The organism is Streptomyces noursei (assembly GCF_001646665.1).
GTDB classification, from domain to species: Bacteria; Actinomycetota; Actinomycetes; order Streptomycetales; family Streptomycetaceae; genus Streptomyces; species Streptomyces lavendulocolor.
On sequence record NZ_LWBU01000169.1, the window covers coordinates 2,057 to 58,492 of the forward strand.

General features: G+C 74.2%; 52 protein-coding genes and 1 riboswitch (1 of these 53 running past the window's edge). Of the genes, 33 read left to right on the plus strand and 19 right to left on the minus strand.

Annotated elements, in window-relative coordinates:
• Window positions 1–216: 216 nt before the first annotated feature.
• Window positions 217–409, plus strand: a 193-nt coding sequence (locus A4V12_RS38660; RefSeq protein WP_234372176.1) for a PRC-barrel domain-containing protein, incomplete at its 3' end; no start/stop codon positions are given.
• A gap of 283 nt (window positions 410–692) precedes the next feature.
• On the plus strand, window positions 693–857 hold the full coding sequence (locus A4V12_RS38010; RefSeq protein ID WP_199831282.1) for a hypothetical protein: 165 nt from the start codon (window positions 693–695) through the stop codon (window positions 855–857).
• On the opposite strand, the gene A4V12_RS13730 is transcribed toward A4V12_RS38010, so the two are convergent.
• Complete coding sequence (locus tag A4V12_RS13730) at window positions 854–1,102, minus strand: ferredoxin (RefSeq protein WP_064069846.1); 249 nt, start codon at window positions 1,100–1,102, stop codon at window positions 854–856. The two genes, A4V12_RS38010 and A4V12_RS13730, sit on opposite strands and share 4 nt — an antisense overlap.
• 8 nt (window positions 1,103–1,110) lie before the next feature.
• A complete protein-coding gene (locus tag A4V12_RS13735) occupies window positions 1,111–2,307 on the minus strand; it encodes a cytochrome P450 (protein ID WP_064069612.1) in 1,197 nt (398 codons plus the stop codon).
• A 260-nt stretch (window positions 2,308–2,567) separates the two neighbouring features.
• Between A4V12_RS13735 and A4V12_RS13740 the strand changes: the two genes are divergently transcribed.
• The 3 genes from A4V12_RS13740 to A4V12_RS13750 all read left to right on the plus strand — a co-directional run bounded on the left by A4V12_RS13740 (window position 2,568) and on the right by A4V12_RS13750 (window position 5,973).
• Window positions 2,568–2,894 (plus strand): hypothetical protein, encoded by a 327-nt coding sequence (locus A4V12_RS13740; protein ID WP_064069613.1) that lies wholly within the window; start codon window positions 2,568–2,570, stop codon window positions 2,892–2,894.
• 358 nt (window positions 2,895–3,252) lie between these two features.
• A complete protein-coding gene (locus A4V12_RS13745; protein ID WP_064069847.1) occupies window positions 3,253–5,187 on the plus strand; it encodes a protein-arginine deiminase domain-containing protein in 1,935 nt (644 codons plus the stop codon).
• A 21-nt stretch (window positions 5,188–5,208) separates the two neighbouring features.
• Window positions 5,209–5,973 (plus strand): DUF72 domain-containing protein, encoded by a 765-nt coding sequence (locus A4V12_RS13750; RefSeq protein WP_064069614.1) that lies wholly within the window; start codon window positions 5,209–5,211, stop codon window positions 5,971–5,973.
• Between the two features lie 60 nt (window positions 5,974–6,033).
• On the opposite strand, the gene A4V12_RS13755 is transcribed toward A4V12_RS13750, so the two are convergent.
• Window positions 6,034–6,567, minus strand: coding sequence for a flavoprotein (locus tag A4V12_RS13755; protein ID WP_064069615.1), 534 nt, complete (start codon window positions 6,565–6,567; stop codon window positions 6,034–6,036).
• Window positions 6,568–6,790: 223 nt separating this feature from the next.
• Here A4V12_RS13755 and A4V12_RS13760 point away from each other — a divergent pair, with 223 nt between their 5' ends.
• Complete coding sequence (locus A4V12_RS13760; RefSeq protein WP_267893191.1) at window positions 6,791–8,077, plus strand: serine/threonine-protein kinase; 1,287 nt, start codon at window positions 6,791–6,793, stop codon at window positions 8,075–8,077.
• 108 nt (window positions 8,078–8,185) lie between these two features.
• Here the strand turns inward: A4V12_RS13760 and A4V12_RS13765 are convergent, their stop codons facing one another.
• Both A4V12_RS13765 and A4V12_RS13770 read right to left on the minus strand, forming a co-directional pair.
• A complete protein-coding gene (locus A4V12_RS13765; protein WP_064069616.1) occupies window positions 8,186–8,986 on the minus strand; it encodes a VOC family protein in 801 nt (266 codons plus the stop codon).
• Window positions 8,987–9,719: 733 nt separating this feature from the next.
• Window positions 9,720–10,121, minus strand: a complete 402-nt coding sequence (locus A4V12_RS13770; RefSeq protein ID WP_064069617.1) for an SsgA family sporulation/cell division regulator — start codon at window positions 10,119–10,121, stop codon at window positions 9,720–9,722.
• A gap of 147 nt (window positions 10,122–10,268) precedes the next feature.
• Here A4V12_RS13770 and A4V12_RS13775 point away from each other — a divergent pair, with 147 nt between their 5' ends.
• Both A4V12_RS13775 and A4V12_RS13780 read left to right on the plus strand, forming a co-directional pair.
• Window positions 10,269–11,456 carry a D-alanyl-D-alanine carboxypeptidase family protein gene (locus A4V12_RS13775; RefSeq protein WP_064069618.1) on the plus strand — a complete coding sequence of 396 codons (1,188 nt, stop codon included), beginning with the start codon at window positions 10,269–10,271 and terminating at the stop codon, window positions 11,454–11,456.
• Between the two features lie 91 nt (window positions 11,457–11,547).
• Complete coding sequence (locus A4V12_RS13780) at window positions 11,548–12,489, plus strand: nucleoside hydrolase (protein WP_064069619.1); 942 nt, start codon at window positions 11,548–11,550, stop codon at window positions 12,487–12,489.
• 19 nt (window positions 12,490–12,508) lie between these two features.
• On the opposite strand, the gene A4V12_RS13785 is transcribed toward A4V12_RS13780, so the two are convergent.
• A complete protein-coding gene (locus tag A4V12_RS13785) occupies window positions 12,509–13,684 on the minus strand; it encodes a DUF418 domain-containing protein (RefSeq protein WP_064069620.1) in 1,176 nt (391 codons plus the stop codon).
• A gap of 159 nt (window positions 13,685–13,843) precedes the next feature.
• Here A4V12_RS13785 and A4V12_RS13790 point away from each other — a divergent pair, with 159 nt between their 5' ends.
• Both A4V12_RS13790 and A4V12_RS13795 read left to right on the plus strand, forming a co-directional pair.
• Entirely contained in the window at window positions 13,844–14,029 is a 186-nt protein-coding gene (locus tag A4V12_RS13790) for a hypothetical protein (protein WP_064069621.1), read from the plus strand.
• A 20-nt stretch (window positions 14,030–14,049) separates the two neighbouring features.
• A complete protein-coding gene (locus A4V12_RS13795) occupies window positions 14,050–15,261 on the plus strand; it encodes a threonine synthase (protein ID WP_064069622.1) in 1,212 nt (403 codons plus the stop codon).
• A 101-nt stretch (window positions 15,262–15,362) separates the two neighbouring features.
• On the opposite strand, the gene A4V12_RS13800 is transcribed toward A4V12_RS13795, so the two are convergent.
• The 3 genes from A4V12_RS13800 to cobN are packed head-to-tail and all read right to left on the minus strand — an operon-like array spanning window position 15,363 to window position 20,590.
• Window positions 15,363–16,232, minus strand: a complete 870-nt coding sequence (locus A4V12_RS13800; RefSeq protein WP_064069623.1) for an SDR family oxidoreductase — start codon at window positions 16,230–16,232, stop codon at window positions 15,363–15,365.
• Window positions 16,233–16,256: 24 nt separating this feature from the next.
• The gene (locus A4V12_RS13805) at window positions 16,257–16,949 is read right to left on the minus strand and encodes a GNAT family N-acetyltransferase (RefSeq protein WP_234372177.1); all 693 of its coding nucleotides are present in this window, start codon (window positions 16,947–16,949) and stop codon (window positions 16,257–16,259) included.
• Window positions 16,946–20,590: a cobaltochelatase subunit CobN gene (cobN, locus tag A4V12_RS13810; RefSeq protein WP_064069624.1), complete on the minus strand. Its 3,645-nt coding sequence runs from the start codon at window positions 20,588–20,590 to the stop codon at window positions 16,946–16,948. Before cobN ends, A4V12_RS13805 begins: the two co-directional genes overlap by 4 nt.
• 36 nt (window positions 20,591–20,626) lie before the next feature.
• Window positions 20,627–20,757: riboswitch (cobalamin riboswitch) on the minus strand.
• Between the two features lie 23 nt (window positions 20,758–20,780).
• On the opposite strand from cobN, the gene A4V12_RS13815 reads away from it, so the two are divergent.
• From A4V12_RS13815 to A4V12_RS13835, 5 genes are all read left to right on the plus strand, one after another.
• The gene (locus tag A4V12_RS13815) at window positions 20,781–21,959 is read left to right on the plus strand and encodes a cobalamin biosynthesis protein CobG (RefSeq protein WP_234372178.1); all 1,179 of its coding nucleotides are present in this window, start codon (window positions 20,781–20,783) and stop codon (window positions 21,957–21,959) included.
• A complete protein-coding gene (locus A4V12_RS13820) occupies window positions 21,956–22,603 on the plus strand; it encodes a precorrin-8X methylmutase (protein ID WP_064069626.1) in 648 nt (215 codons plus the stop codon). The genes A4V12_RS13815 and A4V12_RS13820 overlap by 4 nt, the downstream gene beginning before the upstream one ends.
• Window positions 22,600–24,087, plus strand: coding sequence for a precorrin-2 C(20)-methyltransferase (locus tag A4V12_RS13825; RefSeq protein WP_064069627.1), 1,488 nt, complete (start codon window positions 22,600–22,602; stop codon window positions 24,085–24,087). Before A4V12_RS13820 ends, A4V12_RS13825 begins: the two co-directional genes overlap by 4 nt.
• Window positions 24,088–24,366: 279 nt before the next feature.
• A complete protein-coding gene (locus tag A4V12_RS13830; RefSeq protein WP_064069628.1) occupies window positions 24,367–25,743 on the plus strand; it encodes a D-glucuronyl C5-epimerase family protein in 1,377 nt (458 codons plus the stop codon).
• Between the two features lie 121 nt (window positions 25,744–25,864).
• On the plus strand, window positions 25,865–27,439 hold the full coding sequence (locus A4V12_RS13835) for an alpha/beta hydrolase (protein WP_064069629.1): 1,575 nt from the start codon (window positions 25,865–25,867) through the stop codon (window positions 27,437–27,439).
• A gap of 10 nt (window positions 27,440–27,449) precedes the next feature.
• Here the strand turns inward: A4V12_RS13835 and A4V12_RS13840 are convergent, their stop codons facing one another.
• Window positions 27,450–28,202, minus strand: coding sequence for a cobalt-precorrin-6A reductase (locus A4V12_RS13840; protein WP_064069630.1), 753 nt, complete (start codon window positions 28,200–28,202; stop codon window positions 27,450–27,452).
• Window positions 28,203–28,214: 12 nt separating this feature from the next.
• Here A4V12_RS13840 and A4V12_RS13845 point away from each other — a divergent pair, with 12 nt between their 5' ends.
• Window positions 28,215–29,417, plus strand: a complete 1,203-nt coding sequence (locus A4V12_RS13845) for a cobalt-precorrin-5B (C(1))-methyltransferase (protein ID WP_234372179.1) — start codon at window positions 28,215–28,217, stop codon at window positions 29,415–29,417.
• Here the strand turns inward: A4V12_RS13845 and cobM are convergent.
• Window positions 29,405–30,154 (minus strand): precorrin-4 C(11)-methyltransferase, encoded by a 750-nt coding sequence (gene cobM / locus A4V12_RS13850; protein WP_064069632.1) that lies wholly within the window; start codon window positions 30,152–30,154, stop codon window positions 29,405–29,407. The two genes, A4V12_RS13845 and cobM, sit on opposite strands and share 13 nt — an antisense overlap.
• 2 nt (window positions 30,155–30,156) lie before the next feature.
• Window positions 30,157–31,410 carry a precorrin-6y C5,15-methyltransferase (decarboxylating) subunit CbiE gene (gene cbiE, locus A4V12_RS13855; protein WP_423550044.1) on the minus strand — a complete coding sequence of 418 codons (1,254 nt, stop codon included), beginning with the start codon at window positions 31,408–31,410 and terminating at the stop codon, window positions 30,157–30,159.
• A gap of 46 nt (window positions 31,411–31,456) precedes the next feature.
• Here cbiE and A4V12_RS13860 point away from each other — a divergent pair, with 46 nt between their 5' ends.
• The 4 genes from A4V12_RS13860 to A4V12_RS13875 all read left to right on the plus strand — a co-directional run bounded on the left by A4V12_RS13860 (window position 31,457) and on the right by A4V12_RS13875 (window position 34,784).
• A complete protein-coding gene (locus A4V12_RS13860) occupies window positions 31,457–32,437 on the plus strand; it encodes a LysR family transcriptional regulator (protein ID WP_079137036.1) in 981 nt (326 codons plus the stop codon).
• A 125-nt stretch (window positions 32,438–32,562) separates the two neighbouring features.
• Window positions 32,563–33,642, plus strand: a complete 1,080-nt coding sequence (locus tag A4V12_RS13865; protein ID WP_064069634.1) for an LLM class flavin-dependent oxidoreductase — start codon at window positions 32,563–32,565, stop codon at window positions 33,640–33,642.
• Window positions 33,639–34,310, plus strand: a complete 672-nt coding sequence (locus A4V12_RS13870) for a CE1759 family FMN reductase (RefSeq protein ID WP_064069635.1) — start codon at window positions 33,639–33,641, stop codon at window positions 34,308–34,310. The genes A4V12_RS13865 and A4V12_RS13870 overlap by 4 nt, the downstream gene beginning before the upstream one ends.
• 12 nt (window positions 34,311–34,322) lie before the next feature.
• Complete coding sequence (locus A4V12_RS13875) at window positions 34,323–34,784, plus strand: universal stress protein (protein ID WP_064069636.1); 462 nt, start codon at window positions 34,323–34,325, stop codon at window positions 34,782–34,784.
• Here the strand turns inward: A4V12_RS13875 and A4V12_RS13880 are convergent.
• The 3 genes from A4V12_RS13880 to A4V12_RS13890 form a co-directional block, all read right to left on the minus strand.
• Window positions 34,774–35,865, minus strand: coding sequence for a MerR family transcriptional regulator (locus A4V12_RS13880; protein WP_064069637.1), 1,092 nt, complete (start codon window positions 35,863–35,865; stop codon window positions 34,774–34,776). The genes A4V12_RS13875 and A4V12_RS13880 overlap by 11 nt on opposite strands.
• A gap of 162 nt (window positions 35,866–36,027) precedes the next feature.
• The gene (locus A4V12_RS13885) at window positions 36,028–36,399 is read right to left on the minus strand and encodes a hypothetical protein (RefSeq protein ID WP_199831284.1); all 372 of its coding nucleotides are present in this window, start codon (window positions 36,397–36,399) and stop codon (window positions 36,028–36,030) included.
• Between the two features lie 38 nt (window positions 36,400–36,437).
• Window positions 36,438–36,845, minus strand: a complete 408-nt coding sequence (locus A4V12_RS13890) for a hypothetical protein (protein WP_064069638.1) — start codon at window positions 36,843–36,845, stop codon at window positions 36,438–36,440.
• A gap of 129 nt (window positions 36,846–36,974) precedes the next feature.
• On the opposite strand from A4V12_RS13890, the gene A4V12_RS13895 reads away from it, so the two are divergent.
• The 3 genes from A4V12_RS13895 (at window position 36,975) to A4V12_RS13905 (ending at window position 40,960) form a co-directional block, all read left to right on the plus strand.
• The gene (locus tag A4V12_RS13895) at window positions 36,975–37,940 is read left to right on the plus strand and encodes an endonuclease/exonuclease/phosphatase family protein (RefSeq protein ID WP_234372180.1); all 966 of its coding nucleotides are present in this window, start codon (window positions 36,975–36,977) and stop codon (window positions 37,938–37,940) included.
• A 391-nt stretch (window positions 37,941–38,331) separates the two neighbouring features.
• A complete protein-coding gene (locus A4V12_RS13900; protein WP_064069639.1) occupies window positions 38,332–39,834 on the plus strand; it encodes an APC family permease in 1,503 nt (500 codons plus the stop codon).
• 145 nt (window positions 39,835–39,979) lie between these two features.
• On the plus strand, window positions 39,980–40,960 hold the full coding sequence (locus A4V12_RS13905) for a hypothetical protein (RefSeq protein ID WP_199831285.1): 981 nt from the start codon (window positions 39,980–39,982) through the stop codon (window positions 40,958–40,960).
• A 10-nt stretch (window positions 40,961–40,970) separates the two neighbouring features.
• Here A4V12_RS13905 and A4V12_RS13910 read toward each other — a convergent pair whose 3' ends face one another.
• Window positions 40,971–43,019, minus strand: a complete 2,049-nt coding sequence (locus A4V12_RS13910; RefSeq protein ID WP_064069640.1) for a PhoX family protein — start codon at window positions 43,017–43,019, stop codon at window positions 40,971–40,973.
• 258 nt (window positions 43,020–43,277) lie between these two features.
• On the opposite strand from A4V12_RS13910, the gene A4V12_RS13915 reads away from it, so the two are divergent.
• A complete protein-coding gene (locus A4V12_RS13915) occupies window positions 43,278–44,720 on the plus strand; it encodes a VWA domain-containing protein (RefSeq protein ID WP_064069641.1) in 1,443 nt (480 codons plus the stop codon).
• Here A4V12_RS13915 and A4V12_RS13920 read toward each other — a convergent pair.
• Both A4V12_RS13920 and A4V12_RS13925 read right to left on the minus strand, forming a co-directional pair.
• Window positions 44,717–45,817 carry a sensor histidine kinase gene (locus tag A4V12_RS13920; RefSeq protein ID WP_064069642.1) on the minus strand — a complete coding sequence of 367 codons (1,101 nt, stop codon included), beginning with the start codon at window positions 45,815–45,817 and terminating at the stop codon, window positions 44,717–44,719. The genes A4V12_RS13915 and A4V12_RS13920 overlap by 4 nt on opposite strands.
• A complete protein-coding gene (locus A4V12_RS13925; RefSeq protein ID WP_064069643.1) occupies window positions 45,814–46,470 on the minus strand; it encodes a response regulator transcription factor in 657 nt (218 codons plus the stop codon). Before A4V12_RS13925 ends, A4V12_RS13920 begins: the two co-directional genes overlap by 4 nt.
• Before the next feature lie 149 nt (window positions 46,471–46,619).
• Between A4V12_RS13925 and metG the strand changes: the two genes are divergently transcribed.
• From metG to A4V12_RS13950, 5 genes are all read left to right on the plus strand, one after another.
• Complete coding sequence (gene metG / locus A4V12_RS13930; RefSeq protein ID WP_064069644.1) at window positions 46,620–48,227, plus strand: methionine--tRNA ligase; 1,608 nt, start codon at window positions 46,620–46,622, stop codon at window positions 48,225–48,227.
• Between the two features lie 140 nt (window positions 48,228–48,367).
• Window positions 48,368–48,784: a hypothetical protein gene (locus A4V12_RS13935; protein WP_064069645.1), complete on the plus strand. Its 417-nt coding sequence runs from the start codon at window positions 48,368–48,370 to the stop codon at window positions 48,782–48,784.
• A 282-nt stretch (window positions 48,785–49,066) separates the two neighbouring features.
• Complete coding sequence (locus tag A4V12_RS13940) at window positions 49,067–49,357, plus strand: hypothetical protein (RefSeq protein WP_064069646.1); 291 nt, start codon at window positions 49,067–49,069, stop codon at window positions 49,355–49,357.
• A gap of 252 nt (window positions 49,358–49,609) precedes the next feature.
• A complete protein-coding gene (locus tag A4V12_RS13945; RefSeq protein ID WP_064069647.1) occupies window positions 49,610–49,939 on the plus strand; it encodes a hypothetical protein in 330 nt (109 codons plus the stop codon).
• 569 nt (window positions 49,940–50,508) lie between these two features.
• Window positions 50,509–51,675 carry a serine hydrolase domain-containing protein gene (locus A4V12_RS13950; RefSeq protein WP_064069648.1) on the plus strand — a complete coding sequence of 389 codons (1,167 nt, stop codon included), beginning with the start codon at window positions 50,509–50,511 and terminating at the stop codon, window positions 51,673–51,675.
• Between the two features lie 257 nt (window positions 51,676–51,932).
• On the opposite strand, the gene A4V12_RS13955 is transcribed toward A4V12_RS13950, so the two are convergent.
• Complete coding sequence (locus tag A4V12_RS13955; protein ID WP_064069649.1) at window positions 51,933–52,298, minus strand: MerR family transcriptional regulator; 366 nt, start codon at window positions 52,296–52,298, stop codon at window positions 51,933–51,935.
• Window positions 52,299–52,363: 65 nt separating this feature from the next.
• Between A4V12_RS13955 and A4V12_RS13960 the strand changes: the two genes are divergently transcribed.
• The 4 genes from A4V12_RS13960 to A4V12_RS13975 all read left to right on the plus strand — a co-directional run.
• Window positions 52,364–53,464 carry an alkene reductase gene (locus A4V12_RS13960; RefSeq protein WP_064069650.1) on the plus strand — a complete coding sequence of 367 codons (1,101 nt, stop codon included), beginning with the start codon at window positions 52,364–52,366 and terminating at the stop codon, window positions 53,462–53,464.
• Window positions 53,465–53,566: 102 nt separating this feature from the next.
• Window positions 53,567–54,061, plus strand: coding sequence for an SseB family protein (locus tag A4V12_RS13965; RefSeq protein ID WP_107415406.1), 495 nt, complete (start codon window positions 53,567–53,569; stop codon window positions 54,059–54,061).
• A complete protein-coding gene (locus A4V12_RS13970) occupies window positions 54,058–54,702 on the plus strand; it encodes a hypothetical protein (RefSeq protein ID WP_064069651.1) in 645 nt (214 codons plus the stop codon). Before A4V12_RS13965 ends, A4V12_RS13970 begins: the two co-directional genes overlap by 4 nt.
• Window positions 54,703–56,436: the 5' end (the start) of a putative T7SS-secreted protein gene (locus A4V12_RS13975; RefSeq protein ID WP_064069652.1), read on the plus strand. The gene runs 2,961 nt beyond the window's last position; the window shows 1,734 of its 4,695 coding nt (coding positions 1–1,734); its start codon is at window positions 54,703–54,705; the stop codon falls past the right edge of the window.

Below are 56,436 nucleotides of genomic sequence, written 5' to 3' on the forward strand. Positions count from 1 at the left end.
CCCCCACCGGGGCCTCCGGGGCGTACGCCGCGGCCCGTCACCACCCGCCCGGCCGAAGCCGCCGGTCGCGGCCGCGCACCGGCGTCACGGCGCCCGGCGGCCCGCCCCACGCGCCGCCGTGACGCCGGTGCGGTGGCGCGCGGGGGCGCGCGGGCGGACGCTGGACAGCGAGAGGGCGACAACGCTCCGCACGGACTCGTTCGGAGGGCGGAACGCATGATCCAGTCAGCAGACATCCGCGAGTGGCGCAACCACGACGTCGTGGACCCCAGGGGCCACAAGATCGGCGTGCTGGAGGCCGTCTACGTGGACACCGTCACCGACGAGCCGGCCGTGGTGACCGTCCGGACCGGGTTGCCCACCCGGCAGCGGCTGGTGTTCGTCCCGCTCGACGAGGCGGTCGTCGGGCNNGCGCCGAGGAGGACCGGCGGGGAGAGCGGCCCCGCCCTGGGGGGGGGCGTGGGGGTGGCGAGGGGGACCCCGCCGGGGTCGGCGCCGAGGGGCTCGCCGCGCGGCGGGGGGCCGGGCGCCGGCAGGGCGAGCGCCCCCTACCAGCCGGCCTCCCCCACCGGGCCCTCGGCGCCGCGGGGGGGGGAGGGCCCGCGGCGGCGGGGGGGGGGGGAGGCGGCCCCCCCGCTCCCCCCCCGCCCCCCCGCCGAGCCCGCCGTACCCGTCGAGGAGGAGTCGGCCCCATGGCGCTGTTCCTGTTCCTGATCATCGTCGCCCTGGTACTGGGGCTCATCGGGGTCATCGCCGAGGGTCTGATGGTCCTCCTGATCATCGGGATCGTCGTGCTCGTCCTCGACGTGCTCTTCCTCGGCTTCCGCCGGTCGCGCCGCGGCCGCCCGCTGCGCTAGCGGACGCCCCCGGGGGTCGGCCGCGACCATCGCTGTCCGCCCTCGGGCCCGGGCCGGGCGGTGATGGCGCCGGCGGGGCAGAGTCCGGCCGCCTCCCGAGCGGCGGTGGCGGCCGGCCCGGCCGGCGGCCGGGCGTCCAGCAGCAGGACGCGGCCGTCCTCGTCGTCCTGGTCGAACACCTCCGGGGCGGTCAGGGCGCACATGCCGGAGCCGGCGCAGCGGTCACGGTCGACGCGCAGTTCCACGGGCCCGGTCACCTCTCGTCCCAGGTGACGGGCAGCCGGAGCAGGCCGTGCACGCTGGTGTTCACCCGCAGCGGCACCTCCTCGGGCGGCACGGCCAGCCGCAGGGACGGGAAGCGGGTGAACAGCGCGGGCAGGGCCACCCGCAGTTCGACGCGGGCCAGTTGCTGGCCCAGGCACTGGTGGGCGCCGTGCCCGAAGGCGAGGTGCCCGGTGGCCCTGCGGTCCAGGTCGAGGGTGTCGGGGTCCGGGAAGCGGGCGGGGTCCCGGTTGGCGGCCCCGATCGCGAGGGTGACCGTCTCCCCGGCCCTGACCAGCTGCCCGTCCACGGTCACGTCCTCCAGCGCGGTCCGCGCCCCGGTGTGGGCGATGGACAGGTAGCGCAGCAGCTCCTCCACCGCCCGGTCGGCGCTTTCCGGTCCGGCGCGCAGGGCGGCGGCCTGCCCGGGGTGGGTCAGCACGGCGAACGTACCCAGGCCGATCATGGCGGCGGTGGTGTCGAGCCCGGCCGCCAGCAGGAAGCCGCCGATGCCGGCCAGCTCCTCGTCGGTGAGGTCGGTGCCGGTCAGGTCGCCGAGCAGGTCGTCCGTCGGGTGCTCCCGCTTGGCCACGACCAGTTCGCGCACGCACTCGGTGAGGCGGATGTACGCGGCGACCTGCTCCTCGGGTGAGGAGCCCGGGTCGAAGACGGTCGCGGACCGCCGGATGAAGAGGTCCTGTTCCGCCTCGGGGACGCCGAGCAGTTCGCAGATCATCAGGGCGGGGACGGGGTGCGCGTACGCCTCGACCAGGTCGAGGGCGGGCCCCCGGCGCTCCATGGCGTCGAGGTGCCGGGTGGTGATCCGCTCGACCCGGTCGGCCAGCCGGCGCATGCGGCGGACGGTGAACCGGCCGGCCAGCAGGCGCCGGTAGCGGGTGTGCTCCGGGGCGTCCATGCCGGTGAGGTCACCGACGGGCGCCGGGGGCAGCGGTCCGTCGGGGCCGCCGGGGAGCGGCGGGTGCATCAGTTCGTACCGCGAGCTGAAGCGGGGATCGGCCGTGATCGCGCGGACCGTGGCGTGGCCGGTGGCCAGCCAGCCGACGTGCCCGTCGGGGTAGCGCATCCGGGTCAGCGGTCGCCGGTCGCGCAGGGGGGCCAGTCCCGGAGGCGGATCGAAGGGGCATCCCGCGGCTCGTTCGTGCGGTAACCGTACGGGTTCCTGGGGCATGGCGAAGCCTTCCTGCCGGTGGGGGCGGTGGTGGGTCGGTGACCCACCACGCCATGGTGACACCATTCTGGCGCCACAGCAATGCCATACGGTGCCACAGTGGCGCTGCCGTGGCGTTACGACGCCGCTGTCCGGTGTCGCGCCGGGCGGCGGCCGTGCCTTCGGCCCCCCTCGCACCGTTGTCGGAGTACCGCGGGCCCGCCCCGGGCGCCCCCGAGCCCGCCGGTCCGGCCCGACCCGACCGACCCGGAGAGAAGCCCATGACCAGAACCCGCCGCGTCACCGCCCGTATCGTCGCCACCACCGCCGCCACCGCGACCCTCGCCCTCGGCGGCGCGGCCACCGCACAGGCGGCCGCCGACCCGCTGAGCGGCCTCACCGGCGCCGTGCCGGGCGGGCTCACGGGCGGCCTCACCGGCGGGGCGCCCGGCGGACTCGGCGGCGGGCTCCTCGACAGCGCCTCCGGGCCCCTCGGCAGCGTGACGGCACCGCTCGGCGGCGCGACCCAGCTCGCCTCGGCCGGCGGCCTGTCCGGCGCCACGCAGTTCGCCCAGGGCCTGGTCACCAGCCTCTCCGCGGTGCGCTGACCCGTCCCGCCCGGCCCGGGGCCGCGTCCGGTGACACCACCGGCCGCGGCCCCGCCGCGTACCCGCACCCGCAGCCCGGCCCCTGCCCGGACCACCCCGCGCCCCACCCGGCGCCGGCCCCCGCCGGTGCCCCGCTCCCGCGCGTACGGCCGCCCTGCCGCGCCGTGACCTCCGCGCCCCCGGGTGCTGCCGACAGGCCCTCCGCCGGCGGCCGTTGCGGCCTCCGCCACCGCGTGACCACCGGCCGGAACCGGCCGGACCGCCGCCGATTCCGTCATCGACCGTGCCCCCAGGCAACGCCGCGCCCCTCGACGCCCTCTTCCCGCACGGCAACCCGACCCCCACGAAGGGACGCACGGTGGTTACGAGCACCACGAGACGAACAGCCCTCGCCCTCACCGCGATAGGCGCGGTACTGGCCCCCGCGGCGCCCGCGGTCGCCGCGCCCGGTGCGCCGGCGGCGGCCTCCGTCGACCTGCGCGCGGACGTGAACCGGGACGGGCGGGTCGACGTCACCGGAACGACCGACACCGCCGGTGAGGACATCTGGAGCCCCGCCCGGGGCGCGGTCTTCCTGCCCAACATCGACGACGACACCAAGCGCTGTCCGAAGACCGGTCCCGGCGGCAAGCCGCTGTCCGACGCCAAGCTCGCGGCCTGCAACGACGCGGCCGACGCCGTCGTCAACGGCACCGCCGACCTCGCCGACCTGGCCCGTGTCCGCGCCGTCCCGGTGACCGGACTGCCCGCCACGGCGACCGGCGCGGTGAGCGTCCCCGCCGGCGGCAGGTACACGCGGGTGTTCGTCAAGCGCCCCACCGGGTGGGCCCACGTCACCGGGAAGACCCGCCTGACCGCCGCCGAGCTGCGCGCCGGTGTCGAGTTCGCCGTCGAGAGCACCGACATCGTGCGCGACAGCAAGGTCTGGGACGGCCGCGCCGTGATCCGTCTGACCGTGACGGCGCCGGGCAGGCCGGCCGTGCGGGACGACATCACCCTGCGCGTGGCGCCGCTGCTGACCCACCACCACCTGCAGAAGGCCCAGCAGGTGCTCGTCACCAGGGTGCCGGGCACGGAGGAGTACGCCCTCCTCCAGCAGGCGTTCGTCAAGGGCCTCGCCAAGGAGGCGAAGGCGGCCGGCATCACCGCGCCGCTCGTCACCTTCGACAAGTACCAGGACGTCTGGGCGCAGGACTTCGTCGAGCCCGGCTACGTCAGCATGACCGGCCCCGACGGCCGCCGCCAGGTCATCCGCGTGATGCTGCGCTCGGCGCAGCCCGACCGGGAGGCGGGCCGCGAGCTGTTCGAGAAGCTGCGCGGCAACGGCGTGGGTGTCGTCCAGGTCACCGGGGTCCGCGACTCGGAGGAGTGGACCCTGAACTCCATGGGGAACCTGGAGACGATCCCCCCGTACGCCCACAAGGGCCGGTCGTTCCCGGCCGGGCGGATCATCATGGGCGAGCGCAAGGACGACGGGTCCAGGCCCGCGCAGGTGATGCGCACCATGCTGGCCTCGCAGGGCTTCCAGGACCCGCTCCTGCTGGACACGTCGTGGCTGCACGTGGGCCACGTGGACGAGTTCGTGCAGTTCCTGCCCGCGCCGGGCACCCCGCGCGGCTGGCGGATCGGCGTCGCCGACCCCGAGGCGGGGATGAAGCTGCTGCGCGACGCGCAGAAGGCCGGGCACGGCAAGACCCGGATGTTCTCCGTGCCGGACTCCGAGGAGCGGCTCGCCCCGAAGGAGACCATCGACAAGGCCCTCGCCTCCAAGGAGCTGGTCGCCGACAACGCCCTGGCCGCCGCGCGGATCAAGGCCAACCTGGCGGTCCTCCAGCGCGAGACGGGCGTCACGGACGCCGAGGTCGTGCGCGTGCCGGCGCTGTACACGCGCGGCACGGAGCAGGTCGGCGAGCGCGGCGACCGGATGCCGCGGCTGTCGCGGCTGGGCGCCGGCGAGCTGTCGGAGGCGGTCGGCGCGTACGGCCAGCAGAAGCGGCTGGACCGCCGCGAGGGGCGGGCCGCGGGCCCCGGCACCGTCATGACCAGCGCGTACGTCCCCGGTGCGGTCAACGGCGTCCTGCTGGGCGGCGACCGCTACCTGGCCCCGCGCCAGTGGGGGCCGGTGATCGGCGGCAAGGACATCTTCACCGCCGCCGTGACGGCCGCCTACACCGGCGCCGGGCTGAAGGTCTCGTACCTCGACGACTGGTACACGTACCACCTGGGCATGGGCGAGGTGCACTGCGGGACGAACACGCTGCGCGACGCGTCCGCCGCGTGGTGGAAGCCGTAGACAGCGGGGAGCATGGGTGATGTGCCCATGCTCGTCGGAACCTCGGGGTGGAGTTACACGGACTGGCGCGGCGGGTTCTACCCGGCCGGGCTGCCGCAGCGGCTGTGGCTGGAGGAGTACGCCCGCCACTTCGTGACCGTGGAGAACAACAACGCCTTCTACCGGCTGCCCGCGAGGGAGGTCTTCACCGCCTGGCACGACCGGACCCCGGAGGGGTTCGTCATGGCGGTGAAGGCCAGCCGCTACCTGACCCACGTCAAGCGGCTGCGCGACCCCGAGGAGCCGGTGGAGCGGCTGATGGGCCGGGCGGAGGGCCTCGGCGACCGGCTGGGGCCCGTCCTGGTGCAGCTGCCGCCGAACCTGCGCGGGGACACCGGCGCGCTCGACGCCTGCCTGCGCCGCTTCCCCGGCACGGTGCGGGTGGCGGTCGAGCCGCGCCACCCCTCCTGGTGGGAGGCGGAACGGGAGCTGCGGGTGGTGCTGGAGCGGTACGGCGCCGCCCTGTGCTGGGCGGACCGGGGCTCCCGGCCGGTGACACCGCTGTGGCGCACGGCGCCCTGGGGGTACGTGCGGTTCCACGCGGGCGCCGCCCGGCCGTGGCCCCGCTACGGGCGCCGGGCGCTGGCCTCCTGGGCGGGCCGGATCGCCGGGGCCTGGGCGGACGAGGACGACGTGTACGTGTACTTCAACAACGACCCGGGCGGCGCCGCCGTCGTGGACGCCGCCGTGTTCGCGAGGGCGGCGTCCGCGCTCGGCCGGACGGTGACGCGCACGCCCTCCCCGTGACCGGGCCGCCCCCGCTCGCCCCGCCGCCCCCGTACCGCCGGCCCCCGCCGCGGCCGGGTCTCAGCCGCCCGTCACCGGCGGGATGCCGAGCAGGTCCAGCGCCTCCTCCCAGGGGAAGCCGCCGGGGCCGGGCCGCTCCGGGTCCGGGCCGCCGACGCGGACGCCCATCCCCCGCAGGACCTCCAGGCTCCGCCGGTACGCGGGGTGGGCGGCCTGGGCGGCGCTGAGGCACGGCAGGACGGCGGTGGGGACACCGGCGCCGTACGCCTCGCAGAGGATGCCCAGCGCGAGGGTGTCCGACATTCCGGCGGCCCACTTGTTGAGGGTGTTGAAGGTGGCGGGGGCGACCGCGACGGCGTCCGGGTCGGGCAGCGGGCGGGGCTCCCCGGGGCGGCGCCAGGCGGAGCGGATGGGGTGGCCGGTCCGGGCCTCGACGGCGGCCGGGTCGATGAAGCCCATGGCCAGGGGCGTGGCCACGACACCCACGTCCCAACCCCGTTCCTGCGCCGCGGAGATGAGCGTTCCGACGCCGGGTGCGACGCCGGCGGCGCAGACGACGACGTACAGGAAGGGCCGGCGCGGCTGGTCGGGCATGTGAGGGCTCCGGTCGGTGTGGTGACGGGAGGCCGGTGCGTCCCGTGGCTGGTACGGCGATGGTGCCGCAGTGCGCACGCCCGGCGGTAGGTACCCTGAGCGCGTCGCGGACTCTCCCATCACCCCTTCCGTTCGGTGCAGTTGGTCCGCCGGCGTCGGCTGGGGTGGCGGAACGATCGGAATCAGGCAGGTGCACAGGGTGCTGGTGGCGGATCGGTACCGGTTGGAGTCTCCCATCGGCCGCGGCGCGATGGGCGAGGTCTGGCGCGCCACGGACGAGGTGCTGGGCCGGCCGGTGGCCATGAAGCTGCTGCTCGGGGACGACTCCGACGCGCAGACGGCGGCCAGGTTCCGGCTGGAGGGCCAGACGGCGGCCCGGCTCAGCCACCCGCACGTGGTGGCGGTGTTCGACTTCGGCGCCTGGGAGGGCCGTTTCTACCTGGTCATGGAGCTGGTGGAGGGGCGCAGCCTGGCGCAGGAGCTGGCCGCGGCCGGGTCCCTCGCCGCGCCGCGGGTGGCGGCCGTCGCCGCGCAGACGGCGGCGGGCCTGGCGTCGGCGCACCGGCAGGGCATCGTGCACCGGGACATCAAGCCGGGGAACCTGATGTCGGACGCGGACGGCACGGTGAAGCTGGGCGACTTCGGGATCGCCCGGTTCGTGGACGACCCGGCCGCCGCGCTCACCCAGGCGGGGCAGATCGTCGGCACCAGCCTGTACCTGGCACCGGAGCGGGCGCTGGGGCAGCCGGCCGGTCCGGCGTCGGACGTGTACTCGCTCGGGTGCGTGCTGTACCAACTGCTCACCGGGCGCCCGCCGTTCCACGCCGACACCGCGACGGCGATCCTCTACCAGCACATCGACACCGCGCCGGTGCCGCCGCTGCGGCTCGGGGTGGACGTGCCGCCGGCGTTCGAGAACTACCTGCTGTCGATGCTCGCCAAGCAGCCGGAGGAGCGGCCCTCGGCGCAGGAGGTGGCCGACTGGTTCGCCTCGGGCGCCTGGCAGGGGCGGGCGCAGTCGCTGCCGGAGCCGGCCGCCGCGCACGCGCCGGCCCCCGCGCCCGCCCCGGCCGCCCCGCGCGTACCGGCGGCCACGCGCGGGACGGGCGGTGGGCGCGTGGCGGGTGTGGGGCGTGCGGGGACGGGGTCGAGGCGTGCGGGGGCGCCGGTGGCGGCGCAGGGCCGTCCCGGTGGCCCGCTGCCGACGGCGGCTCCGGGGCCGGCCGGGCAGGAGGGCGGCGCGGGGACCACGTACATGCTGCCGCCGAACGCGCCTCGGCAGGGCGGCGGCCGGGGCAGGCGCGCGCTGCCCGACCGGCGTGGCGTGGGCGGTGCCCGGCAGTTCGTCAGCAGGCGTCCGCGGGTGGCGAGCGCCATCGCGGGGAGCGTGGCCTTCTTCGCCGCCGTACTGATCGGCATGGCGCTGTTCTCGCCGGACGGCTCCACGGAGACGCCCCGGGTGGAGATCGGGGTGACCCCCACCACCCTGGGCGGTGGCTCCGGGCACTGACGGTCCCCGGACAGGGCCCCGGGGCGGCGGTTCCGGGGATGCGTTCCCGGGGCGGGTCCGGGCGGGCGGGCCAGGGCCGGGGTCAGGGCAGGCGGGCCCGGGCCGGGGTCAGGGCACGTCGGTCATGGCGGGCATCTCGCCCTCGGTCCTGTTCATGTCGATGACGGAGAACGTCGCCCCCTGCGGGTCGCGGATGCTGGCGAACCGGCCGAACGGGGTGTCCATGGGCCCCCACACCGCCGCCCCGCCGCGCTCGGTCGCCCGGGCCACCGCCGCGTCGCAGTCGTCGACCCCGAAGTAGACGTTGATGTACGGCGGGACCTCCGGAGGGAAGTCGTCCGTCATCTCCATCCGGCCCAGTACGGGGTCCTCGCCGACGTGGAAGGTCCGGAAGTCCATGCCTTCATGGGTCTCCATCGTCTTGGCGGTGTAGGGGAAGACGGCCGGGAAGAAGGCGTCGGAGCTGTCCGGTGAGCGCGTGAAGACCTCGGCCCAGCAGTACGCCCCGGGCACGCCGAGCACGTCGAACCCCTCGTGGGTGCCCGCCTGCCAGACCCCGAAGACGACGCCGCCGGGGTCCCTGGCCAGCACCATGGTGCCGAAGTCGTCGACCGTCATCGGCCCCATGAGGACCTCGCCGCCGTTGTCGCGGATCCTGGCCGCGGTGGCCTCCGCGTCGGGGGAGGCGAGGTAGAGGCACCAGGCCGACTGCTCCTCGCCGCCGGGCATCGGCGGCACGACGGCCGCCACCGCCTTGCCGTCGGCGTACGCCTGCGTGTAATTGCCGAACTCGCTCGACGACTCGCCGAACGTCCATCCCAGTACGTCGCCGTAGAAGCTCTTGGCGCCCTCGACGTCCGTGAACATCGCGTCCGCCCAGCAGGGCGTGCCTTCGGGTTGTACCGCCATGATTCCGTCCCTCACCGCTCGGTACCGCTCGGATCCACCACGCGGAATCCGTCCGAATTGTCACGCTAGCGAGCGATACGCCGGTGCGCGCGCCGAAACGGATCGAGACAACACCGGAAAGTCGACCCCGCGTCGAGCGGTCGCGGCTGACGAGGTGTCATAATGCGGATGTAGCCCATCGTGCATCCCCCGTCGCGATGGGCTACACCCCTGCACGGGCAAGGGACTCCCCTCGTGGCCCCCCGCCCGTGTTTTTTCGAGTCAACAGTGACGCAGAGTGCTTGCGCAAGTCGATTCCGGTGCCGGATCCGATGACCGTACGAGCCCGTCGACCGCGCTCGGACGACGCGCCGCGCGGGGCGGACCCGCGGACGTGGCGGCGGATCGGAAGATGTCCGGCTCGGACTTCGTCGGGGCGAGCCGGTGAAGCGGCGCGGCCGTCGCCTGCCCTCAATTCGTCGCGGACGCGTCGGAAGTAGTCGGCGATGCCGTCACGGGACCGCAATTCCTCGCGGAACGGCACGCCGGTGAATTCGGCGGGATCGCGGCCGGCGGGAGTTCGCTTTTTTCGTTCCCGGACAAAACGCGGGAATCCTGCGGAATGGATACGGAGCCGCGGGCGCGGGGCAGCGGCACGGGCGCGCCGGTCATGGTCCGCACGGCGGCGATGCCGGCGCTGTGGGTGCTGACGACCGTGGGACCGCCGACGGTCGGCACGGAGGGGACCGGCGGATCAGCCGGCCGCCAGCAGCTCCGCCAGGAAGGCGTCCAGCTCCTCGATGCGCTCCCGGCCGGCCGGGACCTCCTCGTACGTGCGCTCCAGGAAGCGCCGCAGCGACGGCGCCCACACGGTGAACACGGTCGTGTGCGCCAGCTCGATGCGCAGCTCCTCGCGGGTGCCGTTGAGCACCGGCCACATCCGCACGTCACCCTCGCCTATCGGGTGCGCCATGCCGTCCCGCAGCATGTCGCGGTCGAGGCGCCACTCGGCGTACACGAACCCGGCGTGGGTGAAGCCGACCGTGACCGCGTACGGGTCACGCGCGTCGTAGGTCAGGTGCGACAGGACGGGAAGCTCGGTGCCGTCCGGCGAGAGAAGCCGCATGAAGACCTTGTCGCGCAGGACCGTGTTCATGTCGTTCCTCCAGAGGGATGGGTGACGGGAGCCCCCTTGCAGGTGCCCCGGGAAACCCGAGTAATGCGGGTGACCGGGGGACCCGTGCTACTCCGGTCGGCCGCACACCGCCCTGCGGCCCGTGCGGCCCGTCCCTACCGTGACTGAATGATCGTCAGTTCTTTCGTGGCCGCCCTGCTGCTGCTCCCGTCCCTGCCGGCCGGCCCCGCCTCCGGCCCGCGCCCCGTCGAGCCGGTGCCGCCGCCCGCCGCCGTGCGCGTCGACCCGGTGCTCCTGCACCGCCCCGGCACCCAGGTGCGCCTCCCGCCCGGCGTGAAGGCGCCGCCCCGGCTGTCCGCGCGGTCCTGGCTGATCGCCGACGCCGTCACCGGCGACGTCCTCGCCGCCCACGACGCCCACCGGCGCCTGCCGCCGGCCTCCACCCTGAAGACGCTGTTCGCCCTGGCCACGCTGCCCGGCCTGCCGCCCGACCGGCAGCACACGGTGAGCGAGCACGAGCTGCGCGGCATCGGCGACGGGAGCAGCCTGGTGGGCGTCCGGGAGGAGGTCACCTACCGGGTGGCCGACCTGTGGCGCGGGGTCTTCCTCAGCTCCGGCAACGACGCCGTCCGCGTCCTCGCGGGCCTCAACGGCGGCTGGGCGGCCACCGTCCGCAGGATGCAGGCCACCGCCCGCGCGCTGGGCGCCCACGACACCCGGGTGGTGTCGCCCGACGGGTACGACGCGCCGGGCCAGGTGTCGTCCGCGTACGACCTGGCGGTCTTCGGCCGCGCGGGGCTGCGCAACCCGGACTTCGCGCACTACGCCGCCACGCCCTACGCGCAGTTCCCGGCCGGCCGCTGGTCCTTCGGGATCCGCAACACCAACCGGCTGCTCACCGGCGCCGACGGCGTACGGCGCTACCCCGGGCTCCTCGGCATCAAGAACGGCTACACCAGCAACGCCGGCCACACCCTGATCGCCGCCGCCCGCAAGGGCTCGCGGACGCTGGTCGTCTCGGTGATGAACCCGCGGCGGGGCGGCGCGTACGCCGTGTACGAGGAGACCCGCGACCTGCTCGACTGGGGCTTCGCGGCGGCACCCCACGCCCGCCCGGTGGGCTCCCTGCTGCCGCCGCGCGCCGCCCTCCCGGTCCGTGCGGCCGCCGCGCCGCCGGCCCCGTCGGCGCCCCCGGCACCGCGCTCCGTCCCGCCGACCGCCGCCGTCTCCGTCGCCACCCTGCCGGTCCCGGCCGACGGGGACGGCCCGCCCCCGCTGCTGCCGCTCACCTTCGTCGGCGCGGCGTTCCTCGCGGCGGCGGCCCTGTGGCGGGTGCGCCGCCGCACGGAGCGGTGACGCGGGGGGCGGGCGGCGCGGACCCGGGGGGGGACGCGGGGCCGGGTGCGGCCGGGGCGCGGTCGAGGTGCCGATCCGTGACACTGCCTCCATGACTCCCCTTCCCGTGATCCTCGACTGCGACCCCGGGCACGACGACGCCTTCGCCATCATGCTGGCCGCCGCCCACCCCGCCATCGAGCTCCTCGCGATCACCACCGTCGCCGGCAACGCGACCGTCGAGCGGACCGCGCTCAACGCGCGCCGCGTGTGCACGGTCGCCGGGATCGACGGCGTACCGATCGCCGCGGGCCTGGCCGGGCCGCTGCACGGGACCGGGATCGTGGCCGGGAACATCCACGGCGAGTCCGGTCTCGACGGTCCCGGGTTCGGCGAACCGACCGTCCCCCTCGACCCGCGCGACGCGATCACGCTGCTCCGCGAGACGCTGCTCGCCCACCCCGCCCCGGTGACGCTGGTACCGACCGGGCCGCTCAGCAACGTCGCCGCGTTCCTCCTCGCCCACCCCGCCCTGGCCGCCGACCGGATCGAGCGGATCGTGCTGATGGGCGGCTCCACGGGGCGCGGCAACCGCACCCCGGCCGCCGAGTTCAACATCGCCGCCGACCCGGAGGCGGCCGACATCGTGTTCTCCAGCGGGCTGGACATCACCATGATCGGCCTCAACGTCAGCCACCAGGTCCCGGCCACCCCCGACGTGCTCGCCCGACTGGAGGCCCTCGGCACGCCCCTGTCGCGGCTCTGCGTCGAGCTGCTGACCTTCTTCGGCACCACCTACCGCGAGGTCTTCGGCTTCACCGCGCCGCCCCTGCACGACCCGCTGACGGTGGCCCACCTCATCGACCCGGACCTGATCACCACGGTCCGCGCCCCGGTCGCCGTCGAGCTGACCGGCACGCACACGCGCGGCGCCACCGTGGTCGACCTCGACGGCGTCACCGGCCGGCCCGCCAACGCCCGCGTCGGCACCGCCGTCGACGCCCCGGCCTTCTGGGACCTGATCGTCGACGCCGTACGCACCCTGGGCGGCTGATCGGCGGGGCGCACACGGCTCAGCGCCGCAGCGCCCACTTCTGCACCGACTCCAGCGGCCCGGCCGGGAAGCGCCGCAGCCACCAGGTGGAGAACACCAGCAGCACCACAGACACCGCCGCCCACAGGCCCATCACCCACCACGGCTGCCACGACGTACCGAGCCGGGCCGCCAGGCCGAGCCCGAAGCCGTACGCGACGAGCACGCACAGCACGTTCTGCGCGACGTACCCCGACAGGGCCATGCGCCCCACCGACGTCAGCGCGCGCATCAGCGGACCCGGGCGCCGCACACGGTCCACGGCCGCGCCGATCAGGCCGATGTACCCGACCGCCATCAGCGGCGCCGCGCCGTACCGCCCCAGCAGCAGGAAGTCCGGGCCGGCCACCGCCACCGCCGCGTTCAGCGGGACGCCCAGGCCCAGGCCCCACACCAGCATCCGCGCCCGGATCCGCCGCGCCGCCGCGTCCGTGCCGAAGGCACCGGCCCCGAAGAGCCGTACGCCCAGCAGGAAGAGGAACAGCAGCAGGCAGAACGTCAGCACCGGCTCCAGGCGCAGGGCGATCGCGTTCTCCAGGCGGAAGGCGATCTGGTCCGCCCAACTGCCGTGCGCGTACAGGTCGACGACCTCCCGGGAGACACCGCCGCCCGGCGAGGGGTCCGACGCCAGGGCGGCCGTCAGCAGCCCGATCACCATCAGGTGGGCCCCGGCCGCCCACCACATCACCCGCCGCCACGCCCGCTGCGAGCGGGTCAGCAGCCAGGCCACGAGCAGCGCCGTCACGGCGTACCCCATCAGCACGTCCCAGGCGAAGACCAGCACGAAGTGCACGGTCCCCTCCGCGAAGAGGAACAGCGCCCGCCACCGGTACGGTCCCGGCCACGGCCGGCCGTGCCGGGCCGCGGAGCCGTACTGGATCGCCAGCCCGACCCCGAACAGGATGGTGAGCATCGACAGGAACTTCCCGTCCGCCAGCAGCCGGAACACGCTCCCCACGGCCTCCGGGACCGTGGCGAACGACGGTTCCGGCAGGGCGCCCTGGAGGACTCCCCACTCGGACCCCGGCGCGGTGAACACCCACACGTTGGTCATGAGCGTCCCGAGGATCGCCACGCCGCGCAGGACGTCGAGCAGGGGAAGGCGTTTCGTGGTGGTGCCCGCGGTCTCCACCGGGTCACGAAGGGTCTCGGTCATGTTCCCAGCGTCCCGGCGCACCCCGCCGGAAACGTCATGAGCATGGACGAAGCCCCCCTACATCGAAGGATGTAGCGGGCGGGCGCGGTCTCACCTGCCAGGACACCACCCGTCGCGGCGCGCCCGTTTCGTCCCTGTCCGGCGGGTACTCGTCCCCCTATGGACACCGAAACGGACCCCAGCGGCGACAGAGACGCAACGACCCTCCCCCGGACGGTGCTTGAGCGGCCGGCGGCCGTCAGGCGCGAGATCCGCGGCCGGGTGCGCACCCACCGGCCCGCCGTCGTCGAGGGGGTGGCCGAGAACGGCGGGGTGGAGGAGAACATCGTGCGGGGCGAGGACTGAGCCGCCCGTAGGGTCGGCGCATGACCACCTCCGCCGTCTCCCTCGCCACCGCGCAGCGCTCACTGGGCGACCCGGACCTGCGCTACCCCCTCCACCCGCCGCTCCTGCGCGGCTGCCCCCGCACGGCGACGCCCGAGCTCGTCTTCCCCGTCGAGGTGGACTACGCCTACGAGGACGTCCCCGCCGACCTGTTCACCTCCTCGCCCCGCGGCGGGGGGCTGGAGCGGTGGGCGCCGCTGCTGCCGCCGCTCGACGCGCCCGGCCTGGGCGAGGGGGGCACCCCGCTCGTCCCCGTCGGGGACGGAGTGTGGGTCAAGGACGAGTCGCGCAACCCGACGTGGAGCCACAAGGACCGGCTCAACCGGGTGGCGGTCGGCGCGGCCGTCCACGTGGGCGCCGAGGGGATCGCGGTGGCGTCGTCCGGCAACCACGGCGCCTCCGCCGCCGCCTACGCCGCCCGCGCCGGGCTGCGCTGCGTCGTGCTCGCCTCGGCCGGTGCGCCGCCCGCGGTCGCGTCCTTCCTCCGGGCGTACGGGGTGGACGTCGTCGCCGTACCGGCGGCGGCGCGCTGGCCGCTGCTCGCGATGATCGCCGATCGCCTCGGCTACCACACCGTCAGCAACCTCACCCCGACCCACACCGGCCACCCCTTCGGACCGGAGGGGTACAAGACCGTCGCGTACGAGATCCACGCCGACCTCGGGGTCCCGGCGGCGGTGTTCGTCCCCACCGGCTACGGCGAGCTGCTGTTCGGCGTCTGGAAGGGATTCCGCGAGCTGCGGGACCTGGGCGTGACGGACAGGGTGCCGCGGGTGTTCGGCTGCGAGCCGGCGGCCGGGGGCCCGCTGGCGGCCGCCGTCCGGTCCGGGGCGCCGGCGGCGGTGGTGGAGCCCGGTGCCACCGACGCGTACGCGATCGACTGCTCCGTCGGGGGCAACCGCGCCGTGCGGGCGGTCCTCGACAGCGGCGGCGACGCGCTCCTGGTGACGGACGCGGAGCTGGCCCGGGCCAGGGACGACCTGGCCCGCCAGGGCCTGTGGGCGGAACTGTCGGCGGCGGCGGGGCTGGCGGGCTTCCGCCAGTGGACCGCCCGCGGGGGTGACGCCGGCGGGCCGGTGGTGTGCGTGTCCACGTCCAGCGGGTTCAAGGACCTCGGAGTGGGCGGCGACCCGCTGGAGCCGGTCGAGCCGACCTGGGAGGCCCTGACCCGGGCCCTCGGCCACCGGGGGTGACCCGCCCCGGCGGAACCCGGCCGTGGCGGCCCGGGGAGGCCCCGCAGGGTTCGGCGTCCGCCCGGAGCGCGGGCGAGCGCGCCTGCGGGGCCCGACACGACCTAGGGCAGCAGGTGGGCGTAGGAGCGGGGGTGGGCCGCCAGGTAGGCGCGCAGGGTCGCCGGGGGGTGGCCGGTGAGGCGGCGGACCGTGTCGGCGACGGTGCCCATCTCGCCGGTGGCGATCGCCTGGTAGGAGGTGACCCAGCCGGTGACCTCCCAGTGCTCCGCGCCGAGGGCCGCACGGGAGGCGTAGGCCTCGGCGGGGGTCTCGGCGACGTAGCGGACCGGCCGGCCGGCCGCCCGGGACAGCTCCTCCGCCGCCTCAGCGAGGGTCAGCGCCTCCTCGCCGGTGACGTCGTAGGCGGCGCCGTCGTGCTCGGAGCCGCCCAGCAGCACGGCCGCCGCCACGTCCGCGATGTCCTCGTGGGCGACCGCCGCGACCCGCCCGTCGCCCGCCGGGCCCCGGATGACGCCGTCCGCGCCGGCCATCGCGGTGAACCCGGCGAGGTACCAGCTGTCGCGCAGGAACGTGTGGGGCACGTCCCTCGCCTCGATGTACCGCTCGGTGTGCCAGTGGTCCCGGGCGAAGGTGAACGTCGCCTGGGGCGCCGCGCCCAGGAACGACAGGTACACGATGCGCCCCACGCCCGCCGCCAGCGCCGCGTCGATCGCCGTCCGGTGGTCCTGGATCCGGTCGGGGCCCTCGTGCGCGGACACCAGGAACAGCGTGTCGGCGCCGTCCACGGCGCGGCGCACGGCCTCGCCGTCCCCGTAGGGCGCCGGCGCGGTCCGCACCGCGCCCGGCAGGTCCGGCAGCCGGGCGGGGTCACGGCCGAGCAGCCGGGTCTTGACGCCCCGGTCGGCGAGGCGGCGGGCGACACGGCCGCCGACGCGGCCGCTCGCCCCGGTCACAGCGATCACGGATGGCATGGGGCCGAGTCTGCCTCGGAGCGGTCAGGCGTACACCTCGGTGACCTCCAGCACGCGGGCGGTGATCCGCCCGTCCGGCGTACGCTCCGGGTCGGCCAGGTAGGCGCGGTAGGCGTCCTCGGTCGGGAACCGCACGAGGTGGACCTCCGACAGTCCGTCGGCGGTCCGCAGCCGCCGTTCGAGCCGCCCGCCGTGGCGCGGGAGGAGGGCGAGCGCCCTCTCCTCGTACGCCGTGGCCTCCTCCACCGCGTCGGCCGGGTAGTCCAGGAGCACGGCCAGCAGGAAGGCCGGGGCGGGTCCGCCGCCCAGCGGCTTGTAGAAGTGGACGTCGACGTTCCCGCCGGGGATGCCCTCGGAGCGCCCGGTCTCGACGTACCCCAGGCGCCGGTAGAACGCGGGCGCCTGGAAGGAGAACGACGACACGATCATGTGGTCGCAGCCGCGCCGCCGCGCCTCCTCCTCCGCCGCGCGCATCAGCTCCGTGCCGAGGCCGGTGCCGCGCCGGTCGTCGCGGACCCAGACCATGGAGACCCCGGCGAGTCCGCCCCACGTCCAGCCGGTGAGCCCGCCGGTGATCTCGCCCGTCGCGTCGTCGGTGGCGCGCACCGACAGCTCGGCCTCGTCACAGGCGCCGGTGGCGGCCCGGTTGAAGACCGTCAGCTCCTTGTCGAGGCGTGCGGACAGTTCCTTGTCCTCGCCCCCCACCGTAAGGGTCACTTGTCCTCCAGGTCGCCTTCGGTCTCCAGGTACACCTGGCGCAGCGCTTCGAGCACCTGCGGGTCGGGCTTCTCCCACATGCCGCGCGACTCGGCCTCCAGGAGCCGCTCGGCGATGCCGTGCAGCGCCCACGGGTTGGCCTCCTGGAGGAAGGCCTTGTTCTCCGGGTCCAGGACGTACGCCTCGGTGAGCCTGTCGTACATCCAGTCGGCGACGACGCCGGTCGTGGCGTCGTACCCGAAGAGGTAGTCGACGGTCGCGGCCAGCTCGAACGCGCCCTTGTAGCCGTGGCGGCGCATCGCCTCGATCCAGCGCGGGTTGACCACGCGGGCGCGGAAGACGCGGGACGTCTCCTCGACGAGGGTGCGGGTGCGCACGCTCTCGGGGCGGGTGGAGTCGCCGATGTACGCCTCGGGCGCCGTGCCCTTGAGCGCGCGCACGGTGGCGACCATGCCGCCGTGGTACTGGAAGTAGTCGTCCGAGTCGGCGATGTCGTGCTCGCGGGTGTCGGTGTTCTTCGCCGCCACCGCGATGCGCTTGTACGCCGTCTCCATCTCGCCGCGCGCCGGGCGGCCCTCCAGGCCGCGCCCGTACGCGTAGCCGCCCCACACCGTGTACACCTCGGCGAGGTCGGCGTCGGTGCGCCAGTCGCGCGAGTCGATCAGCTGGAGGATGCCCGCGCCGTACGTCCCCGGCCGGGAGCCGAAGATGCGGGTGGTGGCGCGGCGTTCGTCGCCGTGCTCGGCGAGGTCGGCCTGCGTGTGGGCGCGGACGTAGTTGTCGCCGGCGGGCTCGTCGAGCGAGGCGGCGAGCCGGACCGCGTCGTCGAGCAGCCCGATGGTGTGCGGGAACGCGTCGCGGAAGAAGCCCGAGATGCGCAGCGTCACGTCGATGCGCGGGCGGCCCAGCTCGGCGAGCGGGACGGGCTCCAGGCCGGTGACGCGGCGCGAGGCGTCGTCCCAGACGGGCCGGATGCCGAGCAGGGCGAGCGCCTCGGCGACGTCGTCGCCGGCGGTGCGCATGGCGCTGGTGCCCCACAGGGACAGGCCGACGGAGGTGGGCCATTCGCCGTTGTCGGCGCGGTACCGCTCCAGGAGGGAGTCGGCGAGGGCCTGGCCGGTCTCCCAGGCGAGCCGGGACGGCACGGCCTTGGGGTCGACGGAGTAGAAGTTCCGGCCGGTCGGCAGCACGTTGACCAGGCCCCGCAGCGGGGAGCCGGAGGGGCCGGCCGGGACGAAGCCGCCGTCCAGGGCGTGGACGGCGTTGTCCAGCTCGTCGGTGGTGGCGGCGAGGCGCGGGACGACCTGGCGGGCCGCGAAGTCGAGGATCGCGGCGACGGCCGGGTCGTACCCCTCGGCGACCCGGGTGACGGCGGCCGGGTTCCAGTCGGCGGCCTCCATCGCCTCGACCAGGGCGCGGGCCTTCGCCTCCGCCTCGTCGGCGCCTGTGCGGGTGGCGGCGGACTCGTCCAGGCCGAGGGCCTCGCGCAGGCCGGGCAGGGACTGCGTACCGCCCCAGATCTGCCGGGCGCGCAGGATCGACAGGACCAGGTTGACCCGCTCGGGGCCGGCGGGGGCGCCGCCGAGGACGTGCAGGCCGTCGCGGATCTGGGCGTCCTTGACCTCGCAGAGCCAGCCGTCGACGTGGAGCAGGAAGTCGTCGAACCCGTCGTCGTCGGGCCGGTCCTCCAGGCCCAGGTCGTGGTCGAGCTTGGCGGCCTGGATCAGCGTCCAGATCTGGGCGCGGATGGCCGGCAGCTTGGACGGGTCCATGGAGGAGATCTGCGCGTACTCGTCGAGCAGCTGCTCCAGGCGCGTGATGTCGCCGTACGACTCGGCGCGGGCCATCGGCGGCACCAGGTGGTCGACGAGCGTGGCGTGGACGCGGCGCTTGGCCTGGGTGCCCTCGCCCGGGTCGTTCACCAGGAACGGGTAGACCAGCGGGAGGTCGCCGAGGGCCGCGTCGGGGGCGCAGGCGGCGGACAGGCCGGCGTTCTTGCCGGGCAGCCACTCCAGGTTGCCGTGCTTGCCCAGGTGGACCATGGCGTCGGCGCCGAAACCGCCGTCCTCGGCGCGGGCGGCGATCCAGCGGTAGGCGGCCAGGTAGTGGTGGGAGGGCGGCAGGTCGGGGTCGTGGTAGATCGCGATCGGGTTCTCACCGAAGCCGCGCGGCGGCTGGATGAGGATCAGGAGGTTCCCGCGGCGCAGGGCGGCGAGGACGATGTCGCCCTCCGGGTTGCGGGAGCGGTCCAGGAACATCTCGCCGGGCGGCGGGCCCCAGTGCTCCTCGACCCGGTCCCGCAGCTCCTGCGGCAGGGCGGCGTACCAGCGCTTGTAGTCGGCGGCCGGGATGCGGACCGGGTTCCTGGCCAGCTGCTCCTCGGTGAGCCAGTCCTGGTCGTGGCCGCCCGCCTCGATGAGGGCGTAGATCAGCTCGTCGCCGTCGCCGGACGCCAGGCCCGGGACCTCCTCGGTGCCGAAGTCGTACCCCTCGTCGCGCAGCCGGCGCAGCAGCGCGACGGCGGAGGCGGGGGTGTCCAGGCCGACGGCGTTGCCGATGCGGGAGTGCTTGGTGGGGTACGCGGAGAGGACCAGCGCGAGGCGCTTGTCACGGTTGGGGATGTGCCGCAGCCGGGCGTGGCGGACGGCGATCCCTGCGACGCGGGCGGCGCGCTCGGCATCGGCGACGTACGCGGGCAGGCCGTCGGCGTCGATCTCCTTGAACGAGAACGGCACGGTGATGAGACGGCCGTCGAACTCCGGGACGGCGACCTGGCCGGCGGCGTCGAGCGGCGAGAGGCCCTCGTCGTTCTCCTCCCAGGCGGCGCGCGAGCCGGTCAGGCACAGGGCCTGGAGGATGGGGACGTCCAGGGCGGCGAGGGCGCCCGCGTCCCACGACTCGTCGTCGCCGCCCGCCTGCGCCTCGGCGGGCCTGGTGCCGCCGGCGGCGAGGACGGTGGTGACGACCGCGTCGACCGTCCGCAGGCTGTCCAGCAGCTCCGGCTCGGGGGCGCGGAGGGAGGCCACGTACAGCGGGAGGGCCTGGCCGCCCGCGTCCTCGATGGCGTCGCAGAGGGTGGAGACGAAGGCGGTGTTGCCGCTCATGTGGTGGGCGCGGTAGTAGAGCACGGCGACCGTGGGGCCGGTGGTGGTGCGCGCGGTCCGCTCCAGCGGGCCCCAGGTGGGGGCGGCGGCCGGGGGCTCGAAGCCGTGGCCGGTGAGCAGGACGGTGTCGGAGAGGAAGCGGGCGAGCTGCTCCAGGTTGCCCGGTCCGCCGTGGGCGAGGTAGGCGTGCGCCTCGGCCGCGATGCCGATCGGGACGGTGGAGGTCTCCATCAGCTGCGCGTCGGGGGCCTGTTCGCCGGTGAGGACGACGAGCGGCCTGCCCGTCTCCCGGAGCGCGTGGAGGCCGTCCTCCCAGGCGCGGATGCCGCCGAGGAGGCGTACGACGACGAGGTCGGCGCCGTCGAGGAGCCCCGGGAGGTCGTCCATGGGCAGCCGCGCCGGGTTGGCGAACCGGTAGGTGACGGGGCCTTCGGCCGCGCGGGCGCTGAGGAGGTCGGTGTCGGAGTGCGACAGCAGCAGGATCGTCGTGGCGGGCGCCTGGGCGGGGGCCGCCTCGGGCGTGGTCGCGTGCGTCATGACGTGCGCAGGCCTTCCTCGGGGTGTCCGCGCCCCGGGTGGTCGTAGGACGGCGGGAGTTCCTGACTCGCCCGGTTTCCGGCCGGACTCACAGTGGCGGGACCGCGCCGGATTCTCACCGGGCTTCCTCCCTAGGGCCCTGGGACCCTGTGCCGTCTGCATAGTAGAGGCTGCGCGTATGCTCGCCGCCATGCCGCCCAGCTCACCAAATCCCCAGGACCGGGGTGAAGCGCACATACGGGACCGTGTCCGCGAGCGCGGTGACGCGTGCCCCGGCGCGCTCCGGCTGCACCGCGCCGACGACGGGTCGCTGGCCCGGCTCCGCCTCCCGACCGGCGTGCTGACGCCCCGTCAAGTCCTCGCGCTGGCCGACGCGACGGACCGCCTGGGCGACGGCCACCTCTCCCTCACCTCGCGCGGCAACGTGGAGTTGAGGGGCCTCGGCGAAGGCTGCGGACTCGGGCTGGCGGACCTGCTGCGGCAGGCGGACCTGCTGCCCTCCGAACGGCACGAGCGGGTACGGAACATGGTCGTCTCGCCGCTCGCTGGGCCGGGCGTGCAGACGTGGGCCGCCCGCCTCGACGCGCTCCTGTGCGCCGAGGAGTGGACGACGGAGCTGTCCGGCCGCTTCCTGTTCGCCGTGGACGACGGCCGGGGCGACGTGGCGGCCCTCGCCGCCGATGTGACGTTGCTCGCAGCCCCGGACGGGAGCGCGCTGCTGCGCGTCGCGGACCGGACGTGGCGGGTGGCCGCCGCCGACGCGCCGCGCGCCGCGCTCGCGGCGGCGGAGGCGTTCCTCGCGGCCGCCCGGCGGGCGGGCACCGGCGCGTGGCGGGTGCGGGAGCTGCCGGCGGGGCAGGACGTGGACGTGACGCAGCACCTGCGGCGGGCGGCGGTCGCCGCCGAACCCGCACCGGACGCCGCCCCGCCGGCCGGAGGACCGCCCCCGCCCGGGGTGATCGGCGACGGCACGGTGTCCGTCCTGGCCCGCCTCGGCCGGGTGAGCTCGGCGCAGTTCCGCGCGCTGCTGCCCGCCGAGGAGGTCCGGGTCACCCCGTGGCGCGGCTTCGTCCTGCCGGGCTTCCCCACCCGGGCGGCGGCCGAGGAGCGGCTGCGGGCCCTCGACGGAGCCGGGTTCCTCACCCGTACCGACTCGCCGTGGATCGGCGTCACCGCGTGCACCGGGCGCCCCGGCTGCGCCAAGTCCCTGTCCGACGTACGGGCCGACGCGCGGCCCCGCGCGGACGCGCTGCCCGTCCACTGGTCGGGCTGCGCCCGCCGGTGCGGCCACCCGCAGGGCGCGTGGACCGACATGGTGGCGACCGGCGAAGGCGCGTACCAGATGACCGTACAAGGACCGACGAGATGAGCGAGAGCAGAGTGTTCGACTACGAGAAGGACGGGGCGGAGATCTACCGCCAGTCCTTTGCCACGATCCGCGCCGAGGCGGATCTCGCGGACCTGCCGGCCGACGTCAGCCAGGTCGCCGTGCGGATGATCCACGCCTGCGGCATGGTCGACCTCGTCCGCGACCTGGCGTACACGCCGGACGTGGTGGCCCGCGCCCGCGAGGCGCTGCGTGCCGGAGCGCCGATCCTGTGCGACGCGCAGATGGTCGCCAGCGGCGTCACGCGCAAGCGGCTGCCCGCCGGCAACGACGTGGTCTGCACGCTCTCCGACCCGTCCGTCCCGGAGCTCGCCGCCGAACTCGGCACCACCCGCAGCGCCGCCGCGCTGGAGCTGTGGCGCGACCGGCTCGAAGGGTCGGTCGTCGCGGTGGGCAACGCCCCGACCGCGCTGTTCCGCCTCCTGGAGATGATCGAGGCGGGCGCGCCCCGCCCGGCGGCCGTGATCGGCATACCGGTCGGCTTCATCGGCGCGGCCGAGTCCAAGGACGCGCTGGCGGCGTTCCCCGGCCTGGAGCACCTGGTGGTGCGCGGGCGGCGGGGCGGCAGCGCGATGGCGGCGGCCGCGATCAACGCGATCGCCCACGAGGCGGAGATCCAGGCATGAGCGGAAAGCTGTACGGCGTGGGCCTCGGCCCCGGCGACCCGAACCTGATGACGGTCGCGGCGGTGAAGGCCATCGCGGCCGCCGACGTGATCGCGTACCACTCGGCGCGCCACGGGCGCTCGATCGCGCGCTCGATCGCGGCCGAGCACATCCGCGAGGACCACGTCGAAGAGCGCCTGATGTACCCGCTGACCGTCGAGACGACGGACCACCCGGGCGGCTACCGGGGCGCGCTGAACGACTTCTACGAGGAGGCGTCGGCGCGGCTCGCCGCCCACCTGGACGCGGGCCGCACGGTCGCCGTCCTCGCCGAGGGCGACCCGCTGTTCTACGGCTCCTACCAGCACATGCACAAGCGGCTGGCACACCGGTACGACACGGAGGTCATCCCCGGCGTCACCTCGGTGAGCGCGTCGGCGGCCCGGCTGGGCAAGCCCCTGTGCGAGGCGGAGGAGATCCTGACGATCATCCCCGGCACCCTGCCGGAGGAGGAGCTGACCGCCCGGCTGGCCGCCACCGACTCGGCCGTCGTGATGAAGCTGGGCCGCACCTTCCCGGCGGTGCGGCGCGCCCTGGAGCGGGCCGGCCGGCTGGACGACGCCCACTACGTGGAGCGGGCCACGATGGCCGGCGAACGGACCGGCGCCCTCGCGGACGTCGACCCCGGGTCGGTCCCGTACTTCTCCGTGGCGGTGCTCCCGTCGCGCGTCGACTCCGGCCCGGCCGTGCCCGAACGGGGCGAGGTCCTGGTCGTCGGCACCGGCCCGGCCGGCCCCCTGTGGCTGACGCCCGAGACGCGCGGCGCCCTCGCCTCGGCCACCGACCTGGTGGGCTACACCACCTACCTGGACCGCGTCCCGGTGCGCCCCGGGCAGGAACGGCACGGCTCGGACAACAAGGTCGAGTCGGAGCGGGCCGAGTTCGCCCTGGACCTGGCCCGGCGCGGGCGCCGCGTGGCGGTCGTGTCGGGCGGCGACCCGGGCGTGTTCGCCATGGCCACCGCGGTCCTGGAGGTCGCCGCCCAGGCCCCGTACGCGGACGTCCCGGTGCGGGTCCTGCCGGGCGTGACCGCCGCGAACGCCGCCGCCGCGAAGGCGGGCGCGCCGCTGGGCCACGACTACGCCACCATCTCCCTGTCGGACCGCCTCAAGCCCTGGGACGTCATCGCGGAACGGCTCCGCGCGGCGGCCGCCGCCGATCTGGTCCTCGCCCTCTACAACCCGGGCTCCGCCAGCCGCACCTGGCAGGTCGCCAAGGCGCGCGAACTCCTCCTGGAGCACCGCGCCCCCGACACCCCGGTGGTGGTCGCCCGCGACGTGGGAGGCCCGGAGGAGTCCGTGCGCGTCCTGCCCCTGATGGACCTGGACCCGGCGGAGGTCGACATGCGCACCCTCCTCCTGATCGGCTCCTCCCAGACCCAGGCGGTACGCCGCGGCGACGGCGCCACGGTGACGTGGACGCCCCGCCGGTACCCGGAGGGCTGACCCCAGGCGGGCGCCCGGCGGGGTGATCCCCCCGGGCGCCGGCGCGCCGGTGTGCCGGCGCGCCCCGGCACACCGGGCCGGGGGCCTGTTCCGGCCGGGGGGCGCCCCGGCCGCGTACCGACCGCCCATGCGGCGGGCCGAACCAAGATCCCTCCTTCGGGGAACAGCAGGTGACTGTGTGACCTGTCGGGGGGATGCGTGGTGGAGAGCCGCAGACGGTTCCTGAAGGCCGTCGGGGGTAGTGGGGCGGTGGTGGCGCTGGCCGGAGGTGGGTTTCTGGTGGGACGGCAGGGGTCCGTGGAGACGACGGTGCCCGCCGGGCTGCCGTTCACGTTCGGCACGCACGGGTTCCGGTGCGTCCTCGACGTGCCCGACGCGATGCGGCCCTGGCGGGACCGGGTGGCCCCGCGGGAGGACGCGGGGACGCACGACCGGGACGGGGTGCGGATGTTCCGGTGGAACGGCGGGCTCCACGACCACCCGGTCGGGCAGATCCAGTACGGGCTGGAGAACCTGGCCGCCTACCGGCGCACCGGCGACGCGTTCTTCCTCGACCGGGCGCGGGCGCAGGCCGGGCGGGTGGTGGAGCGGCGGCACGAACGGCGCGGGGCCTGGTTCTTCCCGTACCCCTTCGACTTCACGCACGCCGTGCACACCGGCATCTCCTACGAGGCGCCCTGGTACTCCGGCATGGCGCAGGGCGAGGCGCTGAGCCTGTTCGCCCAGCTGGCGCAGCTCCCGGCCGTCCCGGCGGCGGCGCGGGAGCGGTACCGCAGGGCGGCGGACGGGGCGTTCCGGTCCCTGCTGGCGGGGAACGGCGAGCAGCCGTGGGTGGTCGCCCGGGACGGGGCGGGCCACCTGTGGATCCACGAGTACCCGATCGACCCGCCGGGCACCTCCGACCACACGTACAACGGCTTCATGTTCGCCGCCCTCGGGCTGTGGGACTACTACGCCCTGACCCGCAGCCCGCTGGCGGCCGACCTCTTCGACGGCTCGCTGACCACCCTCACCGCGAACTTCCGCGCCCTGCGCAACCCCCGCTGGCTGTCGCACTACTGCCGGACGCACGCCATCCCCACGAAGTCGTACCACCCGGTGCACGTCACGCTGCTGCGCCAGTTGTCCTGGCTGTCCGGCAGCGAGCTGCTCGCCGCCCAGTCCGACCTGCTGGCGGACGACTACCCGCCGCCGTCGCTCGGCCCGGAGGGCGGACCGGTCCACCTCGCGGAAGGCGCCCACACGCTGCTGCGGTTCGACGACGGCGGCGCCGTGACCGCCACCCGCACCCTGGAGCTGGCCCGCCCGGCCGGGGCCACCGCCTCGCACCGGATCCGGATCGAGGGGCGGGACGTGCACTACCTCCTGGCGGACGGCCCCGGCGCCGGCTGGTACGTCGCCGAGCGGTACCCGGCCGCGTACCTGCGGGGCGAGTGGTGCGCGTCCGACCACCGTCCGGCGCGACGCGCGCGGTTCCGGGCCGGGGTGAGCGTCGTGTGCCGCAGGGGCACGGAGGAGCGGACGGTGACGTACCCGCGGGACACCCCCGTGCACTACGACCGCCGCTCCCTCGTCGACGGCCGCATGATGCTGCGCGCGACCGACGGGGACGCCAAGGGCTGGTGGGTGCCGGGCTCGCAGCTGCTGGCGGGCTGACGGGGGCGGGGCGACGGGGGCGGGGCACGGCGGCTGGGGGGCGGGCACTGGTGCTGGCCCCAGCATGGATCTTCAGGCCCGCCGGATGGGCGGGGGCGGGCGGATCCGGGATCGTCGTCGCATGACCACTCACGCCGTACGAGCCGTCGCGCTCGCCCTCTCCGCCTCGGCCGTCGCCGCGGCGCTCACCGCCGTCGCCGCACCCGCCTCCGCCTCACCCGCCGCCTCCGCCTCACCCGCCGTCACCGCCGCCGGCGCCGCACCGGCCGCCCGGGCCGGGGCGCCCGGTCTCGTGTGGGGCGCGTGCGCCCACGCCGGGGCGCCGGCCGACCAGGAGTGCGCCCGGTTACCGGTGCCGCTCGACTACCGCGATCCGGACGGCCGGTGGCTGAGCGTCGCCGTGAGCCGGGTGCGCGGCGACCGGCCCGGGGCACGGCGCGGGACGCTGCTGCTGATACCGGGCGGCCCGGGCACGTCCGGGGTGCAGATGCTGACGAAGAAGCACCAGGCCCTGCGGAAGGAGCTGTCGGGCGCCTACGACCTGGTCAGCCTGGACCCCCGGGGAGTGGGCGGCAGCACGACCGCGAGCTGCGGGCTCGCCGAGGAGGACCGCCACCTGGTGACCCTGCGGTCGTACCCGTCGCCGGACGGCTCCATCGACGGCAACGTCGCCCGCTCCCGGCGGGTGGCCGAGGCGTGCGACCGGAACGGGGGCGCGGTGCTGCGCAGCTTCAGCACCGCCAACGAGGTCCGCGACATCGACCGGCTGCGGCAGGCGCTGGGCGAGGAGCGGCTGTCGGCGTGGGGGGTGTCGTACGGGACCTACGTCGGTGCCGTGTACGCGCAGACCTTCCCGCACCGCACCGACCGCTGGGTGCTGGACAGCAGCGGCGACCCCGACCCGGCGCGGGTGGCCCGAGGGTGGCTGGCCAACGTGGCGGCGGGCACCGAGGACCGCTTCCCCGACTTCGCGGCGTGGGCGTCGGCCCCCTCCACCCCGCCGGCGCTCCGCCTCGCCGGACGCCCCGAGGACGTGCGCCCCGCGTTCCTCGCCCTCGCCGCCCGGCTGGACCGGGAGCCGCGCGAGTCCACCACCCCCGGTGTTCCGCTCACGGGCAACCGGCTGCGCCAGGCGCTCCAGACCGCCCTCCACAGCGACGACCGCTTCCCCGCCCTTGCCGCCCTGATACGGGCAGCGCAGGAGCCGGCCGGAAAGCCGGTCCTCACCCCGGAGACGGCCGGACCGCTCACGGACGAACAGGCCGCGGTCACCGCCGCCGTCGTCTGCAACGACGTCCGCTGGCCCTCGTCGGTCCCGGCGCACCGGCGGGCCGTCACGGAGGACCGCGCCCGCCATCCCCTGACGGCCGGCATGCCGGTGAACATCACGCCCTGCTCGTTCTGGAAGCACGCCCCCGCCGACAGGCCCACCCAGGTGACCGACAGCGGCCCCTCCAACGTCCTGATGATCCAGAACCGCCGTGACCCCTACACCCCCCACTCCGGCGCTCTGCGGATGCGCGCCGCCTTCGGTGACCGCGCCCGGCTCGTCACCGTGGAGAGCGGCGGCCACGGTTCCTACCTGGGCAGTGGCGACGCCTGCGGGGACGCGGCGGTCACCGGCTTCCTGCTGACGGGCGCACGCCCCGCGGAGGACACCGTCTGCCCGGCGCCGACGCCGGCCGGCACGCGCTGACCGGTGCCCGTCAGCCCGTCCGGGGCAGGGCCGCCGCGCCGCCGGTCAGCCACGCCGCGGCCTCCTCCGGGGTCGGGGCCACGGGCACTTTGTCCGGGGCCGGCGGGCGGCGCACCACGACGACGGGGACGCGTGCCTCCCGGGCGGCGGTGAGCTTGGGTGCCGTCGCCGCGCCCCCGCTGTCCTTGGTGACCAGGACGTCGATGGCGTGGCGCCGCAGCACCTCGCGCTCCCCGTCCAGGGTGAACGGCCCGCGGTCGAGGAGCACCTCCATCCGCGGCGGGTACGGGGGCTCGGGGGCGTCCACCGAGCGGAGCAGGAACCAGGCGTCGGCGATGTGCGCGAAGGAGGCGAGGCCCATCCGGCCGGTGGTGAGGAAGACGCGGCGGCCCAGGGCGCTCGCCGTGCCGGCGGCCTCCTCCAGGGTGTCCACCATGTGCCAGTCGTCGCCGTCGACCGGGGCCCAGCCGGGCCGGCGGAGGGCGAGCAGGGGAACATGGGCGTCGGCGGCCGCCCGGGCCGCGTGGAAACTCATCGTGTCGGCGAAAGGATGGGTGGCGTCGATGACCGCGTCCACCTGGTGTTCGCGCAGCCAGCGCGCCAGGCCCTCGGCCCCGCCGAACCCGCCGATGCGGACCTCGCCCGGCGGCAGCTTCGGGGCGGCGACCCGGCCCGCCAGCGAGGACGTGGTCCGGACCGCCCCGTGGAGGATCTCCGCGAGGCGGCGGGCCTCGGTCGTTCCACCGAGGATCAGTACGTGCATCGAGGTCCGTCCATGAGTGCGAGTGCCAGTGCCAGTGGCAGTGCGAGTGAGTCCGCGGGTGCGGGGGCGGGCGGCGCCGCGACCGGTGCGGGGGCGGGCGGCGGCCGCGTGGCCCAACTCAAGCACACCGGTCTGCGGTCCGGATGGACGACCGGGGCGTGCGCGACGGCGGCGACGACCGCCGCGTACACCGCGCTGCTGACCGGGGACTTCCCCGACCCCGTCAGCATCACCCTGCCGAAGGGGCAGACCCCGGCGTTCGCGCTGGCGGCGGAGGAGCTGACGGACGCGTACGCCATGGCCGGGATCGTCAAGGACGCCGGTGACGACCCGGACGTGACCCACGGGGCTCTGGTCCGGGCCGCCGTCCGGCTCCTTCCGGCCGGTGCGGGCGTGGTGTTCCGGGCGGGCCCCGGCGTGGGCACCGTCACCCGCCCCGGCCTGCCGCTGGAGGTGGGCGAGCCGGCGATCAACCCCGTGCCGCGGCAGCTGATGCGCGAGCACGTCGCCCGGGTCGCGGCCGCGCACGGCGGCACCGGCGACGTCGAGATCACCGTGTCGGTCGACCACGGCGAGGAGATCGCCCGTTCCACGTGGAACCCCCGCCTGGGAATCCTGGGCGGCCTGTCGATCCTGGGCACCACCGGGGTGGTCGTGCCGTACTCGTGCTCCGCCTGGATCGACTCCATCCGGCGCGGGGTGGACGTGGCGCGGGCGGCGGGCCGCACGCATGTCGCCGGCTGCACGGGCTCGACGTCGGAGCGGACGGTCACGGCGCTGTACGGGCTGCCGGAGGACGCCCTGCTCGACATGGGCGACTTCGCGGGCGCCGTCCTGAAGTACGTGCGCCGCCACCCGGTGGACCGGCTCACCGTCTGCGGCGGCTTCGCGAAGCTGTCCAAGCTCGCGGCGGGCCACCTCGACCTGCACTCGGCGCGCTCCCAGGTCGACAAGGGCTTCCTCGCGGAGCTGGCCCGGCAGGGCGGTGCCGACGAGGAGCTGGCCGGGGAGGTGGCGGCCGCCAACACCGGCCTCGCCGCGCTCCAGCTGTGCGCCGCGGCCGGTGTGCCGCTGGGCGACCTCGTCGCCGAGACGGCCCGCGACCAGGCCCTCGGGGTGCTGCGCGGCGCGCCCGTCACGGTCGACGTGGTGTGCATCGACCGCGCGGGCACGGTGGTGGGGCGCAGCGAGCCGCGGGGCCCTCAGCAGACGTGACGGTCGCGCTCCGGCGAGTACAGGTGGCTGTCGCGGAACTGCGTCGCCGCCAGGGTGCGGCCCACCAGGATGACCGCCGTGCGGGTGATGCCGGCGTCCTTGGTGGCGGCGGCGATGTCGGCGAGGGTGCCGCGCAGGATCACCTCGTCGGGGCGGCTGGCCATCGCGACCACGGCGGCCGGGCAGTCGGCCCCGTAGTGCGGGGTCAGTTCGGCGACGACCCGGTCGACGTACCGGGCCGCCAGGTGCAGCACCAGCAGGGCGCCGCTGCGGCCCAGGGTCGCCAGGTCCTCGCCCTCCGGCATGGCGGTGGCCTGCTCGGCGATCCGGGTCAGGATGACGGTCTGGCCCACGGTCGGGACGGTCAGCTCCCGCTTGAGCGCGGCGGCCGCGGCGGCGAACGCCGGGACGCCGGGCACGACCTCGTACGGGATCCCCGCCGCGTCCAGCCGCCGCATCTGCTCGGCGACCGCGCTGAACACCGACGGGTCGCCCGAGTGGAGGCGCGCCACGTCGTGCCCCTCCTCGTGGGCGCGGACCAGTTCGGCGGTGATGGCGTCCAGGTCGAGGCGGGCGGTGTCGACGAGCCGGGCGTCCGGCGGGCACTCGTCGAGCAGTTCGCGCGGGACGAGGGACCCGGCGTACAGGCACACCCGGCAGGAGGCGAGGGTGCGGGCGCCGCGCAGGGTGATCAGGTCGGCGGCGCCGGGGCCCGCGCCGATGAAGTAGACGGTCATTCTCAGCCTGCCTGGGGTTTCGTTACGGACCATTGCGTGACCGGCATGGCCTGACGCCAGCCGGTGAAGCCGCCCACCGGGACGGCATGCGCGACCGCGAGCCGCACCAGCTCGCCGCCGTGGCGCCGGTACCGGTCGGCGAGCAGCGCCTCGGACTCGAGGGTCACGGTGTTGGCGACCAGCCGCCCGCCCGGCCGGAGGGCGTCCCAGCAGGCGTCCAGCAGCCCGTGGGCGGTCAGCCCGCCGCCGATGAACACCGCGTCGGGGGCGGGCAGCTCCGTGAGCCCGGCCGGGGCGGCGGCGGTGACGACCCGGAGGGCGGGTACGCCGAGGGCGGCGGCGTTGCGGGTGATGCGGGCGGCCCGTTCAGGGGAGCGCTCGACGCTCACCGCGCGGCAGGTGCGGTGGGTACGCATCCACTCGATGCCGATCGAGCCGGACCCGCCGCCGATGTCCCACAGCAGCTCGCCGGGCGCCGGCGCCAGCGCGGCGAGCGTCGCGGCGCGCACATGCCGCTTCGTGAGCTGGCCGTCGTGCTCGTACGCGGCGTCCGGCAGACCGGGCACGGCTCCGAGGTGCGGGGCCAGGGGGTCGCGCGCGCAGTCGACGGCGATGACGTTCAGCGGGTCGCCGGGCGGGTGGGCCCAGCCGTCGGCGGTCCCGGTCAGGTGATGCTCGCGCTCGGAGCCGAGCTGCTCCAGGACGGTGAGGCGGCTCGGCCCGAAGCCCCGCTCGCGCAGCAGCCCGGCCACCTCGCCCGGGGTGGCCGCGCCCGCGCTGAGCACCAGCAGCCGGCGCCGGTGGTGCAGCGCGGCGGCCAGCGAGGCCGCCGGGCGCCCGACGAGGGTGACGATCTCGGTGTCCTCCAGCGGCCAGCCGAGGCGGGCGCACGCGTACGAGGCGGAGGACGGGTGCGGCAGGACGCGCAGCCGCCCGGGGCCGGCCGTCTCGGCGAGGGCGCGCCCGATGCCGTAGAACATGGGGTCGCCGCTGGCGAGGACGGCGAGCCTGCGGCCGTCGCGGGTGTGCTCGGCGAGCAGGGCGGGGACGGCCGGGCGCAGCGGGGACGGCCAGGCGACCCGTTCGGCCGGGCAGTGCGCCGGGAGGAGCCCGAGCTGCCGGTCGCCGCCGATGACGACGTCGGCGTCGAGCAGGGCCGTGCGGGACGCGTCGGGGAGCCCGGCCCAGCCGTCCGCTCCGATGCCGACGACGGTCACGGGCGGCGGGGCGGCGGGTGCGGGGGCGGGGCTGCTCACGGGCTGGAACCCTACCGGCCGGTCGCCGCGCCCTAGGGTCGGGGGCATGACCGACAGGGAACCCGGTGAGCGGGGCGGTGAGCAGGCCGGCGGGCCGGCCGGCGGGCGGGATGGTGAGCAGGCCGGCGGGCCGCCGCTCGATCTGACGTTGCTGCGTACGTTCCTGGCCGTGCACCGCTCCGGTTCGTTCACGGCGGCCGCGCGGCTGGTGGGCCTTTCGCAGCCGACGGTCACCGCGCAGGTGCGGGCGCTGGAGCGGCGGCTGGGCCGGGAGCTGTTCGCGCGCCTGCCGCGCGGGGTGGCGCCGACCGCCGAGGCGGACGCCCTGGCGGCGCGGGTCGCCGAGCCGCTGGACGCGCTGGAGGCGGTGACGGGCCGGTCGTCGGCGGGGGACACCGAGCCGGTGCGGCTGGCGGGGCCGGCCGAGCTGCTGTGCGTCCGGGTGCTGCCCGCCCTGGCGGCGCCGGTGGCCGAGCGGGGCGTGGTGCTGCGGGTGGCGACCGGGCTGACCGACGAGCTGTTGGAGGGGCTGCGGGCGGGCCACCACGACCTGGTGATCGCGACGTACCGGCCGCGGGGCCGGGCGCTGGTGGCGACGCCGCTGATGGACGAGGAGTTCGTGCTGGTCGCCGCGCCGGCGTGGGCGGATCGGATCGGGGCGGGGCGGGTGGCGGCGGAGGGCGCGGCGGCGCTGCGGGGTGTGCCGCTGGTGGCGTACGCGGAGGACCTGCCGATCACCCGCCGGTACTGGCGGCACGTGTTCGGTACCCGGCTGACCGGCCGGGCCGCGGTGACGGTGCCGGACCTGCGGGGCGTGCTCGCGGCGGTGGCGGCGGGCGCGGGGGTCGGCGTGCTGCCGCGCTACCTGTGCCTGGAGGAGCTGGCGGCGGGGACGCTCGTGCCGCTGCTGTCGCCGGAGGACCCGCCGATCAACACGGCGTACCTGGTCCGGCGGCCGGGTGCGGCGGACCATCCGCATCTGGCGCTGGTGCGGGAGCTGCTGCTGCGCGAGGCGCGCCACTGGTGACCCGGGCCCCCGCCCCGCCGAGGGGCCGGGACGGGCGGTCGGAATAGTCGGGGCGCGTCGCTGGTTGGAACGGACGGTTTAAGATTCAACCAAAGCGCTACAGGCGACCGCGAGAGGTGAGCGTGATGCAGTTCGGGATCTTCACCGTCGGTGACGTGACGCCCGACCCGACCAACGGCCGTACGCCGAGCGAGCACGAGCGGATCAAGGCCATGGTCACCCTCGCGCTCAAGGCCGAGGAGGTCGGCCTGGACGTCTTCGCGACCGGCGAGCACCACAACCCGCCGTTCGTCCCCTCGTCCCCCACCACCATGCTGGGGTACGTCGCGGCGCGCACCGAGCGCCTGGTGCTGTCCACCTCGACGACCCTGATCACCACCAACGACCCGGTGAAGATCGCCGAGGACTACGCGATGCTCCAGCACCTGGCCGACGGGCGCGTCGACCTGATGATGGGGCGCGGCAACACCGGCCCGGTCTACCCCTGGTTCGGCCAGGACATCCGCCAGGGCATCCCGCTCGCCATCGAGAACTACGGCCTCCTCCACAAGCTGTGGAGGACCGAGGTCGTCGACTGGGAGGGCCACTTCCGCACGCCCCTCCAGGGCTTCACCTCCACCCCGCGCCCGCTCGACGGCGTGCCGCCGTTCGTCTGGCACGGTTCGATCCGGTCGCCGGAGATCGCCGAACAGGCCGCGTACTACGGGGACGGCTTCTTCCACAACAACATCTTCTGGCCCCAGGAGCACACCAGGAAGATGGTCGGCCTCTACCGGCAGCGGTACGCGCACTACGGGCACGGCGCGCCCGAGCAGGCCATCGTCGGCCTCGGCGGCCAGGTCTTCATGCGGCACAACTCGCAGGACGCAGTGAGGGAGTTCCGGCCGTACTTCGACAACGCGCCCGTGTACGGGCACGGTCCGTCCCTGGAGGAGTTCACCGAGCAGACCCCGCTGACCGTCGGCTCCCCGCAGCAGGTGATCGAGCGGACGCTCGGCTTCCGCGAGACGGTGGGCGACTATCAGCGCCAGCTCTTCCTGATGGACCACGCCGGCCTGCCGCTCAAGACCGTGCTGGAGCAGCTCGACCTGCTCGGCGAGGAGGTCGTACCGGTGCTGCGCAAGGAGTTCGCGAGCCTGCGCCCGGCCGGTGTGCCCGAGACCGCCCCGGCACACCCCGCCACGACCCGGAAGGAGTCCGCGTGAAGCTCGTCGTCGTCTCCGCCGGCCTCTCCAGCCCCTCCTCCACCCGCCTGCTCGCCGACCGGCTGGCCGCGTCGGCCGCCGGGCGGCTCCGGCAGGCCGGGGCCACGGCCGAGATCGAGGTCGAGGTCGAGGTCGAGGTCGAGGTCGAGGTCGTCGAACTGCGCGACCTGGCCCTCGACATCGCCAAGCACCTCGTCACCGGCTTCCCGCCGCCCGCGCTGGGCGCCGCGCTCGGCGCGGTGGCGGACGCGGACGGGCTGATCGCGGTGACGCCCGTCTTCAACGCCTCGTACAGCGGCCTGTTCAAGTCCTTCTTCGACCTGGTCGACCCCGACGCGCTGACCGGTACGCCGGTCCTCCTCGCGGCCACCGGCGGCACCGCCCGCCACTCGCTGGTCCTGGACCACGCGCTGCGGCCGCTCTTCGCCCACCTGCGGGCGCCGACCGTGCCCACGGCCGTGTACGCGGCGTCCGAGGACTGGGGCTCCCGCGGCCCCGGCGCGGACGGGCACGCCGACGGCCTGGCCGCCCGGATCGACCGGGCGGCCGGGGAACTGGCCGGGCTCATGGCGGCCCGGCCCGGAATGGGGACGGCCGGGGCGGGCAGGGACAACGGCATACCGGACGTCGTGCCCTTCGAGCAGCAGCTCGCCCGGCTCGGCGGATGACAGGAGGCCGTGATGGCGACGGGCAGGATCGTGGTGGGAGTCGACGGTTCCGAGCCGTCCCTGGAAGCCCTGCGGTGGGCCGCCCGGCAGGCGGAACTGACCGGTGACGCCCTGGAGGCCGTCATCGCCTGGGACCACCCGGCCACCGGCTGGCCCGCCGTCGGCCCGGCGCCCGTGCCGGTCCCGCCGCCAGGCCCCGACCCGGAGGAGGCCGCCCGCCGCACCCTGGACGAGGCGGTGACCGCCACCCTGGGCGGAGCGGCCGCCGCGTCCACCGACCGCCGCACGGTCCAGGGCCCCGCGACCCGTGCCCTGCTGGACCGCGCCCGCGGCGCCACCCTCCTGGTGGTCGGCGCCCGCGGCCACAGCGGCCTGAAGGCGGCGCTCCTCGGCTCGGTGAGCCACCACCTCGCCCAGCACGCCCCCTGCCCGGTCGTCGTCGTCCGCCCCACCCCCGGCCCGCTCACCCCCTGACGACGTCGGCCACCACACACCCCACGTTGTCCGGCCCGCCCGCCCCGAGCGCCAGCCCCACCAGCGCGCTCACCGCCTCCCCTGCCTCCGCCGCACCCGCGGCGACCCGCCTCACCGCGGCGTCCGGAACCACGGCGGACAACCCGTCCGTACAGAGCAGGTACCGGTCCCCGGCCCGCACGTCCTGCAACCGGACGTCGGGACGGGGCACCGCCGTCCGGTCACCGTCCAGGGCCTTCAGCAGCAGCGGACGGCGCGGATGCCCGGCGGCCTCCTCGGGGCTCAGACTCCCGTCGTCGATCATCGACTGGACGACCGTGTGGTCCCGGGTGAGCCGGTGCACCTCCCCGTCCCGCAGCAGGTACGCCCGGGTGTCCCCGAGGTGCACGAGCGCCATCCGCTCACCGGTCCACAACAGGGCGGTGAGGGTCGTCCCGGAGCCGTCCAGGCCGTCGAGCGCGCCGTTCGCCCGCTCGACCGCGTCCTCCAGCGCGTTCAGCACGTCACCGGCCCGCGACGGGGGCCCGGCCTCGATCCGCTTCAGCGCCTCGACGGCGGCGGCCCCGGCACGGGCGCCGTGCGCCCCGTACCCGTCGGCGACGGCCAGCAGCCGGTCACCGGCGTACACGGCGTCCTGGTTCACCTCCCGCACCAGCCCCCTGTCGGAGAGCGCGGCACAGCGCAGACCCAAGGTCGTGGTCATCGTCGTGTCCCTCCTCGCCACCGGGGCCGTGGTGGCGGCCGCCGGCGACACGTGGTCGATGAGGAAGGCCGCCAGGTCGCGCCGCGCGGCGGTCTCGGTCTCCACCGCCGCCCAGTAGGCGCGGATGTCCCGCGCCGCCGCACCCGCGTCGCACTCGTACAGGTCGCACACGGACCGGACCCGGGTCAGCGGCATACCGATGCGCCGCAGCCAGGCCACCAGGCGGGCCCGCTCCAGCTGCGTCTCCCCGTAGTACCGGTAGCCGGTGTACGGGTCGACGTGAACCGGCCGCAGCAAGCCCAGGTCGTCGTAGCGGCGCAGGGCCTTGGCGGACAACCGGGAGGCGCGTGCGAACGCGCCGATCGTCAGCAGTCCCATGGTCCGTCGGCTTCCTTCCCCCACCAGGCCCTTCGGTCGGTGCCCGGCCCCACCGATGCTGGGCCTTCCCCGCAGGGGAAGGTCAAGGCCGCTCCGGCGCGACGAGTGGACGGCGCGGCGGCGCGGGAGGTCGCTGCCCGCGCGCCGTCATGGTGCCGGACGTCACCGGCCGGAGTCACCGGTCCGACGTCGGCGGCCGCGGGTGCGTTCGGCCGCCGGGAGGCCCGAGCGGGTTGCTTCCGTGCGGAACGCGCGGAGTTGGGCGCGGGTGCGGGGGCGGTGCTTCGGGGCGCGGGTGCAGCCGCAGGGCTCCCTGCCCTCGTAGCGCAGGCCCGCCGCGAGGACCGCCGCGACGACGGACCAGGCGCGGGTGTCGTGGCGCCGGGGCGGGGCGAAGTCGTGGCCGGCGACCCTCAGCGGCCCGGCGCAGTTCGGGCAGGGCGCCGGAACCGGCGCCGGGTGGCGCTTGAAGGAGACGCGGCAGTCCACGCACACGTGATGCAGCTTGTACCGGGCCTCGGCGTAGAAGCACATGCCGGGAGGGTACGGGCTCGGCGGCCAGTACCGCCCGGTCATTCGTGGGTGTAGAACACGTAGAAGGCCGCCGCGCCCGCCGACACCGCGAGGACCAGCGAGACGACCGCCACCGTCAGGACGCTGTTGCCGGACAGGCTGTAGAGGAAGCCCACGCTGAGGCCGAAGAGGAGGCCGAAGGCCGCCGCCCGTCCCTCGCGCGGAAGTCCGCGCCGGACGCGGAGGTAGCCGTACCACAGGGCGCCGAAGACGACGGCGCTCACCACGGCGAGCACGACCTGCCCACCGGTGAAGGGGCCCTCGCCGCGACGGACGACGACCTCGGCGTAGAGGCCGTACAGCACGGCGCACACCGCGAGTACGGCCATGCTGGACCGGTGTACGGGACGGGCCGTGCGCTCCCCGGTGCGGCGGTGCCGGCCGGGCAGCGTGACGTGTGAGGCCATGGCGCGCTCCTTCCGCTGACCTCCCTCCAGGGCACACCCCCGGACCGGTCCCGGCAAGTGGATCAGGCGGAGCAGAAAGGCGGCGGCAGGGCGGGGCACTTCGGCGGCGACCCGTGAGAAGGTGTCCGCTTGGCCGCCGATCACTCCTCCGCACCGCTGCGCCGGGCCGCCGCGTGGGCCGCCGGGCTGCTGCTCGCCGTACCCACCGCCGTCATCGGCTGCCGGCTCTTCGGCACCGACGGCGTCACCCCCGTGCCCCAGCTCCTGGCCCTGTTGCCGTGGCTGGCCGTGCCGGCCGGGCTGGCGCTCCTCGTCGCCCTCCCGGCCCGCCGGCCGCCGCAGGCCGTCTGGGCGGGCGCGGTGCTCGCCCTGACGCTCTGGTTCACGCAGCCGTACGGCCCGGACGCGACCCCCGCCGAGGGGCCCGCCACCGGCCGGCTCCGGGTGCTCGCCGCCAACGTCGAGTTCGGCGAGGCGACCGCCCACCTGCTCGCCACCGTCCGGCGCGAACGCCCCGACCTGCTGTTCGTGTCCGAGTGCGACCCCGCCTGCGCGCGGGTCCTCGCCGGCCACTTCCCCTACGGCGCCCAGGTCGCCGCCGCCGGTGCCGCCGGGTCGGCGATCTTCGGCACGCTGCCGCTCGGCGCGGAACCCGCCCTGCCCGGCACGACCCTGGGCATGCCCGGCGCCACGGTCCGGGCCGGCGGGAAGGAGGTGACGCTCCGGCTCGCCCACCCGATGCCGCCGCTGCCCGGCCACATCGGCGTCTGGAGGCACGAGCTGGGCCTCCTGCGCGACTTCGCCGCCGCCCACCGGGGCCGGTCCGTCATCCTCGCCGGTGACTTCAACGCCACCCAGGACCACGCCGCGTTCCGCTCCGTCCTCGACGCCGGCGCCCTGCACGACGCCGCCCGCCTCGACGGCGCCGCCCGGACCGGTTCCTGGCCGCGGGACGCCGCGCTGCCGCCGTACGCGCAGATCGACCACGTCCTGGTGAGCGCCGACTTCTCGGTACGCGACGCCCGCTTCCTGGACGTGCCGCGCTCCGACCACCGCGCGCTCCTCGTCGACCTCGACCTGCGCGCCCGGCCCTGACGCCCCCTTACGACCCGGCCCCGGCCCCTCGCGCCCGCGCCCGCGTCCACTCCCGGGCACCGGCCCCGGCGCCTCCCCGCCCCGTACCCCCACCGGCGCACGTATCAGGCCACGTCACCGCCCTCCTGACGCCCCCCGGCGCGGCCCCCCGCGCAGCGCCCGGCCGTGAACCCGCCCACCCGTGGCCCGCGTCGGCCCGGCCCCGGCCGAACCCCCCTTCCGCGCCGGACGATCACGCCGATACATTCCGGACGTCATCCTTCCGGGTGACGTCACCGCACTGCTTCCGCCCGACTACGATGCGCACGTCCCACGCGTGCCGGCCCCGCCGCAGCAGGCGCGGTCCGCTCCGCACCACCGCCATATGCCGTGCCATACAAGGACATCCGCCATGCGCCGCAGCTCCAGCTCAGCTTCCCGCAGGCCTCCCGGGCGGGGGCTCCAGCCCAATGTCCTCGGTACGTTCGACACCGTCGTGATGGCCGTCGCCGGCAGCGCACCCGCCTACTCGCTCGCCGCCACCACCGCCCTGCTCGTCGGCACCGTGGGCTTCGCCGCCCCCGCCGCCCTGCTCTACTGCGCGATCCCGATGCTCGGCATCGTGCTGGCCTTCAGCCGGCTCGGCCGGATCGACGTCAACGCCGGTGCCAGTTACTCCTGGGTCGGCCGTACGCTCCACCCGGCGCTGGGCTTCCTGTCCGGCTGGGCGCTGATCGTCGCCGCGACGATCTTCATGGTGGCCGGGTCGCTGCCGGCCGGGCAGCTGACCCTGGCGCTCGTCGCGCCCGGGCTGGCCGCCGACACCGCGGTCGCCACCGCCGTGGGGGCCGGCTGGTTCCTGATGATGCTGCTGGTGGTCCTGGGCGGCGCCCGGCTCACCGTACGGGCGCAACTGCTGATGACGGGCGTCGAGTTGCTGATCCTGCTGCTGTTCATCGCCGGGGTGGTCGTGCACCGGGGCGCCGCGACCGCGTTCGACTGGTCCTGGCTGGGCTTCGGGCACTTCGACGGGGCGTCCGGCTTCGCGTCCGGCGCGCTGATCGCCGCCTTCTACTACTGGGGCTGGGACGTCACCAGCAACCTCAGCGAGGAGACCCGCGACAGCCGCCGCACGGCCGGGTTCGCGGCGCTCGTCGGCATCGGGGTCGTCTTCCTGCTGTTCGAGGCGTTCACCATCGCCGTCAACGTCGTCCTGTCGGCGGAGCGGATCGGCGCGGCGGGCGGGGCGAACGTGCTGGCGCTGCTGGGGGACGCCGTCTGGCCGGGCGTCGGCGGCAAGCTGCTGATCGTGGCGGTGATGCTCTCCAGCATCGCCACCCTGGAGACCACCCTGATCCAGGTGACCCGGTCGCTGTTCGCGATGGGCCGGGACCGGACGATGCCGGCCGCCCTCGGCGCCGTGCACCGCCGCTGGAACACCCCGCACGTGGCGATCGGCACCGTGGGAGCGGTGGCGCTGGTGCTCTTCGTGGCGGCGACGGCACTCGGCTCGGTCGGTGACATCCTGGACAGCGCCGTCAACGCGATGGGCCTCCAGATCGCCTTCTACTACGGGCTGGCGGGCCTCGCCGCCGTGGTGGCCTACCGGCGGCTGCTGCTGCGGTCGCCGCGCGACTTCCTGCTGGGCGGCGCGTGGCCGCTGGCCGGCGCGGCCTTCATGTTCTGGATGTTCTTCGAGTCGCTGGGCGGGCTGAGCGCCACGACGGTCGTGATCGGCCTGGGCGGGCTGGGCGCCGGGGTCGTCCCGCTCCTCTGGTACTGGCGCAAGGGGAGTTCGTACTACCGTCCCGCGCGACTGGACGCGGCCGGCGCGATCGCGGCGGCCGGCCCGTACGGCGTACCGCGGCAGGACCGGCACGCGGAAGGGAACGAAACGCTGGCGACCGACTTCTAACACCACGACGGACCCGCCACGCCACGCCACGCCACGCCACCACGCACGCATCGCACCGCATCGCATCGCACACACCGCACGCACCGCACCACACGCATGCACCGCACCGCACCGCAGAGCAGCGCTTCCGACGGGGGACAGGGAATTGGCCGTACGCCGCCGCAGCCGCCGCACCATACGTTCCGCCCCGGACTTCGACCGGGACTTCGGCGACCGGGCGCTCACCGACGCCCGCAACGACATCGTGATAGGCCGCTGGCAGGGCGTTCGCGACCTGCTGCACGACACCGGCGACGACTGGGCCCGCCGTACCCACCGGATCCGGCTGCTGGCGCACGCGGCGGCCGGCAGCACCGCCGCCGAGGCGTGGCGGGCGGCCGAACCGGACCATCCGGACGCGGCGGTGCTGCGGGCGGCGACCGAGGTCGTACGGGTCTTCGACCGGGCGATCGCGGCGGGCCGGGGCACTCCCCTGGACCGTGGCCGGCTCGACGCCACGGTCATGGCCTGCCTGGGCGCCGCCGACGCGCGGCCGGCCGACCCCATGCCGTGGGTGTCGCTGCTGACGGTGGCCCGGCTGTACCAGGGCGGCGTGGGCCGGGCGGAGCTGCGCCGCTGGTGGGACGAGCTGCGGCGGCGCGACCCGCACAACCTGGAGGGCCATGTGCAGCTGCTGCGGTACTGGTCGGCCCGCTGGCACGGCACGCACGGCTCGATGTACGACTTCGCGCGGGACGCGGCGGGCGCCGCGCCGCCCGGCTCACCGCTGTCGGTGCTGGTGCAGATCGCGCGGGTGGAGGAGTACCGGTACATCGCGGACGCGGCGCGGGGCCGGGGGCCGGTGCGCGGCTTCGACCAGCACTGGAAGCACGAGCTGGCGGCGACGGAGGTGCGTCGCACGTGGGAGCGGTGGGTCGGCGGGCGCCCGCCGGGCCCGGTCCGGCCGGAGGAGGTCGAGCCGCTGAACTACCTCACGCACGCCGCCTGTTACGCCGGGCTGCGCGAGGTGTACGGGGAGCTGTTCGCGATGCTGGGGGCGCGGGCCTCGTGGGCGCCGTGGTCGTTCACGGGCGACCCGGCGGAACAGTTCACGAGGTGGCGCGGGGACGGCCGCGCCACCTCGTGACCCCCGTGTGTCAGACGCCGATGTCCCGGCCGTCCTTGCGGTAGACGGCGACGACCGACGGGCGGACGACGCGGCCCGGGCCGTCGGGCCACTGCGACGCCGGCTTCTCGGCGGTCGCCCCGTCGACCTCGCCCGGATGCTGCACGGCGACGAGGACGCGGCGCTGCTGGATGATCGGGCCGCAGGTCTCGGCCCCGGTCGGCACGGTCAGGAACTGCTTGAGCTCACCGCGCCGCTCGCCGTGCGTCGCGACGCCGAACAGCCCGTCGTGCGAGCCGAGCTGGTTGCCGTCCGTGGAGATCCACAGGTTGCCGTACGGGTCGAAGGCCACGTTGTCGGGGCAGGAGATGGGGCTGACCTTCTCCTTGGGGTAGCCCGCGAAGTACGTCGCCGGGTCGTCCGGGTCGCCGGCGACGAGGAAGAGCCGCCAGGCGAAGCCGTCGGACGCCGGGTCGTCCCAGTGCTCGGCGAGCTCCAGGATCTGGCCGTGCTTGTTCAGGTTGCGCGGGTTTGCCTCGTCCGCGCCCGGCTGGCCGGGCTTGCCGCGGTTGGAGTTGTTGGTGAGGGCGACGTACACCCGGCCGGTGCGCGGCGACGGCTCGACGTCCTCGGGGCGGTCCATCTTGGTGGCGCCCACCTTGTCGCCGGCGAGGCGGGTGAAGACGTACACCTCCTCCGCGGTCATGCCGGGGACGTGGGAGACGTCGCCGGTGGCGAGCGGGATCCAGTGGCCGCTGCCGTCGAACTCGCCGTCGTTCGGGAGCTTGCCGGTGCCGTCGATGTCCTGCGGGCTGTCCCCGGTGAGCTTGGCGACGTACAGCGTCCCCTCGTCGAGCAGGGTGAGGTTGTGCTCGCGGGCCTTGCGCGAGGAGCCCTTCATCATCCGCTTCGACGAGACGAACTTGTAGAAGTAGTCGAAGCGCTCGTCGTCGCCCATGTAGACGACCGGGCGGCCGTCGGCGGTCAGGCGCGGCTGGGCGGCCTCGTGCTTGAAGCGGCCGAGCGCGGTGCGCTTGCGGGGCGTGGAGTCGGGGTCGTACGGGTCCAGCTCGACGACCCAGCCGAAGCGGTGCGACTCGTTGGGCTCCTGCTTGGCGTCGAAACGCTTGTCGAACCGCTCCCACTTGCGCTCGGTGGCGCCGGTGCCGATGCCGTACCGCTTGTCGGTCGCGGAGGACCCGTTGGCGAAGTACTGGTTGAAGTTCTCCTCGCCGTGCAGCGTCGTGCCCCAGGGCGTAGTGCCGCCGGCGCAGTTGTTGAGCGTGCCGAGGACCGTGCGGCCGGTCGGGTCGGCGCTGGTACGGAGCAGGGCGCTGCCCGCCGCCGGGCCGGTGAGCCGGAACTCGCTGGTCGCGGTGAGGCGGCGGTTGAGCGGGTGGCGGGTGACCGGGGTCAGCCGGCCGTCCCGGTGCTGCTCCTGGACGACGACCACGGACAGGCCGTGGGCGGCCCAGGCGATCTCGACCTGCTCGCGGGTCGGGTTCTCGGGGTCGTAGCCCTTGAACATCAGGACTTCGTCGGTGTACTCGTGGTTCGCCACGAGGACCTGGCGGCCGTGCTCCCCCCTGAGCGGCAGCAGCGACAGGAAGTCGTTGTTGTACCCGAACTGGCCGGCCTGGGCCTTCGCGGTCTGCTTGTCCGCGTCGAAGGCGGGCGCGCCGCGCAGGATCGGCTCGCCCCAGCGGATCACGACGCTCTGGGCGTAGCCCTCCGGCACGGTGACCTTGTCGTCGGTGTTGGGCGCGACGGGCGTGAAGCGCAGGCCCCTCGCGCCGGCGGCCCTGCCCGCGGTACGGGGCGTGGCGGCGACCGCCTCCTGCCCGGCCGCCGCCTGGGCGACGACGGCACCGCCGGCGGTGGCGGCGACGGTGACGACGGCGGCGGCGCGCATCATCGAACGGCGCGACAGGGCACCGGCTATGACGTCGCCGGCGTACTCGTTGTCGCTGGTGTTGGGCACCTCGTGGAAGCAGGCGTCGCCGCACCGGTAACGGCAGGTGAGGGCGGAACGGCCGCCTCCGTGCGGGTTGGTGCTCAGCAGCGGCAGCAGCTTGCGCACTTCGTCCTCCTCCGGCGCAGCCTGCGCCGACATGGTGTCGGGAATCGGTCCGGCGGTGACGTTAGGCGCGCAGATGTGCAGGTCGGCGGCGGCGGGGTGAACGGCGGATGAATCCGGTGCGTCCGGGTGCGGTTGACGCGAATGCCCCTTGCCTTTCGGCGCCGCCCGGGGCGGCTAACCTTACGTGTCCGCCCTGGCCAGGGATGATTCCTCTCAGTACGGACATACACGGCACCCCACATGCGAAAGGCCTCGCCCATGGGCATTCGGAGCTTGCTGCGCAAGGTGTTTGGACGCGACCGTGCGGAGGGCGACGAGACGGCGACCGCCTCCGTCCCGCCCCAGACGGAACGTGCGGTGCCCCAGGAGGAGCCCACGGCGACGGTTCCGTCGCAGACGTCGTCGTCCTCGTCACCTTCCTCGTCGCCTTCCCCCGCGACGTCGCCGGAGCAGACGGCGGCGGACCTGGTCGCGGCGTCGTTCGACAACCCCCCGTCCCCCCGCGCCTCGGTCCCGGCCGCCCGCGAGGCGGAGCACGAAACCGCACCGGAGACCGGGTCCCCGGAACCGGACGCCCCGACCGAACCGGAACCCGAGCCCGCCGCGGCCCAGGGACCCGAACCGGCCACCGCCCCGAAGCCGGCCACCACCGAGACCCCGGCGAAGCCCGAGGCCGAGGCGGCCACCGCCGAGGTCGAGCGGAAGGCCGAAGCCCCGCAGGAAGCGGCGCCCGCCGAGGCGGAAGCCGCCGAAGCCGAGCCCGCGCCCGAGGTCGAGCCGACCACCGCCGAGGACCCCACCCCGGCCGCCACCGAGGACCCCACCCCGGCCACCGCCGAGCAGGAAGCCGCAGAGGCCCCCGCGGAGCCCGAAGCCGAAGCCGAAACCGAAACCGAAGCGGAAGCGGAAGCGGCGGCGGAGCCCCAGGCAGCCGAGACCGAGGCCGAAGCGGAGGAGGCGGCAGAGCCCCAGTCGGCGGACCCCCAGGCCGAGCCCGAGGCGGCGGAGCAGGGCGCCGGGCAGCCGGGGACCGGAAAGCCGGCGTACTCGGCCGCACGGGTCAAGAGCCGGGCGCCCCAGCTGGCCGAGGCGTACAAGGCGGCCGGGGCCGCGCTCCGCAAGCGCGGGCTCACGGGCGCGCGGGCGACCGTGTACCTGGTCCTCGACCGGTCCGGCTCGATGCGGCCGTACTACAAGGACGGCAGCGCCCAGCACCTCGCCGAGCAGGCGCTCGCGCTCGCCGCGCACCTGGACGACAGCGCGACCGTGCCGGTCGTCTTCTTCTCCACCGAGGTCGACGGCACCGGCGAGGTCACCCTCGACGACGTCGAGGGCAGGATCGAGGAGCTTCACGGCTCGCTCGGCCGCATGGGGCGGACGAACTACGACCGCGCCATCCGCGAGGTGCTGGACCTCCACGGGAAGTCCGACGCGTCCGGGCGCCCCGCGCTCGTGCTGTTCCAGACCGACGGCGCGCCCGAGTCGAGGACGGCGGCCACCGAGGCGCTGGCCGACGCCGCGACGAGCGCGGGCGACGTGTACTGGCAGTTCGTGGCGTTCGGCGAGGAGGACGCCAAGGCGTTCGACTACCTGCGCAAGCTGGAGGCGCCCAACGCCGGGTTCTTCCACGCCGGCCCCGCCCCCAGCGAGGTGCCGCACGCCACCTTCTACCGCGAGGTCCTGGCGGACTGGTCGGTCTAGCCGGCGCCCGGGGCCCGGTCGTCCACCGCCGCACCCGCCGACACCGGCAGGCGCACGGTGACGACCAGGCCCCCGCCGTCGCGGGCGGCGGCCGTCGCCGTCCCCCCGTGCGCGGCGGCGATCGACCGCACGATGGACAGCCCGAGCCCCGCGCCCGGGCCCATCCGGTCCCGCCCCTCACCCCGCCGGAACGGCTCGAAGAGCCCCGGTACGTCCGCGTCGGCGACCACCGGCCCGGTGTTCGCCACGGTCAGCACGCCCCCGTCCACGGTCACCCGCACCCACCCGCCGGGCACGTTGTACGCGACCGCGTTGGCGACGAGGTTCCGCGCCAGCTGCGCCAGCAGCACCCGGCTGCCCGGCACCGGCGGCCCGCCGCCCACCGGGACGGGCACGCCGTGCGCCCGGCACTCCTCCGCCACCACCTCGGCCAGCGGCACGTCCTCCCGCTCCGCCAGGCCCCGCTCGCTGCGGGCCAGCACCAGCAGTCCGTCGATCAGCCGCTCGCTGCGCCGGTTGGTGTCGAGGAGCACCTGCCTGACCTGGTCGGGGACCGAGTCGTCCAGCCCCACCTGGATCGCCGCGCGCTGCGTCGCCAGCGGCGTGCGCAGCTCGTGCGAGGCGTTGGCGATGAACCGCCGCTGGCTGTCGAACGCCGCCTCCAGCCGTGCCAGCAGCGCGTCGATCGTGTCGCCGAGCTCCTTCAGCTCGTCGTCCGGGCCGCCCGGTGCGAGACGGTCGCGCAGGTTCCGCTCCGACAGCCGCCGCGCCCGGGCCGTCATCTCGTGCACGGGCCGCAGCAGCCGCCCGGCCGTCCACCAGCCGACCACCACCGCGCACAGGGCCATCACCAGCAGCGCGCCGCCCGACCAGACCAGCAGCTGCTCCGAGGCGGCCCGGCTGACCTCGCCGGTGACCTGGTCCACCCGGAAGGCGTCCCCGCCGCCTGCGCGCGCCGCGATGGCCTCGGCCTCACCGCGCGTACCGGCCCGGGAGAGCAGGTTCACCAGTCCGAGGAGGCAGCCGCCGAGGACCACGAAGACGGCCCCGTAGACGAGGGCGATCCGCGTCCGTATCCGCGACCCGGGACCGATCACAGCGCGTACCCGACGCCCTGCACGGTGCGGATGACCGGTGGCTCGCCGAGCTTCCCGCGCAGTTTGCTCATGCAGACCCGTACCGCCCCGGTGAACGGGTCGGCGTGCGCGTCCCAGGCCCGCTCCAGCAGCTCCTCCGCCGACACGAAGGCCCCGTCAGCCTCCAGCAGCATCTGGAGCACCACCAGCTCCTTCGGCGACAGGCCGAGGTCCCGCCCGTCCCGCTCGGCGGTCCGCCGCACGGTGTCCACCCGCACACCGTGCCGTTCCAGCACCGGCGGTACGGGCGGCCGTGCGCTGCGCCGCCGCAGCGCCCGTACCCGCGACACCAGCTCGGGGAACTCGAACGGCTTGCCCAGGTAGTCGTCCGCCCCCAGGTCCAGGCCCCGCACCCGGTCCTCCAGGGCCACGGCGGCGGTCAGCATGAGGATCCGGGTCCGGGACCCGCCGGCCACCAGCCGCCGCGCCACCTCGTCCCCGTGCACGCCGGGCAGGTCGCGGTCGAGGACGACGACGTCGTAGTCGTACAGCCCGAGGTGGTCGAGGGCGGCGTCCCCGCGGTGGACGGTGTCGACGGCGAACCCGGCGCGCCGCAGCCCGGCGGCGACGAACCCGGCGAGGACGGTCTCGTCCTCGGCAACCAGTACACGCATGCCCCCACTCTCCACGCCCCGGGTTTCGCGAACGTCTCCCCCTCCCCCTAGCCCCCTCCCCCTCGCCCCCTCCCTCTCCCCTCCCCCCTCCGTCTCCCCCCGTGAAACGAAGGTGAGGGGAGCTTCCGGGGGCGGATAGGATTTCGACCATGGCGGCCACTGGATCCGAGAAGCAGGGGGCGAAGGCGTTCTACGTCACGACCCCCATCTACTACGTCAACGACGCTCCTCACCTGGGCCACGCCTACACGACCGTCGCAGGCGACGTGCTCACCCGCTGGCACCGTCAGCGCGGCGAGAAGGTGTGGTACCTCACCGGCACGGACGAGCACGGTCAGAAGATCATGCGCACGGCCGACGCGAACGGGGTCACCCCGCAGGAGTGGTGCGACAAGCTCGTCGAGGAGGCGTGGAAGCCCCTCTGGGAGCACCTGGAGATCGCGAACGACGACTTCATCCGTACGACGGAGAAGCGGCACACGGACCGTGTGCAGGAGTTCGTGCAGGACCTGTACGACAAGGGCGAGATCTACAAGGGCGGGTACGAAGGCCCGTACTGCGTGGGCTGCGAGGAGTACAAGCTCCCCGGCGACCTGATCGAGGACGAGCAGGGCAACAAGCTCTGCCCCGTCCACAAGAAGCCGGTGGAGATCCTCAAGGAGGAGAACTACTTCTTCAAGCTCAGCGAGTACGGCCCGAAGCTGCTGGAGTTCTACGAGGCGAACCCGGACTTCATCCAGCCCGAGTCGGCCCGCAACGAGGTCCTGAACTTCGTCAAGCAGGGCCTTCAGGACCTTTCGATCTCCCGCTCGACCTTCGACTGGGGCATCCCGATCCCGTGGGACGACAAGCACGTCATCTACGTGTGGGTCGACGCGCTGCTGAACTACGCGACGGCCGTCGGCTACGGCTCGAACCAGGCGAAGTTCGACGAGACGTTCCCGGCGAACGTCCACCTGGTCGGCAAGGACATCCTGCGCTTCCACGCGGTGATCTGGCCGGCCATGCTGATGGCGCAGGGCCTGCCGGTACCGGGCAAGGTCGCGGCCAACGGGTGGCTGATGGTCGGCGGCGAGAAGATGTCGAAGTCGAACCTGACGGGCATCAAGCCGCAGGACCTCACCTCGCACTTCGGCGTGGACGCCTACCGCTGGTACTTCCTGCGGGCGATCGCCTTCGGCAGCGACGGCTCGTTCTCGTGGGAGGACTTCACCGCGCGCTACACCTCCGAGCTGGCCAACGACTACGGCAACCTCGCCTCGCGCGTCGCGGCGATGGTCGGCAAGTACTTCGGGGGCGCCCTGCCGGAGGCCACGGCCGCCGGTGACGCCGAGCAGGCGGTCCGGGACGGCCTGGCCAGGGCGGTCGCCGAGGCCGACCGGAAGATCGGCGAGGAGCTGGACTTCCAGGGCGGCATCCTGGCGATCTTCGACTTCGTGAAGCAGGTCAACGGCTACATCACGGAGCAGGAGCCCTGGAAGGTCGCCAAGGACGACAGCGACGAGGGCCGCGCGCGCCTGGCGACGATCCTCTACACCGCCGCCGAGTCGCTCCGCGCGGTCGCCGTCCTGCTGAACCCGATCATGCCGGACACCTCCCAGAAGCTCTGGGACTCCCTCGGCGCCGAGCCCGCCCTGGGCCCGCTCGCCGCCCAGACGGTCGACTCCGCCGCCACCTGGGGCCTCCTCCCCACCGGCACCACGGTCACCAAGGGCGCGGTCCTCTTCCCGCGCCTCGAGGAGCCGAAGAAGGCCTGACCCTTCTTCCGCGCCCCGTACGCCCAGGACCGCCGCCCTCCCCGGAGGGCGGCGGTCCTGTCATACGGCGCCGGCGCAAGCACGGTTCCAGGCCCACCGAGAACGCCACGGTCATTCGAAGAACAGGAAGGCCTGATCCGATGTCGACCCTTTTTCGTCTGGCTGCAGATCCGCTCAGCCGACTGGGCCGCTTGCAGTGGATCAGGGTCAGCGGTGAGCGTCATCCGCTGTACGGCCATCAGCAAGTTCCCTATCTCGGCTGGCGGTTCGAGGACCCACGACCGGAAAAGCTTCGGATCATCGAGCGGGCCACCCGGACAACTCCCACCCAGGTGGAGTGGCGAATTGACACGTCACGGCGGAACTGGCTTCTGACTCCGTCCCGCCTCTTGGGCAGCAGCGAGAACCCCGCCGCCTCTCCCGGTTTTGACGAGCGCGTCAGAGTGGCGACGCAGGACCAGGACTTCTGCATTCGGGCCCTGGCAGATCTCAACGCGATACTGCGCACCCTGCACGACCTGATCGATGCACAAGAGGGCGAGCGCCGGAGGGACTGACGCCCGACCTCAGCCCCGTGACCGTACACGGGCCCACGCGCCGTGGGAGGCACGGACGTTCGTCGACCCTTCCCCGGGGCAGACCCCACACATCACACAAGACGGTTGTTGGCGCGCGGCTTTCTTACCATGGAGAGGCAACAAATGAGGCCGGTTGGTTTTTTCCGAGAGATGAACTCCGGACCTTCCGCATCATCCTTTCCATCAATTCATGACCATCTTGAGACCGGCGAACAATACCCGGCGGACCAGGTAGCTGGATATCTACGATCCGGACACCCGGTGCTGGATATCATGGATATTACACGCGATGTAGTGAACGGCTCATTCGTGGTGCCTGGGGGCTCATCCCTTCTCACCGATGGGCTGCATGTCTGGCGAACGGACCTCTCCTTCTATGTGGCGAGCTACGCGATTGAACTCCCCGCCTCGTTCTTGACGTTCGTTCGCGAGCAGGATTTCCGCGTGCCGTCCGTTCAGCACAACGTGCTCGTCCCAGTTGCCGCCGCCGCCCGTCAGTGGTTGGGCTTCCGGATGGACAAGGGCGCGGCACCACGTCGATCCTCTGAGTGATCCTGGCTCCTCAGCTCCCGTCGGGCTCTCCAAGGCGGCATCTGCCGGCAGCGAGCCCGGCAGGCGCTCGGGCACACGCGACGACAGGACTCTCCCGGAACGCGGTGGCTCGGCAAGACCTGGCCCAGTGCGCTCATCGCCGATCCGGCGCCGGGCTGAGGCCTCTTAAGATCGGCAGCCGGACCCCCCATCTCCAGCATGAGATCCCACACTCGCCGCGGAGCAGACCACCACTTCGTCCAGGAGGCGCACGTGCTGAACAATCTGGATGAAACGGCGAGTCTCAGCATCGAAGTCATCGAGTCCGTCCAGCCGGGCCACGCCGGCACTGACGACGACATCGTCGTGTGCGTGGTGCGCTGCATCAAGGGCACAGCCCGGCCGGGCATGTTGTTCCGGCACATCGACGTGACCGGGAACGCCGAGGCAGTGGCGGTCGAGCTCGAGTTGTCCTCCGTCGAGTGGTACGGCAGGAAGGTCGACCAACTGGACACCGTTCACTCCGGAAGGGTCACGTTGACCGGCGCTGGGGCGGGGACCCTGTCCAGGCGGGACACTCTGACCGCCGTGTCACATGGTTGACCGACGGCAACCGGCATGGATCTTGGCAGGGACGCGGCCCTTGAAGCACGACGATGAGCCACTTCGGGAAACCAGCACATCAGCGACGATGCCGCACCCCGATCAGTGACTCGATCGGAGACCTGGAGCAGCAGATGGCTGATCTGCCCGCCACGCGACCTCTTCGGAGACCTCGGAGCAGCTACGCACTTGGTGCGTAGGCCGGATGCAGTCCTCCGACTGCTCCGCGGAGCTGCCCGTACGGTGGGCACACCTGGCGTTGCTCGTGATCGCCAAGCAGGGCCGAGCAGGCGCTGGTGAAGCGCAGAAGGCGGTGGCCGCGACGGAGGCACGCCATCGACGCTCGCCCCCTTTCTGCAGTTCGTCGGGATGACGCGGTCTGATTGGCCCGCCCGGGTCTCGGCAACGTCGGTCAGGACCTCGCCACGCACGGACTTTGCGAGGGGCAGGACGGTGTGGGGTGGGGACAACCTCCGTATCAACTCGGGCGTCAGCCGGATGGGCGACCGGTGCGGCGGCCCGGCACGCTGGGGCGGGAACGGCACAGGCAACAGAAGCAGGAGCAATCGATGAAGGCACGTGCGGGGGCCGCAGCACTGTTGGCGGGGATTTGCGCGGTGGCGGTATCCGGGATCTTCCCGGCGGCCGCGGCGGTGCGGGCGTCGGCCCCGCCGCCCGCCGGCCTCAAGGCGGCCATCGAGCAGACGGTCGCGGACGGATTCCCGGGTGTCGTGGCGTATGCCAGGCACGGAAAGCGGGAGTCACGGATGGCGGCCGGGCTCGCAAACACGGCGAGCGGCGAGCGAGCACGGCCGGACCAGCGGTTCCGGATCGCCAGTAACACCAAGTCATTCGTGTCGACGGTGCTGCTGCAGCTGGAGGGCGAAGGACGGCTCTCGCTCGACGACAGCGTGGAGAAGTGGCTGCCCGGCGTGGTCAGGGGGAACGGCAACGCCGGCAAGGACATCACCATCCGGCAACTGCTCAACCACACCTCGGGCATATACGACCCCACCGATGAGCCGGAGTTCTTCGCCCCCTACCTGGAGCGCCAAGAATGGGGCCACGTTTACACCCCTCGGGAAGTGATCGCCCGCGCTGTCCGGCACAAGCCGCTCTTCGCGCCCGGCGGCGGCTGGTCGTACTCCAACACCAACTACCTACTCGCCGGTCTGGTGATCGAGGCAGTCACGCGTCACAGCGCGCCCTCCGAAATTCAGCGGCGGATTCTCGTCCCGCTCGGCCTGAAGGACACCTCCTTCCCGGTGACCGACCCGGCCATTCACGGCCCTCATCTGCACGGTTACGACCTCGCGGGACGCGATGTGACCCGGTTCAGCCCGTCGTACGACTGGACCGCCGGGGCCATGATCTCCACGGTCGACGACCTGGCCCGCTTCCACCGGGCCCTGTTCACCGGCAAGCTGCTGCGCCCCGGCCAGCAGCGCGAACTCCTGACGACGGTGCAGTTCCCCGGAAAGCCGGCGTACGGACTCGGCGTGCAGCGCATGGACGTGCCGTGCGGTTCGGAGCCGAACAGCAAGCGGATCAGCGTCTGGGAGACCGACGGCGCCGGACCCGGCTTCACCAGCGTGTCACTCAACACCGCTGACGGTGAGCGACAGTTGGTCCTCGCCGCCAATGTCTACGACCTGGGCGCGGAACTGAAGGATGAGCGGCCCGTCCCGCAAAGCAAGGGGCTGGAGAAGGCGCAGATGGCAGCCCTCTGCGACTGATGCGGCGTCAGTCGCCCCGGCTGACGCCTCTTCGTGCGCGGCGCGCGACCCGCCAGGAAGCGGGACACGATGAGCGTGCACTCAGTGATGACGCAGGGGGGCCGTGCCCGCAGTGCCATCCTGCCTGCTCGAACCCCTCCGGGACCAGTTCGCCGCAGGCCTGTCGGCCCGGGGAGAGTTCGTAGCGGACCACCCGCTCGGCTGTCACCGCCGTCGGATCACCGACCGGACGGTGTTCGAGGACATGGAAACGGTGTCTAAGGGCGAGCACCCGACGCCGTCGCGATCGCTTCGTCCAGGACCTCGCGCGAGCGGACCAGGTCGGTGATCAGGCGGTCGATGCGGGCGCGTTCGCGGGTGAGGTCGGCGACCAGGCGGGGCGTGGCGACCTCGGAGGGGCCGCCGTCCGTGTCGCGCATGCACGGGAGGAGCTGGGCGATCTTCTTGCTGTGGAGGCCCGCCGCGTAGAGCGCCTGGATGCGGATGACGCGGTCCACGGCCCAGTCGCCGTAGATCCGTTGGCCGCCCGGAGTGCGGTCGGCCGTCAAGAGGCCCTGCGTCTCGTAGTAGCGGAGCGACCGCTCGCTGACGCCGGTGCGACGGGACAGTTCACCGATTCTCATACTCACCTCGGCTGCCGCGAAGAGGACTTGAACCTGACACTGATGTCAACTCCTACGGTACCCGCATGACGAACACGCCTCAGGAATCCCGCCTGTTCCAGCCCTCCCGGCTCGGCCCTCTGGAATTGCCGAGCCGCCTGGTCATGGCGCCGTTGACCCGTAACCGTGCCGGTGCCGACGGGGTGCCTCAGCCACTCATGGCGGCGTACTACGCGCAGCGCGCGTCAGCCGGTCTGATCATCGCCGAGGCGACCACGCCGAACGCCGTGGGTCAGACGTACCCCAACATCCCCGGCATCCACAGCGCCGCCCAGGTGGCCGGCTGGAGGCAGGTCACCGACGCGGTGCGGGCAGCGGGCGGCCGGATGTTCCTCCAGCTCCAGCACGGCGGCCGGGTCGGGCACCCGGACACCAGCGGGCTGGTGCCGGTAGCGCCGTCCCCCGTGCCGCTCCCCGAGTCCATCCACACCCCGAGCGGGCGCCAGGACGCCGTGGTGCCCAGGGAGATGTCCGCCGACGACATCCGGTCCACGGTGGCCGACTTCGCCACCGCGGCCCGCAACGCCGTCGACGCCGGCTTCGCCGGGGTGGAGGTGCACGCGGCCAACGGGCACCTGCTGCACCAGTTCATGGCCCGGAACACCAACCATCGCACCGATGGCTACGGCGGTTCGGTCGCCGGCCGGATCCGGTTCGTGCGGGAGGTGGTGGGGGCGGTCGCCGCGGCGATCGGTCCGGACCGGGTCGGCCTGCGGATATCCCCGGGGAACACCGTCAACGGCATCGAGGAGGGCGAAACCCAGGCCCTCTACCCTGCGCTCCTCGAAGCTCTGGCGGATGACCGCCTCGCCTACCTGCACACCGTGTTCGCCGATCCCGAAGAACCACTGTGGCAGCAGCTCCGCAAGACCTGGGCCGGTACGCTCATCGCCAATCCGGCGCTCGGCTGGGGCGGCCCGCTCCCCGCCGACGGCGGCAGGCGGGCGGGTGAACGGCTGCTGGCCGCCGGTGCCGACCTGATCGCCCTCGGCCGGGCCTTCATCTCCAACCCCGACCTGGTCGACCGGCTGCGGACCGGCGCCCCGCTCAACCCGCTCCGGGACGAGGGCTGGATGTACGCGGGCGGCGAGATCGGCTACACCGACTACCCCATGCTCGCCGCGTAAGAGCGCGAAGGACGCGCCCGGACAGGCCCGGACCGTCCGTCATTCAGCCGTTTCCCGAGTATGTCATTGCAGTCGAAAATCCCACCATGTGATGATCTCTCCATGACCGTGAACGGGGAGGGGTACGGGACGGATGAGCCGCAGCTCGACCGGACTTCGGGGCTGGCCGACCTGGACGGCGCACCGGATGTTCCCGCCGTACCGAAAGTAACGCCGCCCCTCTCCACCGCCATCGACCCGGCGGCAGGGCGGCGTGAATTCGCCGCCCTGCTCGGCGAGTTCCGGCGCACCGCTGTGCTGGTGCCGATCGATCCGTACGGAAGCCTCTGGACCGCCGAACACGGCGGGGTCCGATGGATCTGCGCGTTCTCGCACCAGGAGGCTCTGGCACGGTTCGCGCACGCCCGTGGTGAGGCCGGGCACGAGTGGACCTACCGGACGGTGCTGGGGGCACGGCTGCTGGATGTGCTGGTGCCGAAGCTGGGTGTGCCGGCGGGTGTGGCACTCGACGCGGGCAGCGAGGACGGGGTGGTGTTCCCGCCGGTCGAAGGCATCGTGCCGGACGCGGCGGCTGTCGGGCTCGGGGGGACGCGGTGAGCGGTACGGATCCTGATCTCGCGGCGTCCAACGCCGGTTTCCGGCTGATCGCCGCGGGCATCGACAAGGCGCACGGGGAGCTCAAGGACCTCGGCATGATCGGCGAGGCGACCGCCGGCCGTGGCTTTTCGGAACTGTCGCTGTCCGGGCTGGAGTTGGGGCACGCGGGGCTGGCCGCCGGGTTCAAGACGTTCTGCGAGCGCTGGGAGTGGGGTGTCCGGGCGCTCATGCAGCGCGGGAACAACTTCGCCGCGGCCATCGGTCTGTCGGCGGGGGCCTTCCACGAGCAGGAGCAGTACGTCAAGGACACCCTGAAGATCGCCGTGAACGGGCTGAACGGCAATCCGCACCTCAGCGAGGACGAGGTCAAGGCCAAGGGCTGGGACGAGATCAAGTCCCAGACGATGTACGACGACCCGGACTACAGCCTGGGGTCGATGGCTGCCGCCCAGCAAAGCGTCGAGCAGACGTGGAAGGACACCGGCTACGACCTCGAGGACGCCGCCCTGGACTCGCTGGAGCACGGCGGAGTCCTCGACCCGACGATGCGCGAGGCCATGGACGAGCACGCGCGCGAGAGGTTCGATCCCTCCCAGGAGGCGGTCGAGCGTGCCGAACGACCGGTGTGGGGGAACGAGTAGATGACGGACTGGCTCGGCAAGCTGGGGGACGCCTGGGAGGCCGGCGAGAAGGTCGTCGGCGTGGGCGTCGACAAGGGCACCGATGTCCTCGGGGAGGTGCTGGACCACGTCGGTGCGGAGGGTGTCGCGGACACCGTCACCGACTGGGGCGACAGCGCGGCGTCGGCTCTGGGGGCGGAGGTCGGTGAGAAGCAGCTCGGCCAGAGCGAGGAGCCCGCTGAGCTGATCCACGGGCAGGCGTCCAAGATCACCGCCAGTGCGAAGAACCTGCGCGACTTCAGCGCGGCCTTCAACATGGTCGGCGCCGGCATGAAGGGACTGGACGACGCGCACTGGAAGGGTGAGGCCGCCGACGCCTACCGTGAGACGTTCCAGCTCCTGCCCACCGACTGGCTGCACGCGGCGGACGCCTTCGAGGCCGCAGCGGCGGCGCTCACCGCGTACGCCGCGACGGTGACCGCGGCGCAGGGCATCGCCAAGGAGGCGGTCGCCCTGTTCAAGCAGGGCATCGAAACGTCCCAGAAGGCCGTCGACGCGCACAACAAGAAGGTCGACGCCTACAACAAGGCCCGCACCAGTGACGCCCCGCTGCCCGAACCCGGCCCGTTCACCGACCCCGGCCAGGCCCAGCGCGACCAGGCCCAGGAAATCCTGGAGAACGCCCGCCGCCAGCGCAACGAGGCCGCCGAGAGGGCCAACCAGATCGTCACCGCGGCCCTCGCCCACGCCCCCGCCGAGAAGTCCGCCATGGAGCGCGCCAAGCTCGGCCTGATGGACCTGGCCCTGGGCAACGGCGTCGAATCGATGCACTTCGTCGGCGGAGCCGTGAAAGGCACGGTGGGGCTCACCAACTTCGTCCGCTCGCTCAACCCGCTCGACGGGTACAACATCACGCACCCGGCCGAGTTCTACGAGAACGTCAACATGACCCTGGCCGGAGTCGTGTCCAGCGTGGCCCATCCCGACCGGGCGCTGAAGGACGCGTGGGAGGGATTCAAGGAGGACCCGCACGAGTTCCTGGGCCGGATGCTCCCCGAGGCGGTCGGTACCAAAGGTGCCGGTGGGCTCAAGTCCCTGGTACGCAAGGGCGTGGACGACGCGAAGGGCGGGGGTGGCAAGGGACAGGCAGCCCACGACGGCGACCCGAACGACACGAGCCGCGAGGGGTGCGACAAGAAGCTCTGCGGGGACCCCGTCGACATGGCGACGGGCCGGATGGTCCTGCCGCAGACGGACATCACCCTGCCGGGCTCACTGCCCGTGGTGTTCACCCGCACCTTCGAGTCGTCCTACCGCACCGGGCGCTGGTTCGGGCCGACATGGGCGAGCACCGTCGACCAGCATCTGGAGATCAACGCGGAGGGCGTCGTCTTCCTCTGCGAAGACGGCAGCCTCCTCGCCTACCCGCACCCTGCACCCGGTGTGCCGGTCATGCCCACCCACGGCCGCCGCTGGCCGCTGGACCGCGACCGGGACACGTACACGATCACCGACCCCGCCACCGGCCGGGTCTGGCACTTCACCTCACACGGCCCCGACCTGGCACTGCTGACACAGCTCGACGACCGCAACGGCCGCTGGATCGCCTACGAGTACGACGAGTCCGGCGCTCCGGCCTCGATCGTGCACCACGGCGGCTACCACCTGAAGCTCACCACCGCCGAGGGCCGTGTCACCGTGCTCCACCTGGCGGGCGCCGCCCCGGACGGCACCGACCAGGAGATCCTCCGCTAC

Bases quoted from the DNA above. Each gene is read 5' to 3' on its own strand.
- A4V12_RS13890 (WP_064069638.1), bottom strand. From the start codon at position 36,845: ATGGCCTCACACGTCACGCTGCCCGGCCGGCACCGCCGCACCGGGGAG.
- metG (WP_064069644.1), top strand. From the start codon at position 46,620: ATGGCGGCCACTGGATCCGAGAAGCAGGGGGCGAAGGCGTTCTACGTC.
- A4V12_RS13965 (WP_107415406.1), top strand. From the start codon at position 53,567: ATGACCGTGAACGGGGAGGGGTACGGGACGGATGAGCCGCAGCTCGAC.
- A4V12_RS13740 (WP_064069613.1), top strand. From the start codon at position 2,568: ATGACCAGAACCCGCCGCGTCACCGCCCGTATCGTCGCCACCACCGCC.
- A4V12_RS13765 (WP_064069616.1), bottom strand. From the start codon at position 8,986: ATGGCGGTACAACCCGAAGGCACGCCCTGCTGGGCGGACGCGATGTTC.
- A4V12_RS13880 (WP_064069637.1), bottom strand. From the start codon at position 35,865: ATGGGACTGCTGACGATCGGCGCGTTCGCACGCGCCTCCCGGTTGTCC.
- A4V12_RS13735 (WP_064069612.1), bottom strand. From the start codon at position 2,307: ATGCCCCAGGAACCCGTACGGTTACCGCACGAACGAGCCGCGGGATGC.
- A4V12_RS13835 (WP_064069629.1), top strand. From the start codon at position 25,865: ATGACCACTCACGCCGTACGAGCCGTCGCGCTCGCCCTCTCCGCCTCG.
- cobN (WP_064069624.1), bottom strand. From the start codon at position 20,590: ATGACGCACGCGACCACGCCCGAGGCGGCCCCCGCCCAGGCGCCCGCC.
- cobM (WP_064069632.1), bottom strand. From the start codon at position 30,154: ATGACCGTCTACTTCATCGGCGCGGGCCCCGGCGCCGCCGACCTGATC.
- A4V12_RS13790 (WP_064069621.1), top strand. From the start codon at position 13,844: ATGGACACCGAAACGGACCCCAGCGGCGACAGAGACGCAACGACCCTC.
- A4V12_RS13770 (WP_064069617.1), bottom strand. From the start codon at position 10,121: ATGAACACGGTCCTGCGCGACAAGGTCTTCATGCGGCTTCTCTCGCCG.
- A4V12_RS13755 (WP_064069615.1), bottom strand. From the start codon at position 6,567: ATGCCCGACCAGCCGCGCCGGCCCTTCCTGTACGTCGTCGTCTGCGCC.
- A4V12_RS13815 (WP_234372178.1), top strand. From the start codon at position 20,781: ATGCCGCCCAGCTCACCAAATCCCCAGGACCGGGGTGAAGCGCACATA.
- A4V12_RS13960 (WP_064069650.1), top strand. From the start codon at position 52,364: ATGACGAACACGCCTCAGGAATCCCGCCTGTTCCAGCCCTCCCGGCTC.
- A4V12_RS13775 (WP_064069618.1), top strand. From the start codon at position 10,269: ATGATCGTCAGTTCTTTCGTGGCCGCCCTGCTGCTGCTCCCGTCCCTG.
- A4V12_RS13825 (WP_064069627.1), top strand. From the start codon at position 22,600: ATGAGCGGAAAGCTGTACGGCGTGGGCCTCGGCCCCGGCGACCCGAAC.
- A4V12_RS13800 (WP_064069623.1), bottom strand. From the start codon at position 16,232: ATGCCATCCGTGATCGCTGTGACCGGGGCGAGCGGCCGCGTCGGCGGC.
- A4V12_RS13885 (WP_199831284.1), bottom strand. From the start codon at position 36,399: ATGTGCTTCTACGCCGAGGCCCGGTACAAGCTGCATCACGTGTGCGTG.
- A4V12_RS13785 (WP_064069620.1), bottom strand. From the start codon at position 13,684: ATGACCGAGACCCTTCGTGACCCGGTGGAGACCGCGGGCACCACCACG.
- A4V12_RS13915 (WP_064069641.1), top strand. From the start codon at position 43,278: ATGGGCATTCGGAGCTTGCTGCGCAAGGTGTTTGGACGCGACCGTGCG.
- A4V12_RS13840 (WP_064069630.1), bottom strand. From the start codon at position 28,202: ATGCACGTACTGATCCTCGGTGGAACGACCGAGGCCCGCCGCCTCGCG.
- A4V12_RS13900 (WP_064069639.1), top strand. From the start codon at position 38,332: ATGCGCCGCAGCTCCAGCTCAGCTTCCCGCAGGCCTCCCGGGCGGGGG.
- A4V12_RS13925 (WP_064069643.1), bottom strand. From the start codon at position 46,470: ATGCGTGTACTGGTTGCCGAGGACGAGACCGTCCTCGCCGGGTTCGTC.
- A4V12_RS13845 (WP_234372179.1), top strand. From the start codon at position 28,215: ATGAGTGCGAGTGCCAGTGCCAGTGGCAGTGCGAGTGAGTCCGCGGGT.
- A4V12_RS38010 (WP_199831282.1), top strand. From the start codon at position 693: ATGGCGCTGTTCCTGTTCCTGATCATCGTCGCCCTGGTACTGGGGCTC.
- A4V12_RS13875 (WP_064069636.1), top strand. From the start codon at position 34,323: ATGGCGACGGGCAGGATCGTGGTGGGAGTCGACGGTTCCGAGCCGTCC.
- A4V12_RS13935 (WP_064069645.1), top strand. From the start codon at position 48,368: ATGTCGACCCTTTTTCGTCTGGCTGCAGATCCGCTCAGCCGACTGGGC.
- A4V12_RS13820 (WP_064069626.1), top strand. From the start codon at position 21,956: ATGAGCGAGAGCAGAGTGTTCGACTACGAGAAGGACGGGGCGGAGATC.
- A4V12_RS13950 (WP_064069648.1), top strand. From the start codon at position 50,509: ATGAAGGCACGTGCGGGGGCCGCAGCACTGTTGGCGGGGATTTGCGCG.
- A4V12_RS13780 (WP_064069619.1), top strand. From the start codon at position 11,548: ATGACTCCCCTTCCCGTGATCCTCGACTGCGACCCCGGGCACGACGAC.
- A4V12_RS13795 (WP_064069622.1), top strand. From the start codon at position 14,050: ATGACCACCTCCGCCGTCTCCCTCGCCACCGCGCAGCGCTCACTGGGC.
- A4V12_RS13955 (WP_064069649.1), bottom strand. From the start codon at position 52,298: ATGAGAATCGGTGAACTGTCCCGTCGCACCGGCGTCAGCGAGCGGTCG.
- A4V12_RS13860 (WP_079137036.1), top strand. From the start codon at position 31,457: ATGACCGACAGGGAACCCGGTGAGCGGGGCGGTGAGCAGGCCGGCGGG.
- A4V12_RS13865 (WP_064069634.1), top strand. From the start codon at position 32,563: ATGCAGTTCGGGATCTTCACCGTCGGTGACGTGACGCCCGACCCGACC.